The organism is Paenibacillus nasutitermitis, assembly GCF_014641075.1.
GTDB lineage: Bacteria > Bacillota > Bacilli > Paenibacillales > Paenibacillaceae > Paenibacillus_Z > Paenibacillus_Z nasutitermitis.
On sequence record NZ_BMHP01000001.1, the window covers coordinates 1153433 to 1211103 of the forward strand.

Sequence of the window (57671 nt, forward strand, 5' to 3'; positions counted from 1 at the left end):
GCAATGAAATGCAAAATAACCCGGAATGCCGCCAAAGTTTTGCGCCAGGAGCTGGACAAGTCTGAAAATGAAGGCAAGTTGCTGCGTGTTTATGTGACCCACTCTCATGGCGACCACGCCCACTACGGTATGCGTATGGACGATGCCGGAGAGAACGATGCGGTTGTTGAAACCGATAAGGAAATTACGGTTCTGCTTGAGAAGAACGAAGAGCTGCTTGATGGCGTCAAAATTGATTATTTATATTTGCCCAAGGAAGGGTTCGTCATCTCCAACCCGGTTAAAGGTAACCACGGCGATCATTAATGGACAAGGCTTTCTGGCAACAGGAGATTGGGGAGACGACTAGGATCATGGCGAACGATATTCGTATCTGCGACAAATGCAAGCATGTCCGTATCAAATCGATGCTGCCGAAGCTTGCGCAGATGGCACCTGGCACCGAGGTGCGGGTAGCTTGCAAGTCCTATTGCGGACCATGCTCGCGCTTTGCTTTTATTTTTATCAATGGACGCTATGTCACCGCGCCGACCGAGGATGAAGTGATAGAAAAAGCGCGCAAATATGTGAAATAACTCATCATGCCGCCATTTGCCGGTGTGAACGCAGGGCAAACGTCACCGCTTCGATGACGTTTGCTTTTTCATTGTCAGGGTAATGGTCCTGTATAACCCCCTGGATGGATTTGTGCTTGCTGCTTCCGCGTTGTAAAATGTGGGAAAAGGATGATTCACAAAAACTCTTAGCATATGCTTCCGAAGTGATTTTTTGCTCGCAGTGAAGTGAATTCAACGGGGTATCACAAAAACTCTAAGCTTATGCTTCCGAAGTGATTTTTTGCTCGCAGAGATGGGGATTCAACGGGAGTATCACAAAAAATTAAGGAGGCCGTATATGAACTCAAAATACTTGGCGGGAATATCATTAGCTATTATGGCCGCCGGCTTTCTAGTTACCTTATTTTTTCCGGAGAACACGTTTGTTTTCTTGCTGAAAGGGGGCTTTGAAGCCGGCCTGGTTGGCGGGATTGCTGACTGGTTTGCCGTTACGGCGCTGTTTCGCCATCCCTTCAGCATTCCAATCCCGCATACAGCGCTGCTGCTGAAAAATAAAAGTCGGATCATACAATCCCTGATTTCAGCGATGGAAAATGAGCTGTTGAATAAAGAGAGCATTGAGAACAAGCTCAGCAAGCTTCATGTGCTGCGAATGGCTTCTGTCCAGCTCACCAAGCTGATGGGAAGAAAAAAAGCGAGAATTCAAATCGCTGATTTCCTGGTCCAGCTTGTACTCCGCTTGCCGCTCGCCAATGCGGTCCCGGTCATTCAGTCCTGGCTGGTCTCGTATTTGCAGAAAACGGACATGAAGGTCGTTGCCGAATCGGTTATTACGAAGGTGATGAACGACGGCTACGATGAGAAAGCGCTGGATTTTGTGCTCGGTGAAGCGGCGAATTGGGCAGCGCGGCCCGAAACAGGGGTCATGCTTGGCAAATTGGCCATTGAGAAGCTGTCGGAGGTCAAGGCAGGCGGATTCATGGGCTTTGCGCTTCAGGCTTTCGGCGGTCTGATGAACGAGGATAAGCTGGGTTCGATTTTGCAGAATATGATCCTGGGCGGGATCAATGATTTGAAGGTGAAGGAAAATACATACCGCGAGATGATCATCCGGGAGATCCGCATTCAGCTGTTCCAGCTGGCGGATAACGAGAATCAGCTCCTTGCGGCGAAAAACTGGGCGATCGAACGCATAGCAGGCGAGAGCGGGGAAGCGTTCCTGCAGGCAAGGCTTGAAGATATACGCAGTCTGGCACTGGCCAGACTGGAGCAGGAGAAGCAGAACGGTGGACGTTCCATATTCCGTCTGTACCGCGCAGTGATTCGCCATCTTGCTCTGGAACCGGAAAAAATCGATGAATGGGAAAGCCGGCTGTTGGCCTACCTAATTCAACTGGTGGAGTCCAATCATTTCCGCATCGGTCAGCTGGTAAAGGAAAATCTCGATCAGATGGACGATGCCGCGCTCGTGAGTATGCTGGAGGAGAAGGTTGGTCAGGATCTTCAATGGATTCGGGTGAATGGAGCACTCTGCGGATTTGTCGTGGGGATCATTTTATCCGCGATCCAGCTGCTGAGCTAGCCCGGGTTACTTTCAGGAGCCTTAAGACTATGAACGTTTGGATACAGAAAAAAGCACCCGTTGTCTTGAAGCTGATCCATTCTCAGCTTCCTGGACAGCGGGTGCTTTTTAACGTGAGAATCTAGGAGGATCTGTTCCCATCTGTGTGAGTCTAGCGCTCTGCGCGGAATGTTTTAATCAGATTATGCTCGATTACCCGGTCGGATGCAATCAACTCCTGGCGTGCTTCGTCAGCTCCGCTTTTACAGGTATCGGGTGCCACTTGCTGGCCCGTCGTAACATCCAGACATTGGGCATGCTCAGCAATATAATCGTCGGATGGCATATAGAATTGGCTGCCGTCCGTGTAGCCGCCATTGCGGAATACCACTTTCTTGCCTGCAAGAGGCTTGTCTGTGATAAGGGGCATGCCTGCCATCGTTTTGTCAGCGGTAGAAATCCCGAGCAGATGAAGCACCGTAGGAGCGGCGTCCAGCTGCCCGCCGACCTGTTCGTAGGTGCCGGCTTTCGCCCCATCCGGCAGGTGGACAATCAGTGGCACCTGCTTTGGAATATTGATCCGGTCAAGCTCGGTGAGCGACCTGCCGAGGAATTTTTCGAAAGGCTCCCATTCCTTGATGGAATTGTCGTGATCGCCATAGAACAGAAAAATTGATTTGTCCCACAGATGCTCCGCTTTAAGCCTGTCCATCAGATCGCCCAGCGAATCGTCGACATAATGGGCAGCTTCCAGATAATCACCGAAAATGGTTCCTTTGAATTCGCCGACATCCAGCGTCTGGACGCTTGCAGGCAGCGTATAGGGATGATGGCTGGATAAGGAGACCATGAAGGAATAGAACGGCTGCTGCTTGCTCAGCATCAAATCTACGGACTGCTGGAAGAACGAACGGTCGCCAAGCGACCAACCGAGTGGTTCATCGATGGTGAAGCTTTTCGTGCTGTAAAACTTATCATAATTCAAGGTGCTGTACATCGCATTGCGATTCCAGAAGCCGCCGTCATAGGCGTGAAACGCACCTGTCGCATAACCGTTGTCCTTGAGTGTATCCGGCATGCTGTCGTAACGATTCTGGGCAAAACGGATGAATACCGAGCCGCTTGGCAGGGGGTGTAGCGAAATATTGGCTGCCAGATCGGCATCGGATGTACGGCCTTGTGCAGTCTGGTGATAGAAGTTTTTGAAGTACAGGGATTCCCCGATCAGTTTGTTCATATTCGGGGTCACTTCTTGGCCATCCACCTTCTGGCCGATCAGAAAGTTCTGGAAGGCCTCCAGCTGGATCATAATGACATTGGCACCTTTATAGCGGCCAAACATGCTGTCTTGCTCCAATTGCTTGCGCATGCTGCCGCGGTCCTGGAACCACTGCCTGGCTTCCTGGATCTCTTCATCCGAAATTTTATTGTCTTTCAGCCAATGCTGCTCGGCGTAGCGGTAGAGATCATAACCGTGAAAACCGATGACGCCGGTCACATTGTAGAGGGACATATTCCACCAATTGCCTGTAAACAGCCCCAAGGCCCACGTACGCTGCGCATAGGATACAGGAACAAAAACCAGCGTCAGACCGGTTGCAAATACGATCAGGCTGAGCGAAAGACGGATCATGATTTTGCGCAGCTTGTTCGGTTTAACGAAGGACAATGAAATGTCATTGCTTGTCTTTCGCTTGCGCAGCAGGACGAACCCCGCATAAGGAACAATGAGCAGCCAGTCGGCAAATAACCAGATGTCCTTCCAGGCGAGGAGCGATTGAATGCTCTCCCCCAGTGAGCTTACTTGCCCGGCTTGTGTGAGCACCGGGATCGATATGATGTCCTGAAAATAACGGAAGTAAATCAGGTCAGCATATATAATGACGGTCAGCAGCACATTCAGCACCACCAGCGCCAGGATACGGCCACGATGTGGAAGCCACAGCGTCCAGAAGCAGAGTAGGGCCAGCGTGCCAAGAGCGATCAGAACATCCTGACCGTCCATCGCCATATACGGAACATGAACGTAACGGTCGAATAAGACCAGCTTTATCATCATTAAAGCAAAGAAAAGCAAATACTCGATGCCTTTATACCGGGTGACAAGCTTCATGCCCGTTCCGCTCCGCCGGATGGGTTGCAGCGGTTGAGTCATAACAAAAGGTGTCCTTTCCTGTTTACAAAATGTTAATAATGTCTTTACCCATTATAGTACATTTCATATTCAGATCAAGGCTCGGGATGCTTGTCCTAGCCGCGGAAAGGAGGGCGTGGACCAAAATATTGGTAAAGCGCACATTCGATCCGGCCATTGTAAAGCTTGCGCCTTTTGTCGGCATTACGGCCGAAATAATGCTCCACCGATTTGGATGGGCTAAGTGCGAAGAAAGACCAGGTAGGCAGGTAAAGTGCCGTATGGCCTAGCTCCCGCAGCGCCCTCTCGGCTTCCGTATCGTCTCCCAGCCGCGACCCGTAGGGCGGGTTTGTAATGATGCAGCCATAGTCGCCCTGCGGCTTCGCCTTGGAGACAGGAAGCACGCTAAGCTTGATATCGCGGGCGAAACCGGCTTTCTTGACGGCAGCCTCCGCTACGTCGATTGCTCCAGGATCGATGTCCGAACCGGCAATGGATAGCGGGATATCATCCTTAACGGCATCGAACGCTTCCTCGCGGGCCGCTTCCCACAGCTCTTCAGGGATGATCGGCCATTGGTCGCTGTTAAAGGAGCGGCGCAGGCCGGGCGCGATGTTCCAGCCAATCATAGCCGCTTCGATAGGAATGGTGCCCGATCCGCAGAAGGGATCATAGAGCGGACGATCCGGCTGCCAGCGGCTGAGCAGCACGATCGCCGCCGCCATGGTTTCCTTGAGCGGGGCTTCCGTAACGAGCTTGCGGTAACCCCGTTTATGCAGACTTGGGCCTGTGGTGTCCAAAGTAATCAACGCTACATCGTTCATTAGCGATACCTCGATAACATATTTCGCTCCATCCTCCGGGAACCATTCTGTGCCGTAGGTGGCTTTCATTTTCTCCACGACCGCTTTCTTAACGATGCTCTGGCAGGCCGGTACGCTCGTCAACTGGGATTTCTGGGATCGGCCGTTAACGGGAAATTCGCCATCTTCGGGAATCCAGTCCGCCCAATTGACCGCTTTGGTGCCCTCGAACAAATCTTCGAACGTGCGAGCAGGGTATTCGGCCATCTTGATTAGAACGCGGTCCGATGTACGAAGCCACAGATTCGTGCGGCAGATATCGGCCAATCCGCCAGTGAAGTTGACGCGCCCGTTCTCCACCTGCACATCGTTATAACCCAAATCCTTCAATTCACGGGCTACTATCGCTTCAAGTCCCATAGGGGATGTTGCTATAAGCTGTAATTTTTCCAATTCAATCACTCCGATTCACCTACTCCGGTTGTCTCCGGTCATTAAAAATCATACAATCAAGTATAGTCATTGTAAGGCGGCATGACAAACTAAAACTCACGGGAAGAGAGGTATGACGGATGTCGACAGAACAATATGTGGAACGGCTGCTGGGCGAGGATGCCGATCTGGAGCGGGTCCATAAGCGGATCCGGGAACAGGATATGCCGGAAATTTCAATCGCGCCCGGTTATGGCAAATTGCTGACCATGCTTGTGCATCTGGCAGGTGCGAAGCAGGTGCTGGAGATTGGAGCGCTTGGCGGCTACAGCGGCATATGTCTGGCAAGAGGGCTCAAGGATGGCGGGATGCTGACTTCTCTGGAGTTGAAGCCTGAATTTGCCGATGTAGCCAGAAGCAATCTGGAGGCGGCTGGCCTTGGGGAACGTGTGGAGTACCGGATTGGAGATGCCAGGGCGAGTTTGGACATTCTACTTCAGGAAGGACGCACTTTCGATTTTTTCTTTATTGACGCAGATAAGGAAAACTATCCGGTTTATCTGGATTATGCCATCAAGCTGGCGAATCCTGGTGCGGTCATTACCGGCGACAATGCCTTGCTGCACGGCAGGACGATCGATCCCGAACGTACGGGTCCCTCTGTGATTGCAATGCGGGAGTTTAATGAACGGATGCTTAGCGACGAGAGGCTGATCGGTACCTTGCTGCCAGCCTATGATGGGCTTGCAGTTGCCATTGTGAAGTAGGGTTGCTTAGCCTGATAGGTACTGAACTGGTAGTAAAGGACGGACATCCCTGCAGGGATGTCCGTTTTTTTGGTTGATTGGCAGATCATCTTGACTTTGCCGCCCTGTTCTTTCCGGCAAGCGTATGCCGCACCCAGACGGCATTAACAAGAAACAGCGCGGAGGAGACGAGGAATACGCCTCCTATACCGATCCAACCAGAAATCACACCGCCGACAAGCGGGCCAAACATGTTCCCAAGGCTAAGGGTGCTGGTATTGAAACTGTAGGCCCGCCCCTCCATTCCGTCAGGCGTGAACTTGCGGATCAGGGCATTCACGGAGGGGATCAGCCCTCCAAGAAATACCCCCTGCAGGAATCGGAAGAGAAGCAGCTGCCAGACACTGGTTGCCACAGCTTGAGGAACGAACATTAGTGCAGCGCCGATCAGGGAAACGGCGAGTATCCGCTCCTGTCCGATCCGGTCGCTTAACCGTCCAAGCATGGGGGAGGCGAACATATTGGACATTCCCGCAGCGGCGCTTACAAGTCCGGCCCAGAAAGCTATGTTCTCGTTGGAGCCATGCAGCTGCTGGACGTAGAGGGGAAGCAGAGGCATGGGCCCGACCATAGCGAACTGAATGAGAAAGGTAACCGCGAACAAAGAGGTCAGCTGCGGAATCCGGCCAAGCTGCCGGAAACCTTCAAGCACAGATGCATTGGGCCTGGTTGCAGCCATCTTGTGATCGAAGCTTTCCTTCACGATTAACAAGGCAAGCAAGGAAGCCATAAACAGCAAAGAACCCGTCAAATAAAAAATCGGTCGGAAGCCGATTCCGTCGGCAAGGAGCCCGCCGAGGAGAGGTCCCAGCATAGTGCCGGCAATCCCGCCGGACTGCAGGGTGCCCATGGCAAAGCCTGTCCGGTCCTTTGGCGTTGTCGCCGAAACCAGTGAAATGGCCGCAGGATTGAAGCCGGATATGGTGCCGTTGATCATACGCAGCACCAGCAAATGCCAGGGGGAGGTAGCAAACCCCATGAGCACAATAACGATCGCCATCCCGAAACCGGAGCGAAGCAGCATAACTTTGCGCCCATACCGGTCGGAGAGCTTGCCCCAGAGAGGTTGAAACAAGAAAGCTGTAACGAAGTTACCGGCGAATATAAGACCTGCCCATGTGGCGATTTCGTCAGGGTCGGTAAGACCAATGCCAGGGGACTGCAAATAGAGGGACATAAACGGAATAATCATCGTCATGCCGCCCATAACGAGAAATTGCCCCACCCACAAGACGGCCAGATTCTTTTTCCATTGCTCCATAATCGTAGGTTCTCCAATCATTTGCTCGTCACATAAACACGGATGGAACAAGTATAGCATACCCGAATAAACAAAAGATTTAAGCGGAGCAAGTCTCTATTTGTCATATAGTTGTCATCGAAAAGCCAGGGAGAGCGGTTGTTACGCCTCATTAAAAAGGGCATAATGGTAACGAAGAGAATACGTATAGAAATGGGGAACGTCAATGAGCTACAACGATCGGTTCATCCGGGCGAGCCGGAAAGAACATGTCGATCGCGTACCCGTCTGGTATATGCGACAAGCGGGACGTTATGATCCCGAATACCGTAAAATCAAAGAAAAATACTCGCTGCTTGAAATTTGCCAGCAGCCGGAACTTGCTGCTGAAGTCACGCTGATGCCGGTGAAAAAGCTCGGTGTGGACGCGGCAATTCTATACTCCGATATTATGAATCCGGTCGCTTCGATTGGCATCGACTTCGATATTGTTGCAGGGGTAGGGCCGGTAATTGCCAACCCTATACAATCATCTGCCGATGTGGCCAGGCTGAAGCCTATTGATGTGGAGGGAGACCTGTCCCATATTCTGGAGACGATCCGCATACTGGACCGAGAGCTTGATGTGCCTCTTATTACATTTGCCGGCGCGCCGTTTACAATCGCCAGTTATTTAATAGAAGGGCGACCTTCCAAGTCCTATATCCGCACTAAGACAATGATGTACAGCCAACCGGAGATTTGGCATCAACTGATGCAAAAGCTGGGCGATATGGTTATTACATACGCCCGTGCCCATATGGCGGCAGGCGGCAAAGCATTTCAATTGTTCGACAGTTGGGTCGGAGCACTAGCCCCCCATGATTTCCGGCAGTTTGTGCTTCCGACGATCGAGCGTATTTTCTCGGAGCTATCCGACCTGGACCAGCCCAAAGTGTACTTCCCCGGCGTGGCCTCCGGCGAGCTGCTGCCGGAGCTTGGCGTACTGGAAACCGATGTTATCGGGCTGGACTGGCGTGTATCGATAACCGAGGGCAGGCGCCGTATCGGCGATCGCTATGCGGTTCAGGGGAATCTCGATCCGTATGTGCTGACGGCTCCAATGGATATTATTAAAGCCAATGCCAATCGAATCATTGACGAGGGAATCCAACAGCCCGGATTTATCTTCAATCTGGGACACGGGTTGTTCCCGGAAGCTTCGCTTGAAAAATTGCGGGATTTGACTGCCTATATTCATGATTATTCCGCTGAGGCGATTGCTGCAGCCGATCAGAAGGAGGGGCGCCATGTCTGAGCGTAAAACCGGAGTGCTTGTCATGTCCTATGGAACGCCAGAGACTCTTGACGGCATTGAAGAATATTATACGCATATTCGCAGGGGGAACCCCCCTACTCCCGAGCAGTTGGCAGATCTCAGTAGCCGTTATGAGGCTATTGTAGGAGGATTCTTTCCACTGAGAGAAAATACGAACCGTCAGGTGGCATGCATTCAGGACAAGCTGGATACGATGGCACCGGGGCGTTATATGTGCTATCAGGGGCTGAAGCATGCTCGTCCATACATTGAAGATGGGGTAGCAAATATGGCGGCGGACGGCATTCAAGAAGCCGTCGGCATTGTGCTTGCCCCTCATTACTCCACCATGAGCGTGGGCAGCTACGTGAAACGGGCTATGGAAAAGGCACTGGAGCTTGGGATCGAGATGCATTTTGTAGAAAGTTATCATTTGCATCCAAAGCTGCTTGAAGCCCTGATTAGTCGCGTAAAAACAGCCCTGAATGCTTTTGATTCTTCAAAGCCGTTGAAGGTGCTTTTTAGCGCCCACAGCTTGCCGGTTAAGATTCGGGAGATGAATGATCCCTATGAAGAGCAGCTGCTGGCAACATCGAAAGCAGTGGCCGAAGGCGCCGGTGTTGCAGATTGGGAGTTCACCTGGCAAAGCGCGGGCCGTACACGCGAGCCTTGGCTTGGGCCGGACATTTTGGAAACGCTCAAGGATGTTGCGGAACAAGGGTATACGCAGGTATTATCGGCTCCCATCGGTTTTGTTTCCGATCATCTGGAGGTACTGTACGATCTTGATATTGAAGCTGTGGCCGCTGCGGAACCATTGGGGGTCCACTTTGCCCGTATTGAGATGCTGAATACCGACCCTCTCTACATGGAGACGTTGGCGGAGTCCGTCATTTCGCAAGATACCTGGCGGCAAGGATAAAGGCCATTTATGAGGGTAGAGGAGATGAACCACATGCGGGGAAGCGGACAACCTGATCGCTTGGTCGTCATTGGCGGCGGGATCAGCGGACTGAGCTCCGCTTTTTATTTATTGCGTGAAGCGGAAAAACGCGGACGCCGGATCGAGATTACCATCATAGATCCTGCGGAGAAGCTGGGCGGTAAAATCAATACGCTAAAGCGTGACGATTTTGTCATTGAGCGCGGTCCGGACTCGTTTCTTGCACGCAAGAATGCCATTATTGACTTGGCTTGGGATCTGGGAATCGAGCAAGAGCTGGTAGGAACCAATCCTGCCGCCAAAAAAACCTATATCCTTCATCTGGGCAAGCTGCATCCCATGCCGACCGGGCTTGTTCTTGGCATACCGACGGAAATTTCCCCCTTTCTCAAGACGGATTTGGTCTCTTGGGGAGGCAAGCTGAGGGCATTGCTGGATTTTGTGATTCCCGCCCGCAAGGACGAAACGGATGAAGCTCTGGGCGATTTTCTATCGCGCCGATTGGGCGACCAGATGATGGAGCGTGTTGCGGAGCCGCTCCTGGCAGGAATTTATGCAGGTGATTTGCGCAAGCTCAGCCTGCAGGCGACATTCCCGCAATTTCGAGAGGCTGAACGCAGGCATCGCAGTCTGATTCGCGGGATGAAAGCGAACAAACGTCTGGCGCCGGCTGTCGCCGCTGGGGCAAGCAAGCTCCCTGCTGCTGTACGCGGCAGCATGTTCCTGACCTTCAGGGGCGGGTTGACGACGATGATTGAAGCGCTTGAAAATGCACTTGCAGGTACAGAGCGCAGAGTCTGTACCAAAGTCGTAGCCTTCCGGCCTAACGAGCCGGTGGCGGATGAAGGTTCAGATGCCGGACAGGTCGGGGCTACGAGGATGGATACCGAAACGGGTCAGACTGTTGATCCAAGCCAGGCTTGGGCGCCTTATGACGTTCTGCTTCATACTGGTGAAATTATTCAGGCGGATGGCATTATCATTACGGCTCCCGCTTATGACGCTGTGGAGCTGCTGGATCCTCATTTGGATACGCATGCGCTGCGCGCGATTCGATATGTTTCTGTAGCCAATGTGGTGATGGCTTTTGACAAGAAGGATTTCGGAGTGGAATTCGATGGTTCGGGTTTTGTCATCCCGCGTTCGGAGGGTACCACCATTACAGCCTGTACCTGGACATCGGCGAAATGGCTGCATACCAGTCCCGGCGATAAAGTGCTGCTGCGTTGTTATGTGGGCCGTTCCGGTGATGAAGAGGTGGTCGATCTGCCCGAATCGCAGCTTGAGGATGCGGTACGCCGGGACATCCGCGACATTATGGGAATCACGGCAGTGCCGCTTTTCACGGAGATTACCCGGCTGCATAAATCCATGCCGCAGTATCCGGTTGGACATGTTCAACAAATCGCCGCGCTGCGTGCGCGGATGAGCGCCAAGTTGCCAGGGGTTTTCGTGACAGGAGCTGCATTTGACGGCGTTGGCCTGCCTGATTGCATCCGCCAGGGCAAGGAAGCCGCTGCTCGGGTCTATGAAGCGATAAGCAAGTTTTAAGCATACGCAGCTATAAATGACGAAGCGCCTGGCGCTTCGTCATTTTTTTTTGGGATGTAAGAGTATGCGGGGGCATGAAGACACAAGTTGTTTGAACGATGGCTGCAGCACTTGCAGCAAGGTTTTCCCTTGCTATAGGGGGAAGAGCGGGTTAATTGTTGAACCTATGTTCCGGACATGCGAGTCATGCTGCTTAAAAAGAACCGTCAGTTTCACCTGACGGTTCTTTGGGTTGCCGATGAAAGCTGCATTCACTTGGGGTATTATCCGCCTTCTTATACGGCAGAGACCGCCCGTCAGTCCAGCGGCGGGCCGATAACTTCTTCAATTTCAGCTTGTTTACGGTGGGCAATACGGCTGCTTGCCGAGGCGGCAATGGCACCTACAATATCATCTAGGAAAGTATGGCACTGTTCGCCTTCCTTATCGTTGAGCACCTTCAAGATCCCCGGCTTCAGTTTATCAACATAACCGAAATTAGTTAATCCGATGCTGCCGTATACGTTTACGATGGATAGAGCGAGAATTTCATCGCAGCCATACAGGCCTTCGTCATTCTCAATCATTTCCTGCAGAGGGGTTAGCAGCTTGCCTTCCTCGGCGAGCATATCGAGCTGGATGCCTGTCAGAACCGCATTCTGAACTTCCCGTTTAGACAGCACTGCTTCTATGTTCTGCTCGCATTCTTCCAAAGTGAGGCTTGGATAATACGATTGCTGTAAAAACATAACGAGTTCGGCGATTTGACTAACGGTAACGCCTCTTTTGGCAAGCCATTCCTTAGTCGTTGAAGCAACAATTCCACTGTTCAAGCTGTATAATTTCGACTTAGCCACAGGCTCACCTCTAGTTTCCATTTTTTTATTACCTGCAAGCAGGCGGTCAGGCATGGATGCATGGATATGCTGTAATGCTGTCTAAGGATTAGACCTGGCAAAACAATATGCAAAAGCGCTTCATGCATCCTGGACAAAACTGGTCTAATTCACGGAGAGGGCTCGTATACATAGTACTACAAAAGAGCAACTTGTACCAAATGAATGGAAGGGCTCGCGCTTGATTATGAAGTCTACGGGGAGGAATTAGGAACATGAAACATTATCGCCTTGTTCGCCGGGCGGCGCTCGCCGGAGCGCTGGCGTTGCCCATTTTAACATCCGGCTGCGGTTTATTCACACAGGAACCAAGCGAGTCTATCGACCCGCCGCAGAGCAGCACGCAGGATGTCGGCGGCGCTATAGCCGATGTCGGACAGGCCGCTAATCATGCAGGCGAGACACAAATGACCGTTTACCTGAAGGATCAGAATGGAATGCTGGCGCCTGTTACCGTACAGATTGCAATGGGCGAAGGGGAGAAGGCAGGGAAGAAAGCACTGGAAATGATGGTGGATGGTGGCGCTTATAACGCAGAGCTTCCTGAAGGATTCCAGGCTGTGATCCCGAAAGGGACGGTAATCAAGGATTTTAACATCGTTCCTGATCAAAAGCTGGCAGTCGTCGATTTCTCCAAAGCATTCGGAGAATACAATGTCACGGATGAGCGGCGTATTGTGGAGTCGGTCACATGGACATTGACCAGTATGACCGATATCCAAAAGGTGGAAATCTGGATGGAGGGCGCGAAGCTCGGTGAAATGCCAGTCGATGGCATGCCGATTGACGCTCCTCTGACGAGATCGGTTGGCATTAATCTCGAAGCAGCCGACGGGGTGAACAATTACAGTCAGACAACCCCGGTCACCCTTTATTTCTCTGCTCTTACACCCAATAATGAGATGTATTACGTTCCGGTTACCAGGCTGATCAACCGCTCCGACAACCGGGCTAAATCCGCGATCGAGCAGCTGATTAGCGGACCTTCCGAAGGACGTGAGCTGACGGCTGTTATGACACCGGATGTAACGGTCAAGAATGTGACGAAGAAGGATAATATCGTAACGGTCGACCTGCAGGATGAATCCTTTGTGCCTGGACAGCAGGAGCCTGCGGAAATGCTGCAAGCCATCGTCCTGGCTCTGACGGCCAATACAGGCGCGGCTAAGGTGCAGATTAAACTTAACGGGCAAACGGATTTCACGGATACCAATAATCAATCCTACAGCAAACCCGTATCCGCTCCCGAGCATGTGAATGCTTTTAAATCCTGATTCTTCTGGCTAAAACGTTAAGCCCGTCCCGGGAATTAAACCCGGGCGGGCTTTTTCATGTTCAAATCAGCACAAAGATTCCACAATAATTCCATTCAAGGAGCCATGGTATGCAGCTGTTTTCCGGCAGGGTGCTTTTCATCTTTGTCTTTGGTAAAATGATTGAGATTGCTTAAGAGGAGGACTACATAATATGAGAACAGACGGACGTCAATGGAACCAGCTGCGGCAGGTTGCAATAACTATGAACCCCAATAAATATGCGGAAGGCTCGGTACTGATTGAATTTGGCGACACCAAGGTGATTTGTACGGCTTCCGTAGAGGAGCGGGTTCCCCCTTTTATGAAAGGACAGGGAAAAGGATGGATCAATGCCGAATATTCCATGCTGCCAAGGGCCACGCAATCCCGTAACCAACGGGAATCGGCAAGAGGCAAGCTTACCGGCCGCACGATGGAGATCCAGCGGCTGATTGGCCGTGCGCTGCGCTCGGTTGTGGATTTGCAAGCACTCGGAGAACGGACGATTATGCTGGATTGCGATGTGATCCAGGCGGATGGAGGTACCCGAACGACGTCGATTACAGGCGCTTTTATTGCAATGGCAATTGCCGTCAACAAGCTTTCTAAAACGGTGGACTACGGGAAATACCCGATTACCGATTTTCTGGCGTCTGTCAGTGTAGGCGTTATTCAGGAAAAGACGCTGCTGGATCTCAATTATGAAGAAGATTCCAAAGCGAAGGTCGATATGAATGTAGTGATGACCGGATCCGGTAAATTCGTTGAGGTTCAGGGAACCGGAGAAGAAGCGCCGTTCACAAGACAGGAGCTCGATGGTCTGCTTGGCGCCGCTGAGGAAGGTATTCAGTCCTTGATCGCCAAGCAGCGCGATGTCCTGGGACCAATGGGCAGCCGAATCGGAGCTTCACGCATATGACGGCAGGCGGCACGGTTGTTGTTGCGACGAAAAATGCCGGCAAAGTACGAGAATTTGCCCATGCATTCGGTAAAATGGGATTGCAGGTTGTCAGCATGTTCGATTACCCCGATCTCCCTGATATTGTCGAGGATGGGGCTACCTTCAGCGAGAATGCGCGCAAGAAAGCGAAGACCGTTGCAGAAGCGCTGCACATGATGGTGCTGGCCGATGATTCGGGACTTGAAGTAGAGGCGCTTGGTGGCAGGCCAGGCATCTATTCCGCTCGTTATGCAGGAGAAAGTGCAAGCGATGCACTTAACAATGCCAAGCTGCTTGATGAATTGGCGTTGGAAGGGGCTGCCGTTCAAAGGGATACGGTCCAGGGCAGTATTCCTCAAAACGATTCCCTGCTGCTCAGCAAAGCGAGGTTTGTATGCGCGCTCGCCTTGTATAATCCGTCCAGCGGATCGTTTGTCGAGGCGGAAGGGACGGTTGAAGGTTTCATCACCGACACGCCCTCCGGAGCTGGGGGATTCGGATATGATCCTTTGTTCTGGCTGGCTTCCCATGGAAGAACGATGGCGGAGCTGTCCAAGGATGAGAAGCAGGCGATCAGCCATCGTGGACAAGCTCTGGCATCATTGCTGATTCAACTGGAGAACGCCCAATAAAAACGGAGCGCAATCCGTTCCGTCAGGTTTAAAGCCATAAATAATAGCCCGCGGCATGTGTAATAAGCGTTCTGCCGCAGGGCTATTTTTTTTGTGCCAAATATATTAGCGGATTGTCACGTTATATTCCCGCAGCCACATATCCGTCTGAAGCAGATAAGCGAAGAGCTGCGGGCCGGACATCAGTTGTCCGAACCAGGGAAGATTGGAGCTGGCCTCTTCCGATTCCGCAATTTCGCGGATCTTCTTCACATTGATAAGCGGCAGCAGCGGGGAGTTACCATCATTGATTATATCCAGCACTCTGCTGCGAACGGCACTCAAATAATTGGGGTTATGCGTTTTAGGATATGGACTTTTTTTGCGGTACAGCACATCAGAAGGGAGCACGCCTTCCAAAGCCATACGCAGAATGCCTTTCTCCCGGTCTCCAGCCGTTTTGATTTCCCAGGGGATATTAAACACATAATCCACCAGCCGGTGGTCGCAAAAAGGGACTCGAACCTCCAAGCCGACCGCCATGCTCATTCTATCCTTCCGGTCGAGCAGAGTGGGCATAAAACGTGTGATGTTCAGATAGGACATCTGCCTCATTCTTTGTGCATAGGGATCTTCACCCGGAAGCTTCGGTACCTGCGCGATCGCATCCGAATAGCGGTCTTTGATATATTCAAGCGGTTTGATCCAGGCAGCCACATCCTGGGATAGAAGCCCCGCCCTCATGTCCGCCGCCAGCGCCCAGGGAAATGTGTCGGCATTTAAAGCATCCTCCCGATGAAACCACGGATAACCGCCGAAGATTTCATCAGCGGCTTCACCTGAAATAGCCACCGTCGCTTCCTTCTTGATCTCCCGGCAAAAAAGCAGCAGCGATGCATCCACATCCGCCATCCCAGGAAAATCCCGCGCCAGAAGGGCATCCCGCAGCGCATCTACCAACTCGGGCGTATCGAACTGCACAGAATGATGGACGGTATCCAGATGTTTCGCCATTCTCTCGATCCAGGGTGCATCTGAATTGGGCTGAAAATCATTAGCCTTGAAATGCTTATTGTTATCCACATAATCAACGGAAAAAGTATGGACTTTTCCTTGTCCGTTCTGGTCATAATATCTCACAGCATAGGTGGTAAGAGCGCTGGAATCCAGCCCGCCGGATAACAAGGTGCAGAGCGGGACATCGGAAACAAGCTGCCGCTCTACGGTATCTTTCAGCAGATCTCTTACGGTATGAGCGGTATCCTGTACGTTCTGGGTATGCGGGCGGCTCTGCAGCTTCCAATACGTTGTTACGGATACTCCGGAACGGGTCACCATGGCGCATTGACCCGGAAGCAGCTCGCTGATGTCCTTGTATACTCCATGACCGGGCGTGCGTGCTGGACCCATGATAAAGATTTCAGCGAGCCCCTCCGGCCCGACGACAGCCTTGACAGCCGGGTGGGCGAGAAGAGCTTTAGGTTCGGAGCCGAACACAAACCGACCGGGCTGCTTGGAAATAAACAATGGCTTGACCCCAAGCCGGTCCCGGCCAAGGAAAAGCTGTTCTTCCCGTGAATCCCAGATAGCAAAGGCAAATATGCCATTGAATTTCTCGATGCAGGCCTGACCCCATTCCATATAGGCAACCAGGAGCACTTCTGTATCGCATGTGGTTGCAAACCGTCTGCCGCGGCCCTCCAGCTCCCGCTTCAGCTCGGGTGCGTTATAAAGCTCCCCGTTGTAAACGATGACATACGTATCGTCTTCGACAGTCCGGATCATCGGCTGGGCACCATTGACCGGGTCAATTACGGAAAGCCGGCGATGGCCCAGCGCACAGCTTCGGGAGAGCCAAGTACCCGATGCGTCCGGCCCGCGATTCTCCAGCGTTTCGGTCATTTGTTCCAGCGTGGCGTATTGTTTGGTTAGGTCATCGGTCCAATCGATCCAGCCCGTGAATCCACACATGGTACCTCATTCCTCTCTAAGCAGGGCTTAAACAGCGATACTAATATGGTTATGCAATCCGCTAGCATAAAATGTCTGTCCTGGGGGGGAAGCTAGAGAAGCACTGACGTCCTGCCGCAAGAATCGCCCGAAACAAGCAGCAATGATGGAACGAAAGGGGTCATTTTGAATGGAAAAGAATCACGAGTATATACAACCATCCATGGAGCGAAAAATCTATTATGTTTCCGTGCAATCGGGATCCATTCTTCAAGAACAGGGTGCAGCTGCCTATGAACTGGTAATTTCCGCCAATGAGGCGGAACTCGGCCATCTCCAGGAACTCATGGAAGAACTGTCCAGCATGGATGAAGCAGAAGCCTTCCATTTCTCTGCCCACCCTTACGGCACGGCATCGGAAAAGCAGATGAACGCCGGCGTCGACGGAATCCTAATGGATATCTACAAGCTGCTGTATGAGCTTGGAACCGAGGAAACCAAACGTCACATTGAAACGATGGATCTGTTCCCCGAGGGAAACCGGAAATGAATGTCTCACGGGCGGGTTGATCTTAGTGCTATTGTACGGCCTACGCTTCGATCGCCTGTCCGCTTTGGTAATGTTTGTTGGCGTTTGCATCTTGATACTTCATGGTTTGCTATTGACGATGACTTGTCCTTGCAGTATCTGGGAAGCAGCGTCATAATGGAACCAGGCAAGAAAGCGCCATCAAATCAAAAAGGCGGTTGATATCATGAACTATAGACAACTGGGAAGCACCGAATTGCACATTAGTGAAATCAGCTTCGGAACATGGGCTATCGGCGGATCATGGGGTGGAACGGATGACCGTTCTGCACTAAAAGCGCTGTCACGTGCAATAGAAGAAGGCGTCAACTTCTTCGATACCGCAGATGTTTATGGTGAAGGACACAGCGAAGAGCTGCTTGCCAAAGCGACAAAAGGGCGGGAAGATGATATTTATATCGCCACCAAATTTTGCCGCGCAGGTGATCTTCACGATCCGACTTCTTACTCTTATGAGTCGGTACGCCGCTTTTGCGAAGCAAGCCTGAGACGATTGGGCCGAGAACGAATTGATTTGTACCAGGTGCATTGTCCGCCTGCCGATATTCTGCGAAGCGGCGAGGTATTTGGAGCGCTTGACAGACTGCGCGAGGAAGGCAAAATCCGCGAATACGGCGTAAGCGTAGAATCGGTGGAAGAAGGTTTTATTTGTTTGCAATACCCGAATGTAAAGGCCTTGCAGGTCATCAATAACTTATTTCGGCAGAAGCCAGAACTGGAACTGATCCCCAAAGCTTTTGGGCAGGGTGTAGGTATCCTTGTCCGTTTGCCGCTTGCCAGCGGGCTACTGACGGGCAAATTCACCGAGAGATCTACCTTTGCAGCCGATGACCATCGTAATTTCAACCGCAACGGGGAAAGCTTCAACGTCGGAGAGACATTCGCCGGGCTTGCTTTTGAAATGGGGGTCTCATTGAGCAAGGAGCTGTCCTGGATTGCCGAAGGAAGAACGAATATGACAAGCGCCGCTCTGCGGTATATTCTCGATAATCCGTATATAACATGTGTTATACCGGGTTTCCGGAATGTCCAGCAGGTCGAGGACAATCTTCGGGCGGCCAACGTTCCGGGATTTACGCGAAGTGAGATGGCGAGGCTCCACGAATTCTATCGGCAGGAAGTTCGCGACTATATAAGAGGACCTTATTAAATAAAGCACCATAAAAGCTCAGGCCCTGCAGTGGATTATGATCCGCGCAGGGCCTGGGCTTTTATCGGCTAAACTCGTTAGGTTAGGCGGCCATCTTGCTAGCCATTGACGATTTCGCCGCCATTAATGTGAAGAACTTGTCCGCTCATATAAGACGAATCCTCGCTCGCGAGGTAAACATAGGCCGGCGCAAGCTCCTCGGGTTGCCCTGGGCGCTTGAGCGGCACATCGGTCCCGAATTGGGCGACCTTCTGTTCGTCAAAGGTAGAAGGAATCAGAGGTGTCCAGATCGGTCCTGGTGCAATTGCGTTCACACGGATTCCCTGGTTGGCCAGATTAAGGGACAAGGAACGTGTAAATGCCACAATGGCTCCTTTTGTTGCCGAATAGTCGAGCAATGAAGGGCTTCCTTTGTAAGCTGTTACGGATGTTGTGTTGACGATGGTAGAACCACTTTTCAGATGGGGCATGGCCGCCTGGATCAGGTAAAACATCCCGAATATGTTGGTTTTGAATGTACGCTCCAACTGCTGCGGAATGATCTGCTCGATTTTATCCTGCGGATGTTGTTCCGCTGCATTATTGACGACAATATCGAGCCTGCCCAGTTCTTTTACAGTATCCTCTACGGCTTGCCGGCAATAATTAGGATCGCCGATATCCCCGTCCCGAATAATGCATCGCCGGCCGGTCTCCTCTACGTACTGCTTGGTCGTTTCCGCATCGCTGGTCTCGTTCAGATACAGAACGGCTACATCTGCGCCTTCTTTGGCAAAGGCGACGGCTACAGCCCGTCCAATCCCGCTGTCTGCTCCGGAAATGATCGCCACTTTACCCTGCAGCTTGCCCGCTGCCTTGAGGGCGGATGATTCAAATTGCGGACTTGGCGTCATCTTGGACTCCAGCCCTGGCTGGGTGTTTTGATGTTGAGGCGGTAATTTTGTTGGCCGCGTCGGGGCTTCTCCAGAAGATGGTGTTTGCTGCTGTGTCATATTGAAAGCAACTCCTTTCACCAGGTTATCATTCCAAGAACAGGACTTTCTTAATCAGTTCTTCCTGAACTGTGAATTATTACCCCCGGATTTTCGGGATGAAAACCATTTATCAAGCGAACAGCTCAAAGTAGCCATGCCAGCAAAGACTATTACACATGGGCTATAGCTTCACTAAGTAGAGAACATAAAAAAAGACTTCTAAACAAAGTCGAATATGATTTGAAGCTTTTTCATGGTTCCGAATCCCTAAGTGTACAAATCTCTATTATATTAGAGGGATTAACATCAATGGTTCAATTACTTGAGTTAGATTAGGTGAAAGATACTGCAATTTATTTAGCGAAGAATATTCAGGTTTCCGAATAATGAATAGTATATAGGGAGAGAATAGTCTCGTGAATACATGGTTCTCTATTTTTTTTTAATCATTATAATGAACGTTATATATAAAGGTGTGACTAATATGAATGAAAAAAAATTAATCGTAGTGGGCTTGCCAATGATTGCCGTGACGTATGGTTTGGCTCGGTTTAGTTATGGTCTAATGCTTCCATATATTAATGAGACAATGAATATGGATCCATCCACTAGCGGCTTAATCTCGTCTTTATCATACATTGCTTATTGTATCGCGATCATATTTGCAATGGCGTGTTCTAATAAATTCACTTCAAAATCTATTCTTGTGGTAGCTGGATTATCATCCATTATTGGTTTGGGTATCATCTCCATTTCTCCTAATTCGGTAGTGTTAGGGTTAGGTATATTCCTTGCAGGGCTAAGTACAGGATTATCATCCCCACCATATGCTAATATTGTTAGCACTAACGTAAAGGCAAGAGTACAAAATCAGGCTAATTCATGGATTAATTCTGGAACAAGTATTGGAACAGCTTTTACTGGGGCAATTGCTATTTTTATGGCTAATAGCTGGAGAGAAACGTATTTGATATTTATGGTCATTGCTATTTTTGTGCTCATTGTTAATTTTATAATACTTCCAAAGCAGCAGGCTTCAGAAAAGAAGGTGATGGTTGGATTTTCTAAAAAGGAATGGAGACACTCTATTCAACTAATTATTGCCTCTTTACTAATAGGAATATCCTGCTCTGCCTACTGGACATTCTCAAGAGACTTTATGTTGAATTTAGATAATGTTTCTACGTACTTAAGAGAGTGGTTTTGGGTAATTATTGGACTAGCAGGTTTACTGGGAGGAACTGCTGGTGCATTTATAGATAAGTTTGGTTTAATGAACGCCTATAGGATTTCTGTATTAGTACTTTCAACTTCGTCCCTGCTTCTAGGAATTTACCCAGATAACAACGTAACATGGTTCCTGTCACCAGTTCTTTTTGGAAGCTCTTATATTTTCATGACTGGTGTCTTTATAGTTTGGGGAATTTCCGTATTTAAGACTAATCCATCATTCGGGTTAGGTGTACCGTTCTTAATACTCGCACTTGGTCAAGCAATAGGGTCTATTTTTTCAGGGGTAATAGCTGATTTATCAGGATATAATACTCTTTTTATTGGATCTTCTATCATTGGTTATGTGACCTTGGTATTTAAACTCAAAACAAAGTAGATACCTCGATTTAGAATCTATAATCTTTTGTATTAGTTGAACAACAGATAATACTCACAAAGATCAAAAGCCTAATTTCAATTAGTTTTGACAAATTGCGGAGTTCTGACTAAACTTTTTGGAATGTTTGCTGTAAGTCTTTCTCGATTTCTAAATATCGTGTGTAGAGCCGTTGTACGTAGTCGTAAATAGGGGCTTTCAGCTGGAACTGTCAAAAAGGTCCACAACCTGTTAGCTACTCTTCATGCATTTTCATCACGTCCTTCAGTTTTAGAACATGGAGTATGCAACCATACAGAGACCCTCGGGAAGAGGGCTGCGAAGGCTCCACACACGGTGTATGGTGGACAGGGGTACGCTTGCTTGCTGTGGCTGGACCCCTTCATCCCTCATTTAGACGCAAAAACAGCCATCTTCACTTGGAAGATAGCTGTTGGCTTTCGGTGCTGTCCGTCGATTGCTAAAATATCCATTCAATGGTTAATCGGAGACAAAACGCTTTAAAGCTTTAATAATTTCATAGTACTAAAAAGGAGTCCGTAGACACGGACTCCAAGATTCACAAGCTAAACGTCCCAGGAGGGATTCGAACCCCCGACCCACGCCTTAGAAGGGCGTTGCTCTATCCAGCTGAGCTACTGGGACACGTAAGTGATATTATAGCATGTAGTTTTTTATTTGTGCAAGAGGAAATATGAATTTGTCTATTTTATGACTGACTGTTCAATTTTTTGGAATATGACTTCCATTTTGTTGACTTTTGAACGCTGTTCAAATAGTATGAAAACATATTTGAACGATTGGTCAAAAGAGAATGGCAAAGAGATGAGGAGTGGAAGGATGAAAGGTATCATACGATTTTCCCTGAACAACAAATTCGCTCTCTGGATCATGACGATTATCGTCACGGTAGGCGGATTGTATGCCGGTCTGAACATGAAGCAGGAGACGATTCCGAACATTAGTGTTCCGATACTGGTCGTCAACACCGTGTTCCCTGGTGCCGCGCCGGAAGAGGTAGCGGACAAGCTGACGATACCGCTGGAGCAGCGGATCAGAAATATGAATGGCGTTACCGCGTTCACTTCTACATCGTCAGAAAATATTTCTTCTATTATCGTGGAATATGATTACAGCAAGGACATGAAGGAAGCGGAAAGCGAGCTGAAGTCGGTTACAGACGGCTTTCAATCGCCAAGCGGTGCTCAGGATACGCAGATTTCAAAAATCAGTCTCAATGATTTTCCAGTCATGTCCCTGAGTATTTCAAGCGGAAGCGAAACCAGTCTGGAGGATGTCACGAAGCTGGTCGAAGAAGAATTGAAGCCAGCGCTTGAGGGTATCGACGGCATTGGTTCCGTAGCGATTTCCGGCCAGCAGGTGAAGGAAGTCCAGTTAACGTTCAATAAAGAGAAAATGGCTCAGCTTGGTTTGAGCGAAGAGACGGTCAAAGGAATCATACAAGCTTCCGCAATTAAAGCGCCTCTGGGCTTATTTGAAATGGATAAAACCGAGAAAACCATTGTTGTCGACGGCAATGTTACGACGCTTGAGCAACTGCAAAATGTTGAGATTCCAGCGATTCCATCGGGGACTGGCGGCGCAGCTCAGCCAGGCGCTCCTACGGGTCAGGAACCGATGAACCCGGCTCCTGGCGCTGATCAAGGAGGGATAGCTCAAACCCCGCAGGGAGCCCAAGGAGCCGCGGGCATTCCAACGGTCAAGCTGTCTGAGATTGCTAAAGTCGAATTGGTCTCCATGCCGGAATCCATTTCCCGTACAAATGGCGAGCAGTCGATCGGAATTAATATCACAAAAGCATCGGATGCCAATACTGTTGATGTTGTCAATGCGGTGAAAGACGAGACCGCACAGTTCGAGAAGGATCACGCCGGTGTTAAATCGCTGGTCATGCTGGATCAGGGCAAACCGATTGAAGAATCGGTCAGTACGATGATCGACAAAGCGCTGTTCGGAGCTTTGTTTGCGGTCGTTGTCATCATGCTGTTTCTTCGTAATTTCAGAACGACGATTATCTCGATTATCTCGATTCCATTATCGCTCGTTATCGCTTTGCTTGTACTCAAGCAGATGGATATCACCCTCAATATTATGACGCTAGGAGCAATGACGGTTGCGATCGGGAGGGTTGTAGATGACTCGATTGTGGTCATCGAGAACAACTACAGGCGAATGTCGCTTCGCTCCGAGAAGTTGAAGGGCAAAGAACTTATCACAGATGCCACCAGAGAGATGTTTATACCGATCTTGTCATCGACATTGGTGACGATTGCCGTTTTCCTTCCGCTTGGGACGGTAACCGGGCCAATCGGCCAGATCTTTATGCCATTTGCGCTGACGATGGTTTTCGCTTTGCTGGCATCCTTGCTTGTTGCCATCACGATCGTGCCGATGATGACCCATATGATGTTCCGCAAGGGACTGAAGGAAAACCAAAAGCATGAAGAACGTCCTGGCGTTATTGCCACCCGTTACCGTAAAATACTGCGCTGGTCGCTGGACCACAAGCTGATTACCTTCATCAGCGCAATAGTCATTCTTGTGGGGAGTTTCTTCCTGGTTCCCAAGATCGGCGTCAGCTTCCTGCCGGATGAGCCTGAGAAATATGCAATGGTGACCTATTCCCCAGGTCCGGGAAAAATCATTTCTGACGTTGAGAAGACGGCTCTTGAAGCGGAGAAGCTGATCATGGACCGCAAGGGCGTCACCAATCTGCAGTATTCGGTTGGCGGACAAAGTCCGTTCAGTGCAGGACCAAACAAAAGCGCCTTGTTCTATGTCCAATATGAGAGCGACACAAAAGACTTCAATACCGAGAAGGACGCCCTGGTTGAAGCTCTGACTGCCGTTGAACCGTCAGGCAAGTGGGGTCAAATGGACTTTGGAGGCGGCGGACTGGGCGGAAGCCAGCTAAGCTTGTCCGTATACGGAGACAGCTATGAGGATATCAAGCCGGCCATCGAACAAATCCAGGACTTGATGAAGAAGAATGATTCTTTTGAAAAGATCGATAACTCTCTTTCCAAGCAGTATGAGCAGTATACGCTGGTTGCCGATCAGCAGAAGCTGAGCAAACTCGGTCTGACAGCAGGCCAAATTGTGATGAAGCTCAGTCCGGCGCGGGAGCGTCCGGTATTGACACAGGTGGCCGTCGACAACAAGGAATATAATGTATACATTCAAGTTGACACAAAAAAATACGGATCCATATCTGATATTGAGAACGAAACGATCACTTCGCCACTGGGCATTACGGTGCCGCTCAAGGATGTCATTAAAGTGGAGGAAGGTACGTCAGCCAACACGGTTTCCCGTAAAGACGGCAAACTGTATGTAGCGGTTACGGCAAATATTGTTTCCAAAGATGTGAATAAGGCCAGCAATGATTTGAAAACGGAAATCGACAAGCTGAAGCTGCCGGCGAATGTAAAGGTTGATTTCGGTGGTGTCGCGGAGCAAATCAATGAAACCTTCACCCAGCTTGGGATTGCGATAGCTGCGGCCATTGCGATTGTATATCTGCTTCTGGTTATTACATTTGGCGGCGCTCTAACACCGTTTGCCATATTGTTCTCGCTGCCGTTTACGATTATTGGAGCACTTGTCGGGCTGTATCTGGCGGGAGAAACCATCAGTGCAGCAGCCATGATGGGAGCGCTGATGCTGATCGGGATTGTAGTGACCAATGCCATTGTTTTGCTTGACCGTGTTCTGAACATGGAAAAAGCGGGACTGGCTACGCGGGATGCGCTTATCGAGGCAGCTGGCACGCGTCTGCGTCCCATATTGATGACGGCTCTGGCAACCATCGGCGCTCTGTTGCCTCTTGTCCTCGGATTTGAAGGCGGCAGCGGCGGATTGATTTCCAAGGGTCTGGGCGTAACCGTAATTGGCGGATTGGCCAGTTCAACGATACTGACATTGCTTATCGTGCCAATCGTTTATGAATTCCTTGCCAAGTTCCGCAAAAAGCCCGCAGCTGGTGAGTAAGAAAGGCGGTGTGCTTGAAAGTGGAAGGGAAAAAACAGCAAATTCTTGAAGGCGCAATAAAAAGTTTTTCCGAAAAAGGCTACCGGGGGACGTCCATTCAAGATATTGCGGACGCTCTCGGTATCTCCAAAGGATCTCTCTATTTCTATTTCAAATCAAAAGAGGATCTGCTACTATCCATTTTCAAATATTACATTGAATCAATGGGCAAAAAATCGCAGGAGCTTTCGCAATCCACGGAACTCTCCTCCCGCGATAAGCTGCGCAAACAAATTACGATGAGTTATGAACTTTACGACCAGCATAAAAGCTTTATCAACATCATCATGCAGGAACGGTTCGACCTCAACGAGGAGCTTCATGGTCTTATCCTCACGCTTAGGGCCAATTCCCTGTTGGCGACCAGAATCGCAATCCGCGAGCAGTACGGACCGGATGCGGAGCCGTATGCCAATGATGCCTCCATATTGTTCAATGCCTTCATTGAGGGTTATATGGGTTTCGTCATTATGGAGGGTAAAAGGTTTGATATTGAACGGCTGGCTTCGTTTATTTTGGAGCGGATGGACCAGATGATTGCCGGAATGATTGGGAGTCAAGCCGATATTATGATGGAAACGGAAGTTTTTGAGCAATGGAGCTGCATGGCCGCGAAAACTGCGGATTCGGGCGGGAAGCCTGATATTCATGCGGAGCTCGAAGTGATCCGGACTATCATTGACAAATCGGAGCTGTCAGCCGAAATGGCCTCTGAAATGTATGCTTCGCTCCAGCTTCTGGGTGAAGAAATTGACAAGGAAAAACCGCAGCTTGTACTTATTAAAGGCATGCTGTCGCTCCTGAAGAACTCCAAAATCGTAGAATTAAAGAAACCGGTTTTCAAGCTCGAAGCCATTATTGGCGAGATGTTCTGAATATCTGAGAGATGAATGCTAAACACACAAAAAAACGGACGGTTACGACGCATCGAGGCGTCAATCGTCCGTTTTTTAATTTGTTTTAGCCTGAAACATCGAGTATTGGCGGTTAGAGAGCATGATAAAGTGGTAATAGTACGTTGGAACAGAGGCTCTGATTCTGGAGAGGGATTGGAAAGTCCCTGCGGGAGTGCTGGATGTGTATATGGACGCTCGTCCTGATGGAGGAATTCGTAAGAGGTTTGCACGGACGGTCGAACCTGTAAGGGTTCAATTCCCTTCCGCAGAAGAGTATTCATAATGGAGCGGGTGAAGGGAATACTCCATATCTGGATTTAATGTCCCTGCGGGAGTGCTGGATGTGGATATGGACGCTCGTCCTGATTGAGTGATTCGTAAGAGGCTTGCACGGACGGTCGAACCTGTTGAGGGTTCAATTCCCTTCCGAAGAGGATTACTCATAATGGAGCGGGTGAAGGGAATCGAACCCTCGCCTCAAGCTTGGGAAGCTGGCGTTCTGCCATTGAACTACACCCGCAGAGAAATAAATGGAAAGTCACTGCATCAATAAATGATAGCATAGGGCCGAATGGAAATCAACAAAAGAGAATGTTATAATCGAACTCAAATGAAGTGCAGTTTCCGCTGCGGTGCGGATGGACTGACAAGGTGGTGATACTATTACAACTTCAAATTTCCCGCAAGGCGACAGCAAGGAAAATGTATATTTGTTTCCAAGAATGCTTGATCAATATCAGCTTCAACTCACGCGGATGCTTGAGGCCGAGCAGTATAGCGAAGCAAAGGACCTGCTTCGGTTTCTGATGAATTGCCAGGGTGAGGAGAAACGCCATTATGATGAATGGGGCAGTTTGCTCACATGGCTTGATATGGCGTTTCCTGCCCAGGGAGAGGATCCTTCTGCTTTTGGTTCTCTGGAGACTGTCGAGCTGAAGGTCGACGAGGACGAGGAGTCGATCAGACGCAACGCACTGGCCCCGGAGGAATACGACGACGCTTATGTCCAGCAAGTCCTGTATATTATGAGGAATCATCCAATTCCCGATCAGCAGGTGCTGGCATTGGAACGGGCGGCTCACATCCAGCATCCGGATGTGGATGAGGCCATCGTAACTTGGCTCACGGGCAACGAGCTGCACCCGGCTCTGCAGTTCAAAGCGCTTCAATGTCTGCGGCGGAGGGGCATTACTGGCAAGCTGCCGCTCATGCGGATGGGAGAACAGGTGGAGCTGGAGATTGAACGGACTCCTCTTTCCATGGATGACTTTCCTGAACCGGTCTCGAAGGTGGTTGAGCGGGTGGAATCGGTGACCGAGGTTATCGATGTAACCATGCCTCATTTTGCCCGTGAAATGTGGAAAGAGTGCCTTCAGTGCTTTTATGGAACTTCGATCTATGAGCGGCTGGTCTACGGTGAGGAAGATTCCGTTGACTGCTTTGCCGCAGCCCTTCATCTCATCGTTGAATTATCGCTTTATGATAAAGCAAATGATGATGATATCCGCGATACATACGGTATAACGCAAGCGCTACGGTTTCAATATGAACAAGCCTGCCGGTCTCTCAGACAGGTCGCATTGCTCCAGGACAGGGATGATGGAACCGAGTCTTGATATTCGTCCGGATGTTGATTATAATAGAATGGTTTATTAGCGTGAATCAACCAACGCAGAAAAGCGTTATTTAATTTGGAGGGGAAAGCATAATATGAAAGCAACATGGGAAAAAATAGACAAGAACCTTGTCTCCATCGACGTTGAAGTCGGAACGGAACAAGTGAGTGAAGCGCTTGACAAAGCATTTAAAAAAGTGGTTGCAAAAGTGAACGTACCCGGATTCCGCAAAGGCAAAGTACCCCGCGGTATTTTCGAAGCCCGTTTTGGTATCGAGAGTCTCTATCAGGATGCGATTGATATTCTGCTTCCGGATGTTTATTCCGAAGCGTTGAAAGAAACGGAAGTTATTCCGGTGGATCGCCCTGACATCGAAGTCGAGCAATTCAGCAAAGGCCAGCCTTTCAAATTTAAAGCAAAAGTAACGGTAAAGCCTGAAGTTGAATTGGGCGAATATAAAGGAATCGAGATTCCGGCGGGAGACGCCGAAGTCACGGAAGAAGAAATTACGGCTGAACTGGATCGTTTGCAGCAGCGCCATGCCGAGCTTGTTGTCCTTGATGAAGGAGCAGCCGAGCAGGGTGATGTCACCTCGATTGATTTCGAGGGATTTGTAGATGGTGAAGCGTTTGAAGGCGGCAAAGGCGAAGGTCATTCGCTGGAACTTGGCTCCGCTACGTTCATACCGGGTTTTGAAGAAAAGGTAGTTGGCATGCAGATCGGGGATTACAAGGACATTGAAGTCACATTCCCGGAAACGTACCATGCCGAGAATCTTGCAGGCAAGCTTGCAGTATTCAAAGTGAAGCTGCATGAAATCAAACGGAAAAACCTTCCGGCACTCGATGATGAGTTCGCCAAAGATGTTAGCGAATTCGATACGCTGGAAGAGTTCAAAACCGATCTTGTAAGCAAACTCGCTGAGAACAAGCAAAAAGCGAGCGAGCAGGCTCGTGAGACTGCAGTTGTTGAAAAAGCGGCGGAAGCGGCAGTCATCGATATTCCCGAAGCGATGATTGATTCCGAAACTAGCTTCATGCTTCGCGATTTTGAGAACCGTCTTCGCATGCAGGGCATGGATCTGAATATGTATTATCAGTTCTCCGGACAAGACGAAGCGGCATTGCGCGCTCAAATGCGCGGTGATGCGGAGAAACGCGTACGCAACAACCTGGTGCTTGAGCAGATTGCCAAGATCGAAGGCATTGAAGCTGGCGATGAAGATCTGAATGAAGAGATGGAGAACTTGTCCAAGCAGTACAGCCGTTCCGTAGACGAGCTTCGTGAAATTTTCGCTGCTAACGGTAACTTGGACAACATCAAAGAGGATCTGGTTCTTCGCAAAACCATCAAGTTCCTGTTGGACAACAGCAAAGTCGCAGCTGAAGTAGCGAAATAATAGCTTTAAGGTTAAGTAAGCGATATATAGTCACGATGAGCGGATAAGGCACGTGTTTACGTGCCTTATTTCTCCCTTATCAACCAAATGGGATAAGTGTCCCGTACATAACGTAGTACCAGCTAAGATCATGCAACGATTCGTAAAAAATGACATTGCCTGCGTAACATGTTAAAATAACAGCGTATGAAAAACCGGGGTTCAAAAAGTCTTTGTAATGGACTTTGGGAACTACCTCAAAAAGTCAAAAAGAGAAAGAAGGTTGGTCGCATGAATCTGGTACCTATAGTCGTTGAACAAACGAATCGGGGAGAAAGATCTTACGATATTTACTCTCGTCTGTTGAAGGATCGGATCATTTTTCTGGGAAGTGCGATCGACGATGATGTGGCAAATTCGATCATCGCACAACTGCTTTTTCTGGCTGCTGACGACCCTGAGAAAGATATCCACTTGTATATTAACTCGCCGGGCGGTTCGGTAACTGCCGGGATGGGTATTTATGATACGATGCAGTTCATTAAGCCGGATGTCTCGACGATTTGTGTCGGACTTGCGGCAAGTATGGGATCGCTCCTGTTGACAGCTGGCGCCAAAGGCAAGCGCTTCTCGCTTCCTAACAGCGAAGTGATGATTCATCAGCCGCTTGGCGGCGTACGCGGTCAAGCATCCGATATCAAAATTCATGCGGACTGGATTTTAAAAACGAAACAAAAACTAAATCAAATCTATGTTGACCGCACCGGACAGCCTTATGAGAAAGTTGACCGTGATACGGATCGTGACTTCTTCATGAGTGCGGAAGAGGCGCTCAATTACGGTCTGATCGATAAGGTCGTAACATCAAGCAGCGTTAGCAACCTGTAACAAATCGAAGAAGGGGTGATCCCATGTTTAAATTCAATGAGGAGAAGGGCCAGCTGAAATGCTCCTTCTGCGGCAAATCTCAAGATCAGGTACGTAAACTTGTCGCCGGTCCAGGCGTGTATATATGTGACGAATGTATTGAATTGTGTACGGAGATCGTGGAGGAAGAGCTTGGTCACGAGGAAGAGCTTGATCTTAAGGACATTCCTAAGCCAAGAGATATCCGCAATATTCTCGATCAGTATGTAATCGGTCAGGAGCAAGCGAAGAAATCGCTATCCGTGGCGGTTTACAACCATTACAAACGCGTCAATTCCCAAAGCAAGCTTGAAGATGTTGAACTTCAAAAGAGCAATATTTTGCTAGTAGGTCCTACGGGCTCCGGTAAAACACTGCTTGCTCAAACAATGGCGAAAATTCTGAACGTGCCGTTTGCGATCGCGGATGCGACATCGCTGACGGAAGCCGGCTATGTGGGCGAAGACGTGGAGAACATTCTGCTGAAGCTGATCCAAGCGGCTGATTATGATGTTGAGAAAGCGGAACGCGGAATTATTTACATCGATGAAATTGATAAAGTAGCCCGCAAATCGGAGAATCCCTCCATTACACGCGATGTTTCCGGCGAAGGCGTGCAGCAGGCGCTTCTCAAAATACTTGAAGGTACGGTGGCATCCGTTCCGCCTCAAGGCGGGCGCAAGCATCCGCATCAGGAGTTTATCCAGATTGATACGACTAATATTCTGTTCATCTGCGGCGGCGCGTTCGATGGTCTGGAGCAGCTGATCAAACGTCGTATCGGCAAAAAAGTCATTGGCTTCAACACGGCCGGAGACAGCCAGAAAGATCTGAAAGCCGGCGAATACTTGTCCATGGTGCTCCCGGAGGATTTGCTCAAATTTGGTCTAATACCGGAGTTTGTAGGCCGGTTGCCGGTCATTTCCACTTTGGAGCCGCTTGATGAGCCTGCGCTTGTCCGTATTCTTTCCGAACCGAAGAATGCGCTTGTGAAGCAGTACCAGAAGCTGCTTGAAATGGATAATGTCAAGCTGGACTTCGAGCCTGCGGCATTGGATGCGATCGCCAAGGAAGCGATCAAACGGAACACGGGTGCCCGCGGTTTGCGTGCAATCATTGAAGGTTTGATGCTGGACGTCATGTATGAAGTTCCTTCCCGCGATGATGTGAATAACTGCATCATTACCGAGAAAGTCGTACAAGAGCGGGTAATGCCAGAATTATCCTCCAAGAAAAACAAGAAAAAGGAAGAAAGCGCCTGATATAGATAAATGAACGCTCCAAAGTATCCACCTCTGTCCGAAGAAGGGCTATCAATAGCCGAATCTGACAGGGGTGGACTTTGACGTTAACGGGAGAGGTTACCTGATATGTATACACGTAAAGATACCGTACCGGTTAAGTTAGGTCCGCTTACGATTGGCGGAAGTGACGAAGTGATCATCCAAAGCATGTGCACGACCAAAACGGCGGATGTGGAAGCGACGGTTGCTGAAATCCTTCGTCTTGAGGAAGCTGGCTGCCAGGCTGTCCGCGTTACCGTTAATAATAAAGAAGCTGCCGAAGCCATAAAAGAAATTAAAAAACGCATTCATATTCCGCTCGTTGCGGACATTCATTTTGATTACCGCCTGGCATTGGCAGCTATTGAGAATGGCGTAGACAAGGTGAGGATCAATCCGGGCAATATCGGGCGCCGCGAGAAGGTGGAAGCCGTTGTCAAAGCTTGCAAGGAGCGGGGGATTCCAATACGGATCGGGGTGAATGCGGGTTCTCTGGAAAACCACCTCCTGGAGAAATACGGATATCCCACGCCGGAAGCCATGGTCGAAAGTGCTTTATTTCATATCGGCATCCTGGAAGAGCTCGATTTCCATGACATTATCGTTTCACTTAAAGCGTCCGATGTTCCCATGGCGATTGCCGCTTACCGGATGGCTGCCGAGCAAATACGGTATCCGCTGCATCTGGGCATCACCGAAGCAGGAACACTCCATACCGGCACAATCAAAAGCTCTGCCGGTATCGGCGCGCTGCTGGCAATGGGGATCGGCAATACGGTAAGGATCAGTCTCAGCGCTGACCCGGTGGAAGAGGTGAAGGTAGCCCGGGAGCTGCTGAAATGCTTTGGCCTGATAACCAATGCAGCGACGCTTGTTTCCTGTCCGACCTGCGGACGTCTGGATATTGATCTGTTCTCGATCGCCAACGAGGTCGAAGAGTATATTAGCAAGATCAAAGTACCCATTAAGGTTTCGGTTCTCGGCTGCGCTGTAAATGGGCCAGGCGAGGCAAGGGAAGCCGATATCGGAATTGCCGGTGCTCGTGGAGAAGGTATGTTGTTCCGTTACGGGGAAATGATCCGTAAAGTGCCTGAAGCCGATCTGTTGTCCGAGCTAAAAAAAGAAATTGATGAAATTGTTCGTGTATTCGAAGCCACCGGAGAAATTCCGGGACGCAAGCCACATCCTGTTCCGAACATTTAAATGTCAAGCAATCGGTTCAAACTTTAGAATCATATAGCGATTATTCCAACCGGCTGGGGGCAATACTGACAGGTATGAGTCCCGTTATGCCGGTTTTTCTTACAAATGGCAGCGGAGCTGTTCTTTATATTGCGCCGCTGTTATTTACAGGGAATAAAACTAATTTCACCGCACAAAAAGCGGCCCGGATGCCCCGGCAACAATCGCTGAAAACATGCGAAGGCATCTGGACTGGCTATCCCGTGGTTTGAGAGGAGTCGTAATCGCTATGAGTTTGAATTTGATTCTGATGCTGATACAAGTGTTTTTTGCGATCGTGATCGGATTGTATTTCTGGAATTTATTGCGCAATCAGAAAACCAACCGGTCGGCTGTTGACAAGGAGTCCCGCAAGGAGATGGATAAGCTGCGCAAGCTTCGTTCGGTCTCGCTGACTAAACCGCTGTCCGAGAAAACGCGTCCGCAATCGATTAACGATATCGTAGGTCAACGTGATGGATTGCGGGCCTTGAAAGCGGCTCTATGCAGCGCTAACCCGCAGCATGTCATTATTTATGGACCTCCGGGAGTCGGGAAGACCGCGGCCGCCCGTGTTGTTCTGGAGGAAGCTAAGAAGAATCCGACCTCGCCATTCTTGCCCGAAGCTAAATTTACTGAGATTGATGCCACGACCGCCCGTTTCGACGAAAGGGGCATTGCGGATCCGCTGATTGGTTCCGTGCATGATCCGATTTACCAAGGTGCTGGTGCGATGGGGGTTGCCGGGATTCCTCAGCCCAAGCCCGGTGCCGTGACCAAAGCTCATGGCGGCATGCTCTTTATCGATGAGATCGGCGAACTGCATCCCATCCAAATGAACAAGCTGCTGAAAGTCCTGGAAGACCGCAAGGTCTATCTGGAAAGTGCGTATTATAATTCCGAAGACACATCCATTCCCATGTATATTCATGATATTTTTCAAAATGGGCTTCCTGCTGATTTCAGGTTGGTGGGGGCGACAACCCGGTCTCCACAGGAGATTCCGCCAGCGCTTCGTTCCAGATGTATGGAAATCTATTTCCGGCCGCTGCTGCCTGATGAAATTGCCCAAATTTCAGTTAATGCTTTGAAGAAGATTGGGCTTCCGTCCTGTCAGGAAGCTATTGACGTTGTAACTCGTTATGCGACGAATGGCCGTGAGGCGGTTAATGTCATTCAGCTGGCAGCCGGCCTGGCTTTATCGGAATCGCGCGAAGCGATTTCGGCCGCAGACGTCGAGTGGGTCGTCAATAGCAGCCAGATTCCGCCAAGACCGGATCGGAAGGTTCCCGCACAGCCGCAGATCGGATTTGTTAACGGCCTTGCTGTATATGGGCCGAATATGGGCACGATGCTGGAGATCGAAGTGAGCGCTATTGCCGCAAGGCCTGGTAAAGGAAATTATACGATCACAGGCGTTGTGGAGGAGGAAGAACTGGGCGGAGGGAGCAGCAGAACGATACGCCGCAAAAGCATGGCCAAGGGATCAGTGGAAAATGTGCTGACAGTGCTGCGGCGGATCGGGTTCAAGCCGGAGAACTTTGATCTGCATATCAATTTCCCCGGCGGCACGCCGATTGACGGGCCTTCTGCGGGAATAGCCATGGCGACCGCAATCGCTTCGGCGATAAAATGCGAGCCTGTAGACAACAAGCTTGCTATGACGGGTGAAGTCGGTATCCATGGGGACGTCAAACCGGTTGGCGGCGTATTGGCCAAGGTGGAGGCTGCTTTCCAGGCTGGAGCGGATACGGTCATCATCCCGAGGGAGAACTGGCAGGCGATATTTGCGGACCTGCAGGGACTGCAAATCGTTCCAGTCGGTCATATCGATGAGGTATTCAAGCATGTTTTCCGCGATATGGATAAGCTGATACCCGCGCTTCAGCCATCATCTGCAAGCGAGGTTTTTATCACCCCCAGTCTCCCCTATTTGCAGGCGGATTCCGTTGAGTGATAAAATAGAGACAGGCACAATAGTCAAAAGCCTTATTTTCCTTCAAACAAAAGGGATGAAATTGCTTCAAGAACGGAGGTGCTGGTATGGGACCTGCAAAATGGAAAGGTCGAAGGCTGCCCCTGCTACCGCTCAGAGGGCTGCTTGTATACCCCAGCATGGTGCTTCATCTTGATGTCGGCAGAGATAAATCGGTTCGCGCATTAGACCGTGCCATGCTGGACGATCATATGATTCTACTGTGCTCGCAATCAGAGGTCAATATTGAAGAACCGACTCAAGAAGATATTTACCGCGTCGGCACGATCGCGCGCGTCAGACAAATGCTCAAGCTGCCAAACGGCACGATCCGCGTACTGGTGGAAGGGGTCAACAGGGCGGAAATCATGGATTACCTGCCCAATGACGATTTTTACGAGGTGACGGTCAAGGAAATGCCGGAAGAGGAATCCAGCGATCCCGAAATCGATGCGCTCATGAGAACGGTATTGAACCAGTTCGAGCATTATATTAATTTATCGAAGAAGGTGACGCCGGAGACACTGGCTGCTGTTTCTGATATTGACGAACCCGGACGGCTCGCTGATGTGATTACAAGCCACCTGACGCTCAAAATTAAAGACAAACAGGATATATTGGAAACCATTGATGTTCGTGACCGTCTGGAGAAACTGCTCGATATATTGAATAATGAGCGGGAAGTGCTGGAGCTTGAACGCAAGATCAGCCAGCGCGTCAAGAAACAGATGGAAAAAACGCAGAAGGAATACTATTTGCGTGAGCAAATGAAAGCCATCCAGAAAGAACTTGGCGAGAAGGAAGGCCGCGCTGGAGAAGTGGAAGAGCTTCGCACGCTGATGGCGGAAGCCGAGCTTCCCGATAAAGTGAAAGAAAAGGTCGAGAAGGAAATCGACCGCTTGGAGAAAATGCCGGCGTCATCCGCAGAGGGCGGCGTCATTCGCAATTATATCGATTGGCTACTTTCTCTGCCCTGGAATAAGAAAACGGAAGATGATCTGGATGTAGCCAAAGCGGAAATGATACTGAATGAGGATCATTATGGTTTGGAGAAGCCGAAAGAACGGGTACTGGAATATTTGGCTGTCCAGCAGCTTGTGAAGAAGCTGAAAGGGCCGATTCTATGTCTGGTTGGGCCTCCTGGTGTGGGTAAAACCTCTTTGGCGCGTTCCATTGCCAAATCCCTGGGCAGGCAGTTCGTGCGCATCTCGCTTGGCGGTGTAAGGGATGAAGCAGAAATCCGCGGACATCGGCGCACGTATGTGGGAGCGATGCCGGGACGTATCGTGCAAGGGATGAAAACAGCGGGAACACGAAATCCCGTATTCCTGCTGGATGAAATTGACAAGATGGCAATGGATTTCCGTGGAGATCCCGCTTCGGCGCTGCTGGAGGTGCTGGATCCCGAGCAGAATAATTCGTTCAGCGATCACTTTATTGAGGTCCCGTTTGATCTGTCGAACGTGATGTTTGTGACAACGGCCAATGCGGTGCATAATATTCCGCGGCCTTTGCTGGATCGTATGGAAATGCTGTATATTCCAGGCTATACGGAGCTGGAAAAGCTGCAAATAGCCGAACGTTATCTTCTGCCCAAGCAAAAAAGGGAACACGGTTTGCAGGAAGAGCAGCTACTTCTGAACGAAACCGCCATGATGCAGGTTATTCGCGAATATACGAGGGAATCGGGTGTGCGGAATCTGGAACAGCAGGTTGCAGCAATATGCCGGAAGGCTGCCAAAGCCATTGTTTCCGATCCGGAACGCACGCCAATCGAGGTGGATGCGGTCAAAGTGAAGGAATGGCTTGGACCTGCGAAATTCCGTTATGGCATGGCTGAAGTTGAAGACCAGGTCGGGGCGGTTACCGGCCTTGCCTGGACGGAAGTCGGCGGTGATACGCTTGTAATCGAAGTAACGGTTCTTCCGGGCAGCGGGAAGCTGACGCTTACAGGCAAGCTTGGAGATGTCATGAAGGAATCGGCTCAGGCGGCATTCAGCTATACGCGCTCCAAAGCCAAAGAGCTCAACATCGACCCTGATTTCCATGAGAAAAATGATATCCATATTCATATCCCGGAGGGCGCTATTCCCAAAGACGGCCCATCCGCAGGGATTACGATGGCGACTGCCTTAATATCCGCATTAACAGGACGTTTTGTATCCAGGGAAGTGGCCATGACCGGAGAGATCACGCTGCGCGGCCGCGTATTGCCCATTGGGGGCCTGAAAGAAAAGTCATTGGCCGCGCATCGGGCCGGTATCAAAAAAGTGCTTCTTCCCAAAGAGAATGAGCGCGATTTGCGCGACATTCCGGATAGTGTAAGAAACGATCTGGAATTTATTCCAGTCAGCCATATGGATGAGGTGCTGCAGCACGCTCTTACGCAGCTGCCTATTCAGACGCATTAGAAAGCAGGTCATCGAAGCATGAATATCAATAAAGCAGAATTTGTAATCAGTGCCGTTGAGCCCTCGCAATACCCCGAGGACGCCTTGCCAGAGATTGCTCTGGCAGGGCGTTCGAATGTCGGGAAATCATCATTGATCAATAAATTGATTCAACGCAAAAACCTCGCCCGCACCAGCTCACAACCGGGAAAAACCCAGCAGCTGAATTATTACCGTATCGAGGAGAGGCTTTATTTCATCGATTTCCCAGGTTACGGTTATGCTAAAGTATCCAAAACCCAGCGCGAACAGTGGGGCAAAATGATTGAACGGTTTCTGCAAAACAGGCAGCCGCTCAAAATGGTCATGCTGATCATTGACGTCCGCCATGAGCCTTCCAAGGACGACAAGATGATGTATGACTGGCTCAAGTTTTATGATATTCCCGTCTGCATTGTAGTGACCAAAGCAGATAAAATACCACGCAGCAAATGGGACAAGCATATTAAGATGATTAAAAATACGCTGGGCACTCTGCCGGGAGAACCGATTGTGCTGTTCTCCTCAGAGACTGGTCTTGGCCGCGACGAAGTCTGGAGCATTATTGTGGAACGGATTTCGGAAGCCCAGGAAGAAGAGGCAGAGCAAGAAGAGAAGGAAGACCTTGATGTTTCCTCCGAATAACGAGGATACTGTACTAAATGATGTCTTCGTGGGAGATTCTTCGCGATTATTCTAAAATATGCGTGAATATCAAGAACAACCGGCAGGAATAAACCGCAATGATGAAGTATAATATATTTAAGAAAAGTGTTAGCAAAGGTGCACGTTTATAGAATTGAGGAGATTTTTATGGCTCAGCGGATAGCCACGGAATACGTCAAAGCTTCTCTGCAATTAATGGCTGATGAGATGGCGGGATTTGTTCGTTTCTTCGAAGAGCATCATATTGAACAGCAAGTCAAGGTGCTGGATAACGGCAATCACGAGATGATTCTCGAAGACCAAGCAGGACAAGAAGAAGTCCGCTTAATATTTGAACGTCAAGAAGATCGTTTCATTTGTGAACTTTCCTGCCGGTTGGTTAAGCCTAAATTAACAAATATCATGCGCAAAGCGGTAGCTGTATTCCGCGGCAATGCCATTGTGAACCGGATTTATCCGTCCTATACCATGGTTTATTATTATGAGTTGGGATGCGTCCGCAAAATTGTGGAGAACACAGCCGGAGAGAAGCGCGTTGTTTTTGAATACAAAAACACAATCGGCCAGCTTGAAGAGCGGTTTCGCAGCAACGATGTTGAACGCGAGATCAAGAAGATACATCGGACGATCAATGAACTGCTTGATCTGCGCAATCAATGCACGGACCGCGAACAGATTGACGGAATCGATGAGAGCCTGAAACGTCACACACGTCATTTATTCGTACTGGAAGCTTAATAAGCTTAATCCTCATGCTATTATATGCAAGTTTCGAGCCGCCGGCCCTGGCGGCTTTTTTATTATTGTGGCACCTCGTACCGCCAGTTAGAGCATCGGAAATTTCGCTTAAAAGCTCGTTATAGGCGCTTATGCGATTCTTATTGTTAAGATTTCAAAAAAAGTATTGCTTTTATCTGCGATAGATGTTATTTTTATTCTCGTTGAAAAGAATATTAGGAACCAGGATTCACTCAGGACATGGTAATGTTGCGAGAGATTATTCCCTCGGGCAGTGAATGACGTAGGTCCTAGCGGATGAAAGTTTTCAAACATTTTATTCCTAGGAAGGGGGAACCGAAAGATGGAATACTCAACTTTCGGAAGACACGTTGCTGTTGACACTTGGGGTGTAGACTTCGATTTGCTCAACAACGCGGAATTTTTACAAGCCCAAATGGTGGAGGCTGCTGAAAGCTGCGGCGCTACCGTACTCTCTGTGCAAGGCAAACAATTTGAGCCACAAGGCGCAACCGTTCTTGTACTGCTGTCTGAAAGTCATCTCTCCATTCACACGTATCCTGAGAAGGGTTTTGCTGCTCTTGACTGTTATACGTGCGGAGAAACAGTGGATCCGCAGCTTGCGATCGACTACATGCTGTCTGTTTTGAAACCGACAAAGACTCATGCCAAGAAATTGATTCGTGGAATGGGCGAGTTGCAGGTTGTAGAACCGGATTTGAAGCAAGTCGAGCTTGTGTAACATTTTTCATATGACTGTGAACAATGACCACGATATAATCGTGGTCATTTTTAATGTGATTTTAGAATGCGGTTGAATCAATTTCATATTGCGAATTCCCTAATTATGAAATTGATTCGGTTTTCAAACAATTTTCATAATTGCAGGAGTACAGGTTGTCGAACTATGCTATAATTACTGAGGAATAAGACGATAATAACTGTAGGAAAGGCAGGTGAACGCGCATGCACATCTTGGTTGTCGGCCTTAATTATCGCACGGCCCCCGTTGAAGTCAGAGAGAAATTTACTTTTGATGAAAGGGAGCTGCCGGAGGCTCTTAAACAATTACAGCAGACGAACAGCGTCATGGAATGTGTCATTGTTGCGACCTGCAATCGTACCGAGCTCTATGCTGTCGTGGATCGTCCGCATCTATGCGGTCATTATATTCGTCACTTTATGGAGCAATGGTTTCAAATGCCAAGGCAGCAATTCACGACTGATCTATATATGTATGAAGATGAGCGGGCTATTGAGCATCTTTTCCGCGTGACATGCGGGCTGGATTCCATGGTAATCGGGGAGACACAAATTCTCGGCCAGGTTAAACAGGCATTCCTGCTGGCCCAGCAGCAGAAAACAACCGGTACCATGTTCAATATGCTTTTTAAACAAGCGGTAACCCTTGCCAAGAAGGCACATTCGGAAACTTCTATCGGCGAAGCCGCCGTTTCAGTCAGCTACGCGGCTGTTGAATTGGGGAAACGGATATTCGGCAACTTCGGCGGAAAGACCGTTATGATTATCGGTGCAGGCAAGATGAGCGAACTGACGGCCAAGCATTTATACGCAAACGGCGTAAGCCGGGTATTTGTGGTTAACCGTACCTATGACCGTGCAGTGGAACTTGCCGATAAATTCAATGGCATTCCATTATCCATGGAGGATGCGGTCTACCGGCTGCACGAGACGGATATTGTGATCAGCTCGACGGGTTCAAATGGTTATGTGCTGTCCCGCGAACAGGTGGCATCGGCAATCAAGTCACGCAAATCACGTCCCTTGTTTATGATTGACATTGCAGTGCCGCGGGATCTTGATCCTGGCATTGCGTCCGTTGAAAATGTGTTCCTTTATGATATCGATGACCTTGAGGGTATTGTGGAGAGCAACCTTGAGCAGCGCCGGACAGAAGCGGCCAAGATCGAGACCTTCATCGCCGCTGAGCTGGATGTCTTCCGCCAGTGGTACAAGACGCTTGGAGTAGCACCGCTTATTCGAGCTTTACAAGACAAGGCTGCTACTATCCATGAAATAACGATGGAGAGCCTGGCCAACAAGCTCCCGGACCTGGATGAGCGTCAGAAGAAGATCATCCGCAAGCTGACAAAAAGCATCGTGAACCAGATGATGCATGATCCCATTGTGAGGATTAAAGAGATGGCTGCTGAAAAACATGCCGACGATGCGATGGACCTTTTTGTGAAATTATTCGCATTGGAAGATGAAGTCCTGGAGGCGAAACTTGAAGAGCAGAGCAGTTCCTCAAAACGAGATGACACGGGCTCTTCCAAGGAAAATGCTTCAAATTCGACTTTTGGGAACAATTTGCTTGTTCAAACAGCCTCCCGCACAATCGCAGCTGTAACCACTTAATTCGTATATCGAAGGAATGGGATTCATGAGGAGATGACAGGCGGCGAATAGCCGCCATTTTCTTATCCGGCGATCTCATGCCGTTCATGTGGAGGCGCCTATGGTTACACAAAACTGGTTATATGATGCAATGCTTTATATTTATGCCCTGAGCCTGTTGTTTTACTTCTCGGATTTCGTGGATCGAAACCGGAGGGCAAAACGGATGGGCACAGGGCTGCTTACTTTCGTATGGGTCCTTCAGGCTGGATTCCTGATTCAACGCATTGCCTCGCATCTGGATATGACCTTCATGAGTCTGTTTGAATATCTATTTTTATTCTCATGGCTGCTGGTTACCGTATCGCTTGTGATGAGCCAGTTTTTCCGAATCGAATTTATCGTTTTTTTCGTAAATGTTATAGGTTTCGCTGTAATGACGCTAAATTTGTTCGGTATCGGTTCCGGCGCTTCATTGGCCCGTTGGGAGCTTGCCAGGGAATTGCTTGTGGTTCATATCAGTCTGATGATCTGTGCGTTTGCCGCATTGACGATAAGCGCTATTTTTTCCGGCATGTATTTGTTCCTGCATGGAAGACTGAAAGGCAAACGATGGACCAAAAGCGTTCAACGGCTTCCGAGCCTGGATGTGATTGACCGCTTTATGTTCCGGGCCTCGCTGATTGGCATACCGCTGCTCAGCTTGTCATTGGCAGTAGCCGTTACTTCTATATTGACAGAGGGCCGCTACAGCCTGCTGATTGACCCGAAGGTGCTTACCTCTTTTGCCGCGCTGGCGATCTATATTTATTATGTGCTGCGTCACGGCTTATTTAATAGTGCAGTCTTGAACAGCGCCCGATTTAATCTGATCAGCTTTGGTGTTTTGCTGCTCAATTTACTAATGAATAAGGCTTCTTCGTTTCATGGCTGGTCATAGAACAGACTCCTTAGGCCTTATACGCAAAGGAAAGCGGGTGCAGGAATAATGGCTGATTATTATCCCATGATGGTTAGCCTGAAAGGTAAGCGCTGCGTTGTGTTCGGAGGGGGGGCTATTGCCACCCGCAAGGTGAAGGGGCTGGTGGAGTCGGGAGCAGACCGTGTTGAGATTGTTAGTCCCGATCTTTCCCATGAGCTCCAGCAAATGGTACGGATCGGGGCTATCGTGCACCGACAAAGGGAATACAAAGAAGAGGATTTGGCGGAGGCTTTCCTTATCTTCGCCGCAACGGACAACTACAAGGTCAACCAGTCGATTGCAATGGCCGCTGAACGCAGCGGGCTATTATGCAACGCAGCGCACAAAGCGGAAGAGGGAACTTTTGTGACGCCCGCGGTGGTCCGAAGAGGAGAACTGCTGCTGGCTGTCGCAACCGGGGGTGCTAGTCCCTTGCTTGCCGCCCGGATAAAGCGGGATCTTGAAGCACGTTACGGGGAAGAACTTGTCCATGACACGGCAAGGTTAAAGCTCCTTCGCGAGCGCGTTCAGTCGGAAGAACCTGATGAGAAACGAAGACAATTGATTTTAAAGCTGGCTGTAGAGGACCTATTTTCCAATTCATCGGAAGTCAGATCTACAGTTGAGTGCCTGGTATCAATAGATGCAGAAATCGGTAATTGGCTAAGAGCGCTTCAGCAGAAGGCAGACAGGGGGCATGAGAAATGACATATATCATTGACGGTCGGCGAACGATTGTGGTGGGTACCCGGCAGAGTGCGCTGGCCCTTACTCAAACGGGTCAGGTCATCGAACAGTTGGAGGCATTATGCAGACTGCATCAACTGGATTATGCTTTTGAGGTGCGCAAGATTTTAACCAAAGGCGACCGGATTTTGGATGTCACGTTGTCCAAAGTCGGAGGAAAAGGCCTGTTTGTGAAAGAAATCGAGCAGGCTTTGCTTGACGGCGAGATCGATCTTGCTGTGCACAGCATGAAAGATATGCCTGCGGAGCTCCCGGAGGGACTTATTAATGGGGCTACTCCGAAGCGGGTAGATCCCAGAGATTGTCTGGTCAGTAAAAATAATCTTTCCTTCGAGCAGCTTCCTCAGGGGTCCAAAGTGGGGACAAGCAGTCTCAGACGGGCCTGTCAGCTTAAGCATGCAAGGCCGGATTTGCAAATTGAATCGATCCGCGGCAATATTGATTCGCGTATCCGCAAGCTTGATACGGAAGGCTTTGACGCTATCGTTCTGGCGGCTGCAGGAATCAAACGGATGGGCTGGGAGGACAAGGTATCCTCTTATGTGCCGGTAGAACTGTCTGTCCCCGCAGTAGGGCAGGGAGCACTTGGCATACAGTGCCGGGAAGATGATGAAGAGATTCGACAACTGCTTGCTTATTATAATGACCCTGATACTTCGGTAACCGTTCGTGCAGAGCGCAGATTTCTTGGCGAGCTGAATGGAGGATGCCAAATACCGATCGGAGCTTATGCGACGATCGTCGACAGGGACGAGTCACAGGAAAACCCGGTTTTGGAGCTTACGGGAATTGTCGGTTCTCCGGACGGTTCCGTACTGCTCAAGGAAACGGCTCGCGGTTGTGATCCCGAGAAATTGGGCAGGGAAGTGGCAGATGCACTCAAAGGCCGAGGCGCGGATCGTATTTTGGCTGAAATTGGGGGATGAACGGCGTGAACGAGGGGAAGGTAAAAGGGAAGGTTTTTCTCGTGGGGGCAGGTCCCGGGGACCCGAAGCTGATTACAATTCGGGGATTGGAATGTATACAAGCTTGCGATGTCGTGGTATATGACAGGTTAGCCAGCCCGCGTTTGCTTAAATATCTCAAACCGGACGCCCAGAAGGTGTATGTGGGGAAACTTCCGGACCGTCATACGATGAAGCAGGAAGATATTAATCAGCTTTTGGTTGACCTGGCGCTGGAAGGAAAGATTGTAACGCGTCTCAAAGGGGGCGATCCAACCCTGTTCGGACGCGTTGGGGAAGAAGCGGGCTTGCTGCAGCAGCATGGTGTGGAATTTGAAATTATTCCGGGCATTACTTCTGCGATTGCCGTGCCTGCTTATGCGGGAATTCCCGTTACGCACCGGGATATGGCATCCTCCTTATCCATCATTACGGGGCATGAGAGTCCAGAAAAACTTGACAAATCCATCCACTGGGACAAAGTAACGAATGCAACGGGCACCCTTATATTTTTGATGGGTGTTGCCAAGATTGGATATATTGCCAGCCAGCTCATGAAGCATGGTAAATCCCCGGAAACACCAGTTGCTCTTATCCGCTGGGGGACCAGGGTGGAGCAGCAGACCATTACCGGAACGCTGAAAACAATCGAGTCGATCGTCATAGAAACCGACTTCAAGCCTCCGGCGGTTATTGTAGTAGGAGAGGTTGTCCGCCAGCGGGAGAAACTGCAGTGGTATGAACGCAAGCCCCTGTTTGGGACAAGAGTTCTTGTGACGAGGGCAAGGGCGCAAAACAGTGAACTTGCCGACCGCATTGAAGAAATGGGCGGTGAACCGTGCGAATTTCCGGTGATCCGGACGCGTGAGCAGAGTTTGGCGACTGCGGTAGAGGCATTGACAGCGGCGCTCCTTGATGAGCGGCCTTATGATTGGCTCCTGTTCACCAGCGTGAACGGCGTGGATTATTTTTTTGGCTGGCTGAAAAAATTGGGACTGGATATCCGGAAATTTCATCAGGCGCGAATTGCCGCTGTTGGTCCCAAAACGGCGGAAGCGCTGGAGCAGCGTGGTCTACTGGTGGAAACCCTTCCTGTGACCTTTCAGGCTGAAGGTTTGCTGGACAGCTTGCAGGACAGCTTGCTGCCCGGCCAGCGCGCGCTTTTGCCCCGCGGTGATTTGGCCCGTGAAGTCCTTCCCCGGGAACTGGCTGCACGCGGAGTGGTACCGGTTGTAATCAATATCTATGAAACCGTCATGGAAGACAATCAGGATGAAGAGACGCTTGCTATGTTGATTGAACGCAGGGTGGATGTCATTACATTTGCCAGTTCATCAACGGTCACCAATTTACTGGAAATTATGAAGCGCATGGGAATAGAGGATCCCCCACAGCTATTAAAAAGTGTGGATATCGCCTGTATTGGTCCGCTTACAGCCAAGACGGCTGTTGAAGCCGGACTTGTCGTTACGATCCAGCCGGAAGATGCGACGATCGACAGCCTCATTGAAGCTGTAGCCGCATCGCGATTAGCTAAAGCAACAAACGGCTGATACGGCGTAATTCCAACAGATTGCGCTGCAGTAAGCTTCTATTGATTCGCTAATAACTGCTCAGGAGGGTGTTACGATGACATTTCCGATTACAAGACACCGCCGGTTGCGCCGGTCAGCAGGTCTGCGCAATATGGTCCGTGAAACCCAGCTTACCGTGAATGATTTCATTTATCCGATATTTGTTACCCATGGTCAAAATATTAAAGAAGAGATCCCGTCCATGCCGGGCGTTTATCATCTCTCGCTGGATCTGCTGAAGCAGGAAATCGATTCCGTTGTAGCCTCCGGCGTGCAATCCGTCCTTCTGTTTGGCATTCCTGAGCATAAGGATGCGGAAGGCACATCGGCTTACGAGTCTGATGGGATCGTCCAGCAAGCAGTACGGAAGGTCAAATCGTGGGCACCCGAGCTGGTAGTAATTGCAGACACCTGCCTCTGCCAGTTTACGGATCATGGCCATTGTGGTGCAATCGTACATCACCCTTCTACCGGGAATGCGGAAGTTGATAACGACCAGTCGCTTGCGCTGCTTGTGAAGACGGCAGTTGCCCAGGCGGAAGCAGGAGCCGATATTATTGCCCCTTCCAACATGATGGACGGTTTTGTTGCGGCGATCCGTGAGGGTCTGGATGAAGCAGGCTTTGAGATGATCCCCATTATGTCCTATTCGGTGAAATACGCTTCGGCTTATTACGGGCCATTTCGTGACGCGGCTCATTCCGCCCCGCAATTCGGCGACCGCAAAACATATCAGATGGATCCGGCGAATGTCCGGGAGGCGCTTCGTGAAGCGGAGTCTGATGTTATCGAGGGCGCGGATATGCTGATGGTCAAGCCGGCCCTTGCTTATCTGGATGTTCTTCGCCAATTAAAGGAGCATTTTGACCTGCCGGTGGTAGCGTACAATGTAAGTGCGGAATATTCCATGGTTAAAGCCGCCGCCCTTAACGGCTGGATCGACGAGAAGGCGATTGTGCTTGAAACATTAACCGGCATGAAACGTGCAGGCGCGGATCTGATTATTACCTATCATGCTTTAGACGCGGCACGCTGGCTTAAAGGCGAATAACTCGGTGGATCAGCTATAATGGGATATGATAAGCCTTATTCCTGCATGTCAGGCATGAGCGGCAACAGGATAGCGACAATATAACAGGTGGTGTGTCGAAATGAGCGATAACAATCAATTGCGTCGGGATGAGCGGTCCAAAGCGGCTTTCGAGCAAGCAAAGGTAGTTATTCCCGGTGGCGTCAACTCGCCGGTCAGGGCGTTCCGGTCCGTAGACCTAACACCGGTTTACATGGACCGGGGGGAAGGTTACCGGGTATACGATATCGATGGCAATAGCTATATCGATTACGTAGGCTCTTGGGGGCCCCTCATTATGGGCCATGCCCATCCGGAAGTTATCGAAGCGATCAAGCGTACAGCCGAGAAAGGCACCAGCTTCGGCGCTCCGACGGAGCTTGAGACCCGAATGGCTGAACTGGTATGCGAGCGTGTGCCTTCTGTTGAAGTCGTGCGCATGGTGAATTCCGGCACGGAAGCGACCATGAGCGCTTTGCGGCTGGCAAGAGGTTATACCAAGCGGAGTAAAATCCTTAAGTTTGAAGGTTCTTATCATGGCCATGCGGACAGTCTGCTGATCAAAGCGGGCTCCGGTGTAGCAACACTGGGCTTGCCAGACAGCCCCGGTGTTCCGGAGAGCGTTGCGTCCCAAACGATTACGGTTCCGTATAATGATTTGGAATCGGTCAAGCTGGCATTTGAGAAATTTGGCGAACAGATTGCCTGTATCATCGTGGAGCCGATTGCCGGCAATATGGGCGTAGTTCCACCGCTTCCCGGTTTTCTGGAAGGTCTGCGCGAGGTCACTGAAAAGTACGGCAGCCTGCTCATCTTCGATGAAGTAATGACAGGGTTCCGTGTCCATTATCATTGTGCTCAAGGCTTGTATGGAATCACTCCGGATTTGACCTGTTTGGGCAAAGTAATCGGCGGTGGTCTGCCTGTCGGCGCTTATGGCGGAAAACGCGAATTGATGGAGCTTATGGCTCCGAGCGGTCCCATCTATCAGGCCGGGACTTTGTCAGGGAATCCACTTGCTATGGCTGCGGGTTTTACCACGCTCAGTCTGTTGACACCGGATAAATATGAACATCTGGAGCGGATGGCGGTCAAGCTGCAGAAGGGATTCGAGTCCAATACCCGGAAGCACGGAATTCCAAGTACAATCAACCGCGTTGGCTCGATGGTTTGCCCATTCTTCACCGATACGCATGTTATTAACTATGAAACGGCAAAAACATCGGATTTGCAGCGGTTTAAAGTATATTTTGCGGCGATGCTGAATTTGGGTGTCAGTGTAGCTCCTTCCCAGTTTGAAGGCATGTTTGTCTCGGCCGTTCATGACGAAGCCGCCATCGATGCCACAATTGCGGCCCACGATGAAGCGCTGCGGCGATTATAGGAGCGGACCTTAATGGGAGAACATGATCAGAGCTTAGCTTATACGCGTAACGGAGAGTGGCTGGAGCTGCCGCTCTCCACACTTGTGGAAAGGTCGGAATTCAACCAACGACAAGCTCCAACATTAAAGGCTGGGAGTCACCCGCATGCTGTGCGGCAGTGGCTGCTGGCTCTTGCTTTATTTCCGGACAAATGGGTCAACCGGCTGTTCTCCGTTGGCGGAATTCAGCTCGCGGGGGAAACGCTCAGATTACAGGCCTTCACGCCTGTATCTGTGGATACCGATCCATTGTACCGGCAGGCAAGCCGCGGGCTGGATCAACCAATGCCCTTGGCGGCGGGGGTCTTATTTGAGGATGAATGGTGTATGGTGATGGATAAACCTACAGGAATGCCGGTCCATGCTTCAGCACCCGGTCAATCCGGTACACTTGACGAAGCAGCCGCGCGCCATTGCTTGTTGAAGGCAGATCCGCTTCCGGTCAGACATATCCATCGTCTGGATGACGAAACTTCAGGACCTGTATTATATGCAAAAAACGACCTGGCCCAGCTGCGTCTGGATGAAGCAATGAGAGCCAAGCAGATTGGACGCCAATATGCGGCGATTGTTCAGGGACGCATGCGAAGCAAGCAGGGAACGATTGATGCTCCGATCGGCAAAGACCGCCATCATCAGGCTCGCAGACGCGTTTCACCTAATGGCGATTCAGCTGTTACGCATTATGAGGTGCTTGAAGTATTCAAGGAGGCAACCAGGGTTCGATTGACACTGGAAACAGGTAGAACGCATCAAATTCGTGTCCATATGAGCCATATCGGCCATCCGCTTATTGGCGATGCGCTGTACGGAGGTGTCAGCGCGCTGCTGCCGCATCAAGCGCTGCGGGGAGAGCGGCTGGTATTTGCCCATCCTTTTACGAATCAGACTCTTGCGATTCTCTCCCCCGAGCCTTCCTGGTTCCGCAATGTCGCCTTGCAATTGAGCGTTCCTCCGAAAATGTAGTCATGCCCGCCTTCCTCCCGCCATATAGATAAATAGGGAAGATAGCTATAACCAAGCTATGAGAGGGGAAAGGAGGACGACTAGCGTGTCCAATCCATCGAGCGGTTTACGCTTTGACGTTTACGAACGCGTTCATTTGCCGGAAGATGTAGCTGCAATCGACGAGCTTGAAGAGATCGAGCTTGTTCCCCGCATCGAGATCGTACAGCAAGGGGAACAAGTCTTGCTTAAGGGGCATCTTTTGCTCACAGGGGTATACCGGGCGCCTAACGAGCTCGCGGGAGAGCAGGATCTGGAGCATTTCATACCAGTGGAAATCACGCTTCCGATGAATCGGATTAACAGACTCGATGATATCGCGGTGGAAATTGACAATTTCGATGTGGATCTGTTATCCGCCAGAACGATCAATATAACGGGTGTATTGTCGCTTCTGGGCATTGAAATGCAGCAGCGCGAGCAGGAAGAATGGCGGGAGGAGCCCTTTACGGTCATCCACAAAAGAGAAGAGGAAGCGCAAGGGCAGCTTCCCTCCGAGCAAAGCCAACTGGCTCCGCTCTTGTATGAAGAGGAGCAACCCGCCGATTTTGCCGGCTGGGCAGATCCTGCGACGCAAGCATTCAGAGAGCAGGCAAGCCGCGAGTCTGCCGAGCGTGAAGCGGCAGAACGCGAAGCTGCAGAACGCGTAGCGGTAGAGCGCGAAGCGGCAGAACGTGAAGCAGCGATAAGGGAGCAGCGCAGGCGCGAAGAAGAGGAAGTTCAAATGGAGCAGCGTAGACGGGAAGCCGAGGAGCGCGAGGTGTTGGCCTTTAAAGCTGCTCAGCAAGCGGATGCCGAGCGTGAAGCGGCAGCTCTGAGGGCTATGCGGCTGGAAGAGGAAGAACGGGAGAGGTTGCTTGAAGAGGAGCGGGAGGATGCAAGGCAGGAGGCTGCTGAATGGGAGGCTTACAGGCAGGAGGAATTTAGGCGTCAGCAAGCTGAGCAGGAAGAAGCGCTCTCGGTGTATGTCCAGCCTGACCCTCTCTCTGAAGACCCTGGTGAACCCGACCAGGAGTTTTCATTAACGGGAGAACCTTCCGTTAATGCTGCTGATAGTCCATTTGCGCCGCAGCAAAGTTTTGACGATCCTGCTGGTGTCCAACCAGATCCGGAACCGAAGGAAATGCGCGTAGCTCTGGGCAGCAAACCTTCTGAAGATCCTTCCGGACAGCCTGCAGGAAATGTTGGCTTTCGCTCGCTGTTGCAATCCAGCCTTAGGGAGCAGGAAGCCAAAGCTGTAGCGGAGAAGGATGCCCAGAAAGCCGCAGAGGCGGCAAACCAGCCGAAAGATGAAGAAATCGAATGGAAGAACCTGTTCTTCGGTAGAAGCGATGATGATCGTTCGTTCCGCAAGCTGCGAATGTGCATTGTGCAGCGGGAGGAAACGCTTGAAACGATAGCCGGCCGTTACCAGATGCAGCCCCGTGAAATTGCCTTGTACAACCGTTTGAATGATCAGAGCATCAGCGAGGGCCAGGTTCTTTATATTCCTTAAGGTTTCGTATCAATTCCCTTGAAACGGCTTGCCGCTTCAAGGGGGTTTTTGCGTTGATCGGGTTAATTCGTGCACCGCTTGCCCCATGAGGATTGACGAGGACAAATCATAACGTGTATGATAGAAAAAATAAGGCAATACTTTTATGTATAATTAACGTTGAAGGGGAAAGTGGCAGGCAATGCCTACAGAGAGTGGAACCGTTAAGGCTGTGAGGTTCTGCAGGATAGTTGCTGCTACTGGTCGCCCCGGAGTTGCTTGAATGAAGCGAAATTGCGATTTCGTTAGTTCGGGCCGGCTGCAGCCGTTATCTGTTCGAGGTGTCGCACCAGGGGAAACTGCTGGTCGAAACAAAGGTGGTACCGCGGAAGCATAACCTTTCGTCCTTTGCAATAAGGGGCGGAAGGTTTATTTTTATTTGGAAGAATATGACTCCTTTCATAGGCTTTGTCATTGCGTATTCACAACTGGAGCGTGCATCAATGCCTGGTCCGGTTTGCAAACATATTGGAGGTAATTAGCCATGTCAGAAAAACAAATGATGACAGAGATGCCGACGACGTATGATCCAAAAGCCTCGGAAGCCAAGTGGTATGAATATTGGCTGCAGGGAAAATATTTTGAAGCGGGCAAACGCCCTGATGCCCAGACCTATACGATTGTGATTCCACCACCCAATGTGACGGGGATGCTGCATATTGGTCATGCGCTTGATTTCACCCTTCAGGACATCATGATCCGTACCAAGCGGATGCAGGGATTCGACACGTTATGGCTTCCCGGAAGTGACCATGCGGGCATTGCCACCCAAACCAAAGTGGAGCAGAAGCTTCGCGAGGAAGGAATCAGCAGGTATGATTTAGGGCGTGATAAATTTCTGGAGAAGGTCTGGGAATGGAAAGAGCTTTATGCTGAGACCATTCATGAGCAATGGGGAAAAATGGGCTTCTCGCTGGATTATTCGCGTGAGCGTTTTACTCTAGATGAAGGGCTCTCCCGTGCAGTGAGAGAAGTATTCGTACGCTTATACGAGAAAAAATTGATTTACCGCGGCAAAAAAATCATCAACTGGGATCCGGCTGCACGCACTGCGCTATCCGATATCGAGGTTGAATACAAAGAGGTTAACGGGCATCTGTACCATTTGCAGTACCCGCTTAAGGATGAAGGCGGCTTTCTGACCGTTGCGACGACTCGCCCTGAGACCATGCTCGGCGATTCTGCCGTTGCCGTTCATCCTGAGGATGACCGTTATAAGCATTTGATTGGACAGGTCATTGTGCTTCCCATTATCGGCCGGGAGATTCCGATTATTGCCGATGAATATGTAGAGAAGGAATTCGGTTCCGGAGCAGTTAAAATAACGCCGGCCCATGACCCTAACGATTTCGAGGTGGGATTGCGCCATAATCTGCCTCAAATAGTGGTGATGGATGAGAGTGGCACAATGAACGATGAAGCGGGGCCGTATAAAGGGCTTGACCGTGCGGAATGCCGCAAACGCATTGTGGCGGATCTACAGGACCAGGGCGTTTGCCTCAAGATCGAGGATCACATCCATCAAGTGGGACACAGCGAACGCAGCGGAGCGGTAATTGAGCCTTATCTGTCTACGCAATGGTTTGTTTCCATGAAGCCTCTTGCGCAGGCGGCCATTGAGGCTCAGCGTGCGGGCAACGGCGTTAATTTTGTGCCGGACCGTTTTGAGAAAATCTATTTGCAGTGGATTGAAAATGTCCGCGACTGGTGCATTTCCAGACAGCTATGGTGGGGTCACCGGATTCCGGCATGGTATTGCGAAGATTGCGGCGAACTGCTTGTTGCCCGCGAGGATATCCACACTTGCGATAAATGCGGAAGCTCTTCGCTGAGGCAGGATGAGGACGTGTTGGATACATGGTTCAGCTCCGCATTATGGCCGTTCTCGACGCTTGGCTGGCCGGAACAGACTGAGGATTTGAAACGCTTCTACCCAACGAACGTGCTCGTGACCGGCTATGACATTATATACTTCTGGGTAGCTCGCATGATCTTCACTGCGCTTGAATTTACGGACCAGAAACCATTCCAGGACGTTCTGATGCACGGACTTGTACGAGACGAGAATGGAAGCAAAATGTCCAAATCCAAAGGCAACGGGGTGGACCCGCTTGAAGTAATTGAGAAATATGGCGCAGATGCTATGCGTTTCATGATCTCAACGAGCAGCACGCCTGGCCAGGATTTGCGTTTCCGCTGGGAGAAAGTTGAGCAAGCGCGTAATTTTGCCAACAAGATCTGGAATGCATCCCGGTTTGCGCTGATGAATCTGGAGGGCGTATCAGTTGCTGATATTGATATCAGTGGAAAACTCGGCACAGCGGACCGCTGGATTCTGCACCGGTTGAACGAAACCACCCGTGAAGTTACGCGCCTTATTGATAGTTACGAGTTTGGGGAGACCGGCCGGCTGCTGACTAACTTCATCTGGGATGATTTATGCGACTGGTATATCGAGTTCGCGAAGCTGAACCTGTATGGCAGCGACCCTGAAGCCAAACGGGCTACACAATCGGTTCTTGCTTATGTGCTGGACCGTACTCAGCGCCTGATCCATCCTTTCATGCCGTTCATTAGTGAAGAAATCTGGCAGCATCTGCCTCATGAAGGCGAGACGATCACGCTTGCTTCATGGCCCGTTTATGATTCTGCGCTGGAAGCGGCGGATGCTGTCCGTGAAATGGATCTGCTTATGGAGATCATCCGCTCGGTCCGTAATATCCGCGCAGAGGTCAATGTGCCGATGAGCAAAAAAGTCGAATTGCTGATTAAACCTTCCGGAGAAGCGGAAGCGGCTATTCTCAACCGCAATGAAGAATTTGTCAGCCGTTTCTGCGGGACATCGCGCCTTGCGATCAACATGAGCCAAGCGGCGCCGGATAAAGCGATGACGGCAGTGATTACAGGGGCCGAGCTTTATTTGCCGCTGGCCGGACTGATTGATATTGACCAGGAGATTGCGCGGCTGGAGAAAGAAATTCAGAATTTGACCAGCGAAGTCGAGCGAGTAGAGAAGAAACTGGGCAATGAAGGATTCGTGGCCAAAGCGCCTGCCAAGGTCATTGATGAAGAGCGGGCTAAAATGGCCGATTATGCGGATAAACGGGAAAAAGTAAAAGCCAGATTGGCCGAGCTTCGCGGTTAATTATAATCAGCTCAATAGTGTCATCAGGAACAGCTAAGGTTATAGAGGAAGAAGGACGGAAAACTTATGACAGATCAGTTTCTCGAGTCCGCTGACGGCGGGCTGGCAACCTATCAGGATGCGCGGGATTGGATAGAAGGACTGATACCGCTTGGTATTCGTCCGGGCATGGAACGTATTGAGCTCCTGATGGAACGGCTCGGCAATCCGGAGCGGCGGTTGAAGTTTATACATGTCGCTGGAACAAATGGCAAAGGTTCTGTCTGCGCCTATTTGACCAGTGTGTTGATTCGCTCAGGATATGATGTGGGGACATATACATCCCCTTATATCACCAAGTTCACGAACCGGTTTCAATACAACGGCGTGGATATTCCGGAGGAATCGCTGCTTCGGTTGGCCAATAGGCTCAAACCGCTTGTGGAGGACATCGCCAAATCGGACCTGGGTTCTCCTTCCATGTTTGAGGTATCGACCGCACTTGCGATTTTGTACTATGCAACGGAGGTTTATCCGGATTTCGTAGTTTGGGAGACGGGACTCGGGGGAAGGCTTGATGTAACGAATATCGTCAACCCCCTCGTCTCAATCATAACGAATGTCGGACATGACCATATGGATATTCTGGGCGATACGATTGAACAGGTCGCTCTTGAGAAAGCGGGGATTATTAAACCTGGCGTTCCCGTCATTAGCGCTGTCAGCCAGCCGGAAGTTGCGGAGATTATTGCTTCTGCGGCCAAAGCCAAAAACAGTTCCTTGTATTTGTTCGGCGAGAAATTCAGCGAGACTCCGATAGCGGTCAAGGAAGACGAGCAGCGGTTCCGTTTCAACGGAGTGTTTCGTTCGATTGATGATTTGTCTATCACACTCAATGGGGCACATCAGCGCGCCAATGCCGCGGTTGCGGTGATGACGCTTGAAGTCATGCGCCAATACTATGCGCTTGTGATGGAAGATGAGGATCTCAGGCAAGGACTGCGCGAAGCCGCCTGGCCTGGCCGGCTGGAGATGGTCCTTCAGTCACCCCGGCTGCTGCTTGATGGCGCCCATAATCCAGAGGGCGCACAGACGCTGGCGGCAGCGCTGCGCGACACTTATACCTATGACCGGATTCATCTGATGGTGGGTATGCTGGCGAACAAGAATCATCCTGACACACTGCGGCATATACTACCTCTAGTGGATACGCTCGTGGTAACCGAGCCTGATTTTCGTAAAGCGATGTCGGCTGAAGCATTGGCGGAAATCGTCCGGGAGATGAGGGAGGAAGTCGGCCGTCCCTTCGAGCTCATCGTAGAACCGAATTGGAAGCAAGCGCTCGCGCGGCTTCAGTTGTTGACCGGTGAAACCGATTTGGCGGTTGTGACCGGAACGCTCTATTTGATTGCCGACGTCCGCTCTCAATTGCTCTACAATATGGATTCTGAAAAAGGTTGGTGAACCGTCTTTGAATACAGCAGAACACGTACATTTCATCGGTATCGGCGGTTATGGTATGAGCGCCATTGCTCGGGTCATGCTGGAAATGGGGTACAAAGTATCAGGCTCCGATGTCGCGGGACAGGAGCTCACCGAGAAGCTTGCGGCTAACGGGGCACGGATCTATATTGGCCATGAGCGGGAGCATGTGAGAGGCGCCGATCTGGTTGTTTATTCCACAGCATTGCCCCGCGACAATGTGGAACGCAAAGAAGCAGAAATACTGAACATTCCGATCTTGCATCGTGCGCAAATGCTTGCGAGACTGATGAATAACGGAAAAGGCGTGGCTGTTGCGGGCGCTCATGGCAAGACGACGACCTCATCGATGATCGCGCTCGTTATGGAAAACTGCGGAATGGACCCCACCTACATCATTGGTGGAGAGATCATTAATGTAGGCACCAACGCCAAGGCCGGGAAGGGCGAATATGTAGTGGCGGAAGCAGATGAAAGCGATGGTTCCTTCCTGCAATACCATCCTGCAATCGCGATTGTTACCAACATCGAGCCGGATCATTTGGAAAATTACGATGGTGACTTCACCAAGCTGAAGGCCGCTTATGTGCAGTTTTTAAGCCAGGTCAAAGATGATGGGAAGGCAATTATCTGCATCGATGACGAAAACCTGCAGGATATGCTTCCTAATCTGGAAGCAGGTCCGCTGGGCAGCGAAGGTATTATCACCTACGCCATCGATAGGGAAGCGGTGTATACGGCAGCGGATATTGAGCTTGGCGACCGCAAAGTATCGTTTGAATTGACGAAGCACGGAGAGAAGCTGGGGCGTGTCAATTTGTCCGTTCCTGGAAGACATAATGTTTATAATGCGATGGCGACGATTATCACATGCCTGGAAGCGGGCGTACCATTCGACGCAGTAGCCGAGGCCATAGTCGGGTTCCGGGGCGCAAAGCGGCGCTTCCAGGTGCTTGGCGAGGTTAATGATATTCTGGTCATAGACGATTATGCGCATCATCCTACCGAGATTCAGGCGACCATCAGCGCCGCCAAATCGACAGGCAAGCGGATAATTGCCGTGTTTCAGCCGCAGCGCTATACAAGAACCTTTTTTCTGTTCGATCAGTTCAGCCGTGCCTTCTCCGAGGCGGATGAGGTGATCATCACGGACATCTACTCCCCGGCTGGGGAACAACAGATCGAAGGTGTTCATTCGAAAAAGTTGGTCGAGCTTATCGTTAAAAACAGCAACGCGAACACCACCTACCTTCCTACGAAGGAAGAGGTACTCGCCGAGCTTTCCAAACATGTTTCACCGGGCGATCTGGTTATTACCATGGGGGCCGGAGACATCTGGAAAGTCGCCGATGGACTCGCCCGATTACTTGCATCCAGACATGCCTAAATCCCCCTGCGACTCTCCGGGAGCTTCCCGGAGGGTTTTTTCTATTTCCCCCCCTAAATCCCCCAGAGGGGGACCCCAAGCTCCCCGGCCCTCTGGTCACCCGGAATGGTCTAACGTGAGTGGCACACCCAAGGGGATTAGTTACAGCGAGCTAAGCCTCGTTTACGTCCCGTCCGGGACCGTATGCCCCCCTAAATCCCCCAGAGGGGGACCCCAAGGGCCCCGGCCCTCTGGACACCCGGAATGTCTAATGTGAGCGGCGCACCCAAGCGGATAAGATACAGCGAGCTAGGCCTCGATTACGTCCCGTTCGGGACCCACTATCACTTTACCGCATCAGGGCACTAGAAGAATGGAAGTGTGTCCCGAGAGGGACGAAAAACGATCTTTGCACATCGTACCTGACACGCGTCACTATACATCCGACGTTATTAAAGGACGAAGTCCACAAGGCGACCCGGGAGCGCAGACAGGAAGTGTGTCCCGTTAGGGACGAAAAACGATCCAAGCACATTGTCACTTACAACCGATTCTCTGTAACTCCAACGTTATTTAAACCGGGTGTCCAAAGGGTCGAAGACCCTTGGGGTCCCTCCTCAGGAGGGATTTAGGGAGGGCATTAGAAAAATGGAAGTGTGTCCCCCAAGGGACGAAAACGATCTTTACACATCGTACATGACACGCGTCTGAGTCCCTCCGACGTTATTAAAGGACGAAGTCCACAAGGCGACCCGGGAGCGCAAATAGGAAGTGTGTCCCGAGAGGGACGAAAAACGATCCAAGCACGTTGTCACTTACAGCCGGTTCTCTGTAACTCCAACGTTAGTTAGATCGGGTGTCCAGAGGGTCGAAGACCCTTGGGGTCCCTCCTCGGGAGGGATTTAGGGAGGGCATTTGGCATAAATCTCTTAATCTCTCCATAGACTATTACTAGAGAATGTGGACAAGGAGAGAGTGATATGAATTCAAAAGCACGCATTACGTACCGCTTCGACAAGCAGAACGGAGCTCATGAGCAGCGGGAGCCGGAGAACAAGGAGAACGCGAACCATTCCAATGTCGTGCAGATTCATCGGGAAGAGCTTAAATTCACAACGGAGAGAGGCACCTGGAACAGCCCGTTTCAGAATGATCCCCATGCGCTGGAGCAGTTGATCCGCGAGGCGGACCGCGAGCCGGTAATAAAATCCGCTCCTGCATTAACACCGCGCACAGTGAAGAAAGGCATGGAACCTGCCCAGGTGAAATCCGCCTCGGAGCAAGAAGCGGCACCGGAAGAGAGTAAGGTGCATGCGTGGGAAAATGCTTATGAAACCCCACTTCCGATCTATAATCCTTACGATAGTGTGGACAATTGGCCTGCCGAAGATGAAGCCTGGCAAGGTATAGTCAAAAGAAAACAGACGAATCAGCCCATGATAGATTCAGAAGTCCCGGTTGAACTTGAAGGAGAAAGTGGGTTACCAGTGACTGAAGGCAAGCGGGGTTACTTTCAAACTGCGACGGTCTATCGTCATGGCCGGAACCCCTCCTGGTATAAAGTATTTGCTTCGGTGGCAGGCGCGGTTGTGACCGGAGCGTTGTTCGG

General features: G+C 50.3%; 44 protein-coding genes and 2 tRNA genes (1 of these 46 cut by a window edge). 38 read left to right on the forward strand and 8 right to left on the reverse strand.

The window, feature by feature from the left end; translation table 11 throughout:
• Positions 1-3 precede the first annotated feature (3 nt).
• From IEY46_RS04815 to IEY46_RS04825, 3 genes are all read left to right on the forward strand, one after another.
• Positions 4-306 carry an iron-sulfur cluster assembly accessory protein gene (locus tag IEY46_RS04815; protein ID WP_188989649.1) on the forward strand — a complete coding sequence of 101 codons (303 nt, stop codon included), beginning with the start codon at positions 4-6 and terminating at the stop codon, positions 304-306.
• Positions 307-353: 47 nt separating this feature from the next.
• Complete coding sequence (locus IEY46_RS04820; protein WP_188989652.1) at positions 354-575, forward strand: YuzB family protein; 222 nt, start codon at positions 354-356, stop codon at positions 573-575.
• A gap of 319 nt (positions 576-894) precedes the next feature.
• On the forward strand, positions 895-2139 hold the full coding sequence (locus tag IEY46_RS04825; protein ID WP_188989654.1) for a DUF445 domain-containing protein: 1245 nt from the start codon (positions 895-897) through the stop codon (positions 2137-2139).
• Between the two features lie 151 nt (positions 2140-2290).
• On the opposite strand, the gene IEY46_RS04830 is transcribed toward IEY46_RS04825, so the two are convergent.
• Positions 2291-4273 (reverse strand): LTA synthase family protein, encoded by a 1983-nt coding sequence (locus tag IEY46_RS04830; RefSeq protein ID WP_188989656.1) that lies wholly within the window; start codon positions 4271-4273, stop codon positions 2291-2293.
• A 95-nt stretch (positions 4274-4368) separates the two neighbouring features.
• Positions 4369-5508: a THUMP domain-containing class I SAM-dependent RNA methyltransferase gene (locus tag IEY46_RS04835; RefSeq protein WP_188989658.1), complete on the reverse strand. Its 1140-nt coding sequence runs from the start codon at positions 5506-5508 to the stop codon at positions 4369-4371.
• A 119-nt stretch (positions 5509-5627) separates the two neighbouring features.
• Here IEY46_RS04835 and IEY46_RS04840 point away from each other — a divergent pair, with 119 nt between their 5' ends.
• Positions 5628-6254 carry an O-methyltransferase gene (locus tag IEY46_RS04840; protein WP_188989660.1) on the forward strand — a complete coding sequence of 209 codons (627 nt, stop codon included), beginning with the start codon at positions 5628-5630 and terminating at the stop codon, positions 6252-6254.
• 85 nt (positions 6255-6339) lie between these two features.
• Here the strand turns inward: IEY46_RS04840 and IEY46_RS04845 are convergent, their stop codons facing one another.
• On the reverse strand, positions 6340-7554 hold the full coding sequence (locus IEY46_RS04845; RefSeq protein ID WP_188989662.1) for an MFS transporter: 1215 nt from the start codon (positions 7552-7554) through the stop codon (positions 6340-6342).
• Between the two features lie 205 nt (positions 7555-7759).
• On the opposite strand from IEY46_RS04845, the gene hemE reads away from it, so the two are divergent.
• Genes hemE through hemG form a run of 3 tightly spaced genes read left to right on the forward strand, consistent with a single transcriptional unit; the run spans position 7760 to position 11324 of the window.
• Positions 7760-8830, forward strand: coding sequence for a uroporphyrinogen decarboxylase (gene hemE, locus IEY46_RS04850; RefSeq protein WP_188989664.1), 1071 nt, complete (start codon positions 7760-7762; stop codon positions 8828-8830).
• Positions 8823-9752, forward strand: coding sequence for a ferrochelatase (gene hemH / locus IEY46_RS04855; protein ID WP_188989666.1), 930 nt, complete (start codon positions 8823-8825; stop codon positions 9750-9752). The genes hemE and hemH overlap by 8 nt, the downstream gene beginning before the upstream one ends.
• A gap of 24 nt (positions 9753-9776) precedes the next feature.
• Positions 9777-11324: a protoporphyrinogen oxidase gene (gene hemG, locus IEY46_RS04860; protein WP_308422777.1), complete on the forward strand. Its 1548-nt coding sequence runs from the start codon at positions 9777-9779 to the stop codon at positions 11322-11324.
• A 296-nt stretch (positions 11325-11620) separates the two neighbouring features.
• On the opposite strand, the gene IEY46_RS04865 is transcribed toward hemG, so the two are convergent.
• Complete coding sequence (locus tag IEY46_RS04865; RefSeq protein ID WP_188989668.1) at positions 11621-12181, reverse strand: phosphatidylglycerophosphatase A family protein; 561 nt, start codon at positions 12179-12181, stop codon at positions 11621-11623.
• Positions 12182-12414: 233 nt separating this feature from the next.
• Here IEY46_RS04865 and IEY46_RS04870 point away from each other — a divergent pair, with 233 nt between their 5' ends.
• The 3 genes from IEY46_RS04870 (at position 12415) to rdgB (ending at position 15066) form a co-directional block, all read left to right on the forward strand.
• Positions 12415-13473 (forward strand): GerMN domain-containing protein, encoded by a 1059-nt coding sequence (locus IEY46_RS04870; protein ID WP_188989670.1) that lies wholly within the window; start codon positions 12415-12417, stop codon positions 13471-13473.
• Between the two features lie 193 nt (positions 13474-13666).
• Positions 13667-14413 carry a ribonuclease PH gene (gene rph, locus IEY46_RS04875; protein WP_188989672.1) on the forward strand — a complete coding sequence of 249 codons (747 nt, stop codon included), beginning with the start codon at positions 13667-13669 and terminating at the stop codon, positions 14411-14413.
• The gene (gene rdgB / locus IEY46_RS04880) at positions 14410-15066 is read left to right on the forward strand and encodes an RdgB/HAM1 family non-canonical purine NTP pyrophosphatase (RefSeq protein WP_188989674.1); all 657 of its coding nucleotides are present in this window, start codon (positions 14410-14412) and stop codon (positions 15064-15066) included. Before rph ends, rdgB begins: the two co-directional genes overlap by 4 nt.
• A gap of 105 nt (positions 15067-15171) precedes the next feature.
• On the opposite strand, the gene asnB is transcribed toward rdgB, so the two are convergent.
• The gene (gene asnB, locus IEY46_RS04885) at positions 15172-17016 is read right to left on the reverse strand and encodes an asparagine synthase (glutamine-hydrolyzing) (protein WP_188989676.1); all 1845 of its coding nucleotides are present in this window, start codon (positions 17014-17016) and stop codon (positions 15172-15174) included.
• A gap of 169 nt (positions 17017-17185) precedes the next feature.
• Here asnB and IEY46_RS04890 point away from each other — a divergent pair, with 169 nt between their 5' ends.
• Positions 17186-17545 (forward strand): hypothetical protein, encoded by a 360-nt coding sequence (locus IEY46_RS04890; RefSeq protein ID WP_229750069.1) that lies wholly within the window; start codon positions 17186-17188, stop codon positions 17543-17545.
• A gap of 205 nt (positions 17546-17750) precedes the next feature.
• Positions 17751-18734, forward strand: a complete 984-nt coding sequence (locus tag IEY46_RS04895) for an aldo/keto reductase (RefSeq protein ID WP_188989678.1) — start codon at positions 17751-17753, stop codon at positions 18732-18734.
• A gap of 98 nt (positions 18735-18832) precedes the next feature.
• On the opposite strand, the gene IEY46_RS04900 is transcribed toward IEY46_RS04895, so the two are convergent.
• Positions 18833-19726 (reverse strand): SDR family oxidoreductase, encoded by an 894-nt coding sequence (locus tag IEY46_RS04900; protein WP_188989680.1) that lies wholly within the window; start codon positions 19724-19726, stop codon positions 18833-18835.
• Positions 19727-20192: 466 nt separating this feature from the next.
• Between IEY46_RS04900 and IEY46_RS04905 the strand changes: the two genes are divergently transcribed.
• Positions 20193-21317: an MFS transporter gene (locus tag IEY46_RS04905; protein ID WP_188989682.1), complete on the forward strand. Its 1125-nt coding sequence runs from the start codon at positions 20193-20195 to the stop codon at positions 21315-21317.
• Between the two features lie 571 nt (positions 21318-21888).
• Here IEY46_RS04905 and IEY46_RS04910 read toward each other — a convergent pair.
• Positions 21889-21962, reverse strand: a tRNA-Arg gene (locus IEY46_RS04910).
• Between the two features lie 195 nt (positions 21963-22157).
• Between IEY46_RS04910 and IEY46_RS04915 the strand changes: the two genes are divergently transcribed.
• Together IEY46_RS04915 and IEY46_RS04920 are read left to right on the forward strand one after the other, a co-directional pair.
• Complete coding sequence (locus IEY46_RS04915) at positions 22158-25328, forward strand: efflux RND transporter permease subunit (protein ID WP_188989684.1); 3171 nt, start codon at positions 22158-22160, stop codon at positions 25326-25328.
• Between the two features lie 20 nt (positions 25329-25348).
• Positions 25349-26242 carry a TetR/AcrR family transcriptional regulator gene (locus IEY46_RS04920; RefSeq protein WP_188989686.1) on the forward strand — a complete coding sequence of 298 codons (894 nt, stop codon included), beginning with the start codon at positions 25349-25351 and terminating at the stop codon, positions 26240-26242.
• 467 nt (positions 26243-26709) lie between these two features.
• Here the strand turns inward: IEY46_RS04920 and IEY46_RS04925 are convergent.
• Positions 26710-26783: transfer RNA gene (locus IEY46_RS04925), tRNA-Gly, on the reverse strand.
• A 190-nt stretch (positions 26784-26973) separates the two neighbouring features.
• On the opposite strand from IEY46_RS04925, the gene IEY46_RS04930 reads away from it, so the two are divergent.
• The 23 genes from IEY46_RS04930 to IEY46_RS05040 all read left to right on the forward strand — a co-directional run.
• Positions 26974-27879, forward strand: coding sequence for a hypothetical protein (locus IEY46_RS04930; protein ID WP_229750070.1), 906 nt, complete (start codon positions 26974-26976; stop codon positions 27877-27879).
• Positions 27880-27973: 94 nt separating this feature from the next.
• On the forward strand, positions 27974-29278 hold the full coding sequence (gene tig / locus IEY46_RS04935) for a trigger factor (protein WP_188989690.1): 1305 nt from the start codon (positions 27974-27976) through the stop codon (positions 29276-29278).
• A 270-nt stretch (positions 29279-29548) separates the two neighbouring features.
• The gene (gene clpP, locus IEY46_RS04940) at positions 29549-30145 is read left to right on the forward strand and encodes an ATP-dependent Clp endopeptidase proteolytic subunit ClpP (protein WP_188989692.1); all 597 of its coding nucleotides are present in this window, start codon (positions 29549-29551) and stop codon (positions 30143-30145) included.
• A gap of 23 nt (positions 30146-30168) precedes the next feature.
• On the forward strand, positions 30169-31425 hold the full coding sequence (gene clpX, locus IEY46_RS04945) for an ATP-dependent protease ATP-binding subunit ClpX (protein ID WP_188989694.1): 1257 nt from the start codon (positions 30169-30171) through the stop codon (positions 31423-31425).
• Positions 31426-31533: 108 nt separating this feature from the next.
• Positions 31534-32649, forward strand: coding sequence for a flavodoxin-dependent (E)-4-hydroxy-3-methylbut-2-enyl-diphosphate synthase (gene ispG, locus IEY46_RS04950; protein ID WP_188989695.1), 1116 nt, complete (start codon positions 31534-31536; stop codon positions 32647-32649).
• A gap of 268 nt (positions 32650-32917) precedes the next feature.
• The gene (gene lonB, locus IEY46_RS04955; protein ID WP_188989697.1) at positions 32918-34624 is read left to right on the forward strand and encodes an ATP-dependent protease LonB; all 1707 of its coding nucleotides are present in this window, start codon (positions 32918-32920) and stop codon (positions 34622-34624) included.
• An 86-nt stretch (positions 34625-34710) separates the two neighbouring features.
• Entirely contained in the window at positions 34711-37053 is a 2343-nt protein-coding gene (gene lon / locus IEY46_RS04960; protein ID WP_188989699.1) for an endopeptidase La, read from the forward strand.
• Positions 37054-37071: 18 nt separating this feature from the next.
• Positions 37072-37716: a ribosome biogenesis GTP-binding protein YihA/YsxC gene (gene yihA, locus IEY46_RS04965; protein WP_188989701.1), complete on the forward strand. Its 645-nt coding sequence runs from the start codon at positions 37072-37074 to the stop codon at positions 37714-37716.
• 168 nt (positions 37717-37884) lie between these two features.
• A complete protein-coding gene (locus IEY46_RS04970; protein ID WP_188989703.1) occupies positions 37885-38475 on the forward strand; it encodes a non-ribosomal peptide synthetase module in 591 nt (196 codons plus the stop codon).
• 343 nt (positions 38476-38818) lie between these two features.
• The gene (gene speD / locus IEY46_RS04975) at positions 38819-39217 is read left to right on the forward strand and encodes an adenosylmethionine decarboxylase (RefSeq protein ID WP_188989705.1); all 399 of its coding nucleotides are present in this window, start codon (positions 38819-38821) and stop codon (positions 39215-39217) included.
• Positions 39218-39441: 224 nt separating this feature from the next.
• Positions 39442-40854 (forward strand): glutamyl-tRNA reductase, encoded by a 1413-nt coding sequence (gene hemA, locus IEY46_RS04980; RefSeq protein WP_188989707.1) that lies wholly within the window; start codon positions 39442-39444, stop codon positions 40852-40854.
• Positions 40855-40954: 100 nt separating this feature from the next.
• A complete protein-coding gene (locus tag IEY46_RS04985) occupies positions 40955-41773 on the forward strand; it encodes a cytochrome C assembly family protein (RefSeq protein WP_188989709.1) in 819 nt (272 codons plus the stop codon).
• A gap of 48 nt (positions 41774-41821) precedes the next feature.
• On the forward strand, positions 41822-42502 hold the full coding sequence (locus tag IEY46_RS04990; RefSeq protein WP_188989711.1) for a precorrin-2 dehydrogenase/sirohydrochlorin ferrochelatase family protein: 681 nt from the start codon (positions 41822-41824) through the stop codon (positions 42500-42502).
• Positions 42499-43467 carry a hydroxymethylbilane synthase gene (hemC, locus tag IEY46_RS04995; RefSeq protein ID WP_188989713.1) on the forward strand — a complete coding sequence of 323 codons (969 nt, stop codon included), beginning with the start codon at positions 42499-42501 and terminating at the stop codon, positions 43465-43467. Before IEY46_RS04990 ends, hemC begins: the two co-directional genes overlap by 4 nt.
• Before the next feature lie 5 nt (positions 43468-43472).
• Positions 43473-45038 carry a uroporphyrinogen-III C-methyltransferase gene (cobA, locus tag IEY46_RS05000; protein WP_229750071.1) on the forward strand — a complete coding sequence of 522 codons (1566 nt, stop codon included), beginning with the start codon at positions 43473-43475 and terminating at the stop codon, positions 45036-45038.
• Positions 45039-45114: 76 nt separating this feature from the next.
• Positions 45115-46110 carry a porphobilinogen synthase gene (gene hemB / locus IEY46_RS05005; RefSeq protein ID WP_188989717.1) on the forward strand — a complete coding sequence of 332 codons (996 nt, stop codon included), beginning with the start codon at positions 45115-45117 and terminating at the stop codon, positions 46108-46110.
• Positions 46111-46210: 100 nt separating this feature from the next.
• A complete protein-coding gene (gene hemL, locus IEY46_RS05010; RefSeq protein ID WP_188989719.1) occupies positions 46211-47512 on the forward strand; it encodes a glutamate-1-semialdehyde 2,1-aminomutase in 1302 nt (433 codons plus the stop codon).
• Between the two features lie 12 nt (positions 47513-47524).
• Complete coding sequence (locus IEY46_RS05015; protein WP_188989721.1) at positions 47525-48517, forward strand: RluA family pseudouridine synthase; 993 nt, start codon at positions 47525-47527, stop codon at positions 48515-48517.
• 85 nt (positions 48518-48602) lie between these two features.
• A complete protein-coding gene (locus IEY46_RS05020) occupies positions 48603-50051 on the forward strand; it encodes a LysM peptidoglycan-binding domain-containing protein (RefSeq protein WP_188989723.1) in 1449 nt (482 codons plus the stop codon).
• 523 nt (positions 50052-50574) lie between these two features.
• Positions 50575-53235: a valine--tRNA ligase gene (locus tag IEY46_RS05025; RefSeq protein WP_188989725.1), complete on the forward strand. Its 2661-nt coding sequence runs from the start codon at positions 50575-50577 to the stop codon at positions 53233-53235.
• 66 nt (positions 53236-53301) lie between these two features.
• The gene (locus IEY46_RS05030; protein WP_188989727.1) at positions 53302-54678 is read left to right on the forward strand and encodes a bifunctional folylpolyglutamate synthase/dihydrofolate synthase; all 1377 of its coding nucleotides are present in this window, start codon (positions 53302-53304) and stop codon (positions 54676-54678) included.
• 7 nt (positions 54679-54685) lie between these two features.
• Positions 54686-56083, forward strand: coding sequence for a UDP-N-acetylmuramate--L-alanine ligase (murC, locus tag IEY46_RS05035; RefSeq protein WP_188989729.1), 1398 nt, complete (start codon positions 54686-54688; stop codon positions 56081-56083).
• A gap of 959 nt (positions 56084-57042) precedes the next feature.
• Positions 57043-57671, forward strand: partial view of an SPOR domain-containing protein gene (locus IEY46_RS05040; protein ID WP_188989731.1) — the 5' portion only. It continues 859 nt past the right edge of the window; only the first 629 of its 1488 coding nucleotides appear in the window; it begins with the start codon at positions 57043-57045; its stop codon lies off the right edge, out of view.

Bases quoted from the DNA above. Each gene is read 5' to 3' on its own strand.
- lon (WP_188989699.1), top strand. From the start codon at position 34,711: ATGGGACCTGCAAAATGGAAAGGTCGAAGGCTGCCCCTGCTACCGCTC.
- rph (WP_188989672.1), top strand. From the start codon at position 13,667: ATGAGAACAGACGGACGTCAATGGAACCAGCTGCGGCAGGTTGCAATA.
- IEY46_RS04845 (WP_188989662.1), bottom strand. From the start codon at position 7,554: ATGGAGCAATGGAAAAAGAATCTGGCCGTCTTGTGGGTGGGGCAATTT.
- IEY46_RS04830 (WP_188989656.1), bottom strand. From the start codon at position 4,273: ATGACTCAACCGCTGCAACCCATCCGGCGGAGCGGAACGGGCATGAAG.
- hemA (WP_188989707.1), top strand. From the start codon at position 39,442: ATGCACATCTTGGTTGTCGGCCTTAATTATCGCACGGCCCCCGTTGAA.
- IEY46_RS04905 (WP_188989682.1), top strand. From the start codon at position 20,193: ATGAATGAAAAAAAATTAATCGTAGTGGGCTTGCCAATGATTGCCGTG.
- IEY46_RS05015 (WP_188989721.1), top strand. From the start codon at position 47,525: ATGGGAGAACATGATCAGAGCTTAGCTTATACGCGTAACGGAGAGTGG.
- speD (WP_188989705.1), top strand. From the start codon at position 38,819: ATGGAATACTCAACTTTCGGAAGACACGTTGCTGTTGACACTTGGGGT.
- hemB (WP_188989717.1), top strand. From the start codon at position 45,115: ATGACATTTCCGATTACAAGACACCGCCGGTTGCGCCGGTCAGCAGGT.
- yihA (WP_188989701.1), top strand. From the start codon at position 37,072: ATGAATATCAATAAAGCAGAATTTGTAATCAGTGCCGTTGAGCCCTCG.
- hemE (WP_188989664.1), top strand. From the start codon at position 7,760: ATGAGCTACAACGATCGGTTCATCCGGGCGAGCCGGAAAGAACATGTC.
- clpP (WP_188989692.1), top strand. From the start codon at position 29,549: ATGAATCTGGTACCTATAGTCGTTGAACAAACGAATCGGGGAGAAAGA.
- IEY46_RS04870 (WP_188989670.1), top strand. From the start codon at position 12,415: ATGAAACATTATCGCCTTGTTCGCCGGGCGGCGCTCGCCGGAGCGCTG.
- tig (WP_188989690.1), top strand. From the start codon at position 27,974: ATGAAAGCAACATGGGAAAAAATAGACAAGAACCTTGTCTCCATCGAC.
- IEY46_RS04890 (WP_229750069.1), top strand. From the start codon at position 17,186: ATGGAAAAGAATCACGAGTATATACAACCATCCATGGAGCGAAAAATC.
- IEY46_RS04840 (WP_188989660.1), top strand. From the start codon at position 5,628: ATGTCGACAGAACAATATGTGGAACGGCTGCTGGGCGAGGATGCCGAT.
- hemL (WP_188989719.1), top strand. From the start codon at position 46,211: ATGAGCGATAACAATCAATTGCGTCGGGATGAGCGGTCCAAAGCGGCT.
- IEY46_RS04970 (WP_188989703.1), top strand. From the start codon at position 37,885: ATGGCTCAGCGGATAGCCACGGAATACGTCAAAGCTTCTCTGCAATTA.
- hemC (WP_188989713.1), top strand. From the start codon at position 42,499: ATGACATATATCATTGACGGTCGGCGAACGATTGTGGTGGGTACCCGG.
- asnB (WP_188989676.1), bottom strand. From the start codon at position 17,016: ATGTGTGGATTCACGGGCTGGATCGATTGGACCGATGACCTAACCAAA.
- ispG (WP_188989695.1), top strand. From the start codon at position 31,534: ATGTATACACGTAAAGATACCGTACCGGTTAAGTTAGGTCCGCTTACG.
- IEY46_RS04915 (WP_188989684.1), top strand. From the start codon at position 22,158: ATGAAAGGTATCATACGATTTTCCCTGAACAACAAATTCGCTCTCTGG.
- lonB (WP_188989697.1), top strand. From the start codon at position 32,918: ATGAGTTTGAATTTGATTCTGATGCTGATACAAGTGTTTTTTGCGATC.
- IEY46_RS04815 (WP_188989649.1), top strand. From the start codon at position 4: ATGAAATGCAAAATAACCCGGAATGCCGCCAAAGTTTTGCGCCAGGAG.
- IEY46_RS04895 (WP_188989678.1), top strand. From the start codon at position 17,751: ATGAACTATAGACAACTGGGAAGCACCGAATTGCACATTAGTGAAATC.
- IEY46_RS04985 (WP_188989709.1), top strand. From the start codon at position 40,955: ATGGTTACACAAAACTGGTTATATGATGCAATGCTTTATATTTATGCC.
- IEY46_RS04825 (WP_188989654.1), top strand. From the start codon at position 895: ATGAACTCAAAATACTTGGCGGGAATATCATTAGCTATTATGGCCGCC.
- IEY46_RS04900 (WP_188989680.1), bottom strand. From the start codon at position 19,726: ATGACACAGCAGCAAACACCATCTTCTGGAGAAGCCCCGACGCGGCCA.
- hemH (WP_188989666.1), top strand. From the start codon at position 8,823: ATGTCTGAGCGTAAAACCGGAGTGCTTGTCATGTCCTATGGAACGCCA.
- IEY46_RS04990 (WP_188989711.1), top strand. From the start codon at position 41,822: ATGGCTGATTATTATCCCATGATGGTTAGCCTGAAAGGTAAGCGCTGC.
- IEY46_RS05025 (WP_188989725.1), top strand. From the start codon at position 50,575: ATGTCAGAAAAACAAATGATGACAGAGATGCCGACGACGTATGATCCA.
- hemG (WP_308422777.1), top strand. From the start codon at position 9,777: ATGAACCACATGCGGGGAAGCGGACAACCTGATCGCTTGGTCGTCATT.
- IEY46_RS04865 (WP_188989668.1), bottom strand. From the start codon at position 12,181: ATGGAAACTAGAGGTGAGCCTGTGGCTAAGTCGAAATTATACAGCTTG.
- clpX (WP_188989694.1), top strand. From the start codon at position 30,169: ATGTTTAAATTCAATGAGGAGAAGGGCCAGCTGAAATGCTCCTTCTGC.
- rdgB (WP_188989674.1), top strand. From the start codon at position 14,410: ATGACGGCAGGCGGCACGGTTGTTGTTGCGACGAAAAATGCCGGCAAA.
- IEY46_RS04820 (WP_188989652.1), top strand. From the start codon at position 354: ATGGCGAACGATATTCGTATCTGCGACAAATGCAAGCATGTCCGTATC.
- IEY46_RS05030 (WP_188989727.1), top strand. From the start codon at position 53,302: ATGACAGATCAGTTTCTCGAGTCCGCTGACGGCGGGCTGGCAACCTAT.